Below are 54,493 nucleotides of genomic sequence, written 5' to 3' on the forward strand. Positions count from 1 at the left end.
CTGCTGCGCGACCCCGATGCCGGGTTCGAGCCGGCGCTCGAGGAGGCCAGACGCGTCGTGGCACTCGGCGGGCCGGGCCCCGAGGGACCATAGGACCGTGTTGATCGGTGAGGTGGCGCGACGGTCCGGGGTGAGTGCCCGCATGCTCAGGCACTACGAGTCGCTCGGCCTGGTGCGGCCGTCGGGCCGTACGGGCGCCGGTTACCGGGAGTACTCCCAGGAGGACATCCGGCGGATCTTCCACGTCGAGAGCCTGCGGTCGCTGGGGTTGTCGCTGCGGGAGATCGGCCGGGCGCTCGACGAGCCCGGTTTCGCGCCCGCGTCCCTCGTCGACGACCTCGTCCAGCGGACCCGTGAACGCATCGCGGCCGAGACGGAGTTGCTCACCCGGCTGCGCCGGATCGACGCGGCGGGACCGGCCGGCTGGGAGGACGTCCTCCAGGTCGTCGCGCTCCTGCAGGCACTCGGTTCGAAGAGCGCCGACACCCGTCAGCGCGCGGCCCTCTCGTCGGTCCACGAGGCCGCGGTGCCGGTGGAGGCCCTGGTCGAGGCCGCGTTGAACGAGACGGACCCCAACGTCGCCGGGGCCCTGCGCTGGGCGCTGGCGCGAGCGGGCGACGACGGCACGGCCCTGCTGGTCCGGGGCCTCGGTTCACCGGTGGCCGCGGTGCGGGAGCGTGCGGTCCAGGCCCTGGCGGAGCTTCCCGGCGAGGAGGCCGCGGCACAACTGCGGCTGGCGCTCGACGGTCCCGACCCCGTGGTCCGCGGGTACGCGGCGCTGGCGCTCGGGACCCGTGGGGTGGGCGACGCGATCCCGACGCTCGTCGACATGGTCGTGGCGGGCAGGAACGACACCGACGCCGCGGACGCGCTGAGCGTGCTGGCGGACGAGGCCGCGACGGCGGACCGGATCGCGAGGGGCCTCGTCGGCCGTCTCGACGACGCGAGCACGCGGCCGCCCGCCCGCGGCCGGCTGACCCAGGCGCTGGCGGGCATCCCGGGCCCGACGGCCACCGGCGCCCTGGTGCGGCTGGCCGCGGACGCGGACCGTGCCGTCGCGCTGACCGCGGCCTATCTTCTCGGGCTGCGCGGCGAAAGGTGACGACGCGCCGCCGGGAGACGCGGTGCGCCTTGGTGGAAAACGCTTCGACAGCGCCGTCGCCCGCCCGGCAGAATGCCGGTCCGTGACGAGCAGCGAGCTGTGGACCCGTGAGACCGCCGACCGCTACGACGCCGAGGAGGCCGAGCACTCCTCGCCCGCCGTCCTCGGCCCGGCTCTCGACTTCCTGACCGAACTCGCCGGAGACGGCCGGGCACTGGAGTTCGCCATCGGCACCGGGCGGGTGGGCGTCCCGCTGCGGGAACGCGGTGTGCCGGTCGTGGGCATCGAGCTGTCCGAGCACATGGCGGCGGTACTGCGCCGCAAGGTCGACGAGGCGACCCTGCCGGTGACCCTCGGGGACATGGCCACGACCGTCGTCCCCGGGGAGTTCGCCCTGGTCTACCTCGTCTACAACACCATCTCCAACCTGCTCACGCAGGACGAGCAGGTGGAGTGCTTCCGCAACGCGGCACGCCATCTGCGCCCCGGGGGCCGGTTCGTCATCGAACTGGGCGTGCCACCGCTGCGGTTCCTGCCGCCGGGCCAGGTCGCGGTGCCCTTCGACGTCTCGGAGCGCCATCTCGGCTTCGACACCTTCGACCTGGTGCAGCAGACCCTCGTCTCGCACCACTTCACCCGGGACGGCGCCGACGGCGCCTACCGCCGCGACGGCTCCCGGCACCGGTACGCCTGGCCGGCGGAGCTGGACCTGATGGCGCGGATCGCCGGTCTGGAGCTGGAGCGTCGCGTCGGGGACTGGGACGGATCCCCGTTCGTCCAGGACTCCGCGAAGCACGTCTCCGTGTGGCGCAAGCCCGTCTGAGAGAGGTGGGGACCCCGCCGTACGGTGGAGCCCCCCGGCCGGTCGGCGCAGCCGCCTCAGCGGTCGCCGGCGAACCAGTCCCGCGGCGGCGTGCTGGCCGCGAGCGTGCCGCAGTTGGAGCCGTAGTTCCAGGCCTGCAGGTTGTCGACGACGCCGCCCCACTCCACGCAGGCGCCGCGGGCGAACGCGTACACCGGCCCGGCGTACGAGCGGTACTCCCCCGCGTCGGCCTGGTCCTCGCTGCTGTCGACGTTGCGCACGTAGGCCACCATGTACGTCGGTGTGCCCGTCCTGTTGCGGATGGTCACGGTGCAGTTCTTGCCCGTGGCCGAGCTGTAGGTGAGGTACACCGTGCCGACCGTGCCGATCGGCATGGAGTTCACCACCTTGTAGCCGGAGCCGCAGACGCCGTTGTACGACGCGGCCGCGGCGGCGGTCGCCGCGCCGGCGGCGGGAGCCGTCACCAACAGCCCTGCCCCGATGGCCGCGACGGCGGTCACCGTCGCCCCCGCGGCTTGCATGGAACGCTTCATGGCACCTCGATCCGTGAATCGACTGGCCTCCCCCTGGTATTGCTGAAGCCACCTGTTGAGACCTTTGCACCCCTTCAGGGGTTGTACTCCGTTGCCGAACCTTTTACGGCTGTACGCGAAGAAGATCGCCATGGTCCACCGAAAGCCGCAGGACACACAGAGTGAGCTGGAAGCGACTTTCCGGTTCCGGGAGAGGTTGCCCCTGCCGGTCGCACTTCAGGTACCGGGTAGGTACCATGTCCGTATGCCATCACTCAACGTGACCTTCACCGAGGAAGAAATGGAAGGCGTGCGCGCTGCCGCGGCGGCGGAGGGCAAGAGCCTCAAGCAGTACATGCACGACCTCGGTGTCCGGGAGATGCAACGCAAGCGGTTCGTCGCTGGCGCCGCCTCGTGGGCGGACCGGCTGCGCGCCGAGTTCGACGAGGCGTTCCCGGACGAGATCCCCCCGTCGCAGCGCGGCGAGGGAGTCACCGCCGCCTGATGAGCGAGCCCCTGTACATCGATGTCCCCTGGCTCCTGGACGTCCAGGACGCCGCCCTGGACAACGAGGACGTGTCCGTCACGGACTACTCGGCCCTGGTCGCGGCGGTGGCACGCCACAAGACCCGCATGCCGACCCTGGCCGCCTCCAACCCCGACAGCGCCTGGCGTGCGGCGGCCCTCCTGCACACGGTGGTGCGCCTGGAACCCCTCCCCCACCGCAACAGCCTCTTCGCGGCCTTCGTGACCGGTCAGTACATGGACCAGTCCGGGGAGGGGATCGACCCGCCCTACGGCGCCCTGTCGGACCTGATCCGAAAGGTCCGCGAGACCGGGCTGAGCATCTACGACATCGCCGAAGCGCTCCGTTCCTGGCGTATCTGATCCTGGCGTATCTGACCCGGCGCGGCCGTCATTCCCGGCGACTCCACCACCGCAGCTTCTCCGGGTTGCGGACCACCCAGATGCGGGCGACGCGCCCCTCGGCCAGATCGAACGCGGCCACGGTCAGGACGACGCCGGCGCGCTGGGCCACCAGGCCCGGTGCGCCGTTGACCGACCGCTCCAGGAGTTCGAGACCCGGGGCCTTCTCGGCGATGCCGGCCATGTACCGGGCGATGCGCTCACCGCCCTCGACCGGGCGCAGGGCCGCACCGGCCCGGCCGCCGCCGTCGGCGGTCATCACGGCGGCCGGATCCAGGAGGTCGACCAGGGCCGCGATGTCCTTGGCCGCCCACGCCTCCTTGACCTGCCGCACCAGGTCGGCCTGTGCGGCCGGCGCCGGGGCGGGAGCCCGCGCGGCACGCACCCGGCGCCGGGCCGAGGCCGCGAGCTGCTTGCAGGCCGCGGGGGTGCGCCGGAGGATGCCGGCGATCTCGGCGAAGGGGTAGCGGAATACGTCGTGCAGGACGAAGGCCACCCGCTCGGCGGGCGTCATCGACTCCAGGACGACGAGGAAGGCCATGCCCACCGATTCGTCCAGGACCATCTGGTCGGCCGGGTCGGCGCCGGAGCCGTGGCCCCGCTCGGTGCGGTCGGGGAGCGGCTCGGGCAGCCATGCGCCGACGTAGCGTTCCCGCCGGGCGCGCGCCGAGCCGAGCACGTCCAGGCAGATGCGGCCGGTCACGGTCGTCAGCCAGGCCCCCGGGGACACGATCTCCTCCTGCCGGCCCGTGGGGAGCGCGTACCAGCGTGCGTAGGCCTCCTGCACGGCGTCCTCGGCCTCGGCCAGCGAACCCAGCAACCGGTAGGCGACGTTGATCAGTTGACGCCGCTCACCGACCGTCGCGTCGGTGCTCGTCCCAGCCGTGCCCATGCCCGAGCGCCCCCTCGCCTTACCTTTCCCCCGCCCGTGTCGTCGGGCTGGTGAGAGCTTATCGATCAACTGCCCCGCGGGGCGGAAAAGGGGACCGTCACATGGCCGTACAGGCGACGGCTCAGCGCCGCATCTCGTTCCTGCAGACCGCGATCGCCCTGCAGACACTGACCATCTTCCTCCAGGCGGTCTCCGCCGGACTGCTGCTGACCGCCTCCTACGGGGAGACCCTGCACAGCGTCGGGGCCCGGGTGATGTACGGGGCGTCGATGCTGTACGTGCTCGCGGCGGTACTGGCCTGGAAGCCGGGCGGCGGCCCGCTGCGTCCCGTCTGGCACGCCACCGGCTTCCTCGTCCTCGCCTCGGTCCAGGTCGTGCTCGGCATAGCGCACGTCCCGTCGGTCCACCTTCCGCTCGGCGTCCTGATGTTCGGGCTGAGCCTGCTGGCGCTGGCACGGCGCTGAGCGTACGGACGGCCCGGGATCACCCCCGCTGCCGGGCGTGACGGAGACAGGAGGCGGCCACCACGAAGGGCCACACCGACTGGAGCGAGGTCACGACGCGTTCCGCGACGCCGGCGTCACCGTGCCGTTGCATCTCGACGAGGAACCACACGCCGCCGGCGGCCATCAGGGCCGTCACGACGATCGAAGGTGTCAGTCGCAGCGCCCAGGGCGCGGCCGGCCCGCCGTTGACGGCCAGCACCGGCCACACCGCCAGGAGCGTGAACCCGACGACCACCACGGCTCCGTGGCGCAGCGAGCCTCCGCTGCTGGGCGCGGGAAGCATCACCAGGACCAGAGCGGCGAGCCCGCCGCCGCCGAGCGCGAAGCGTCCGGCGGTGGCGGCGGCCCGCAGTCCCCAGGCGGTCAGCAGGTGGCAGACGCCCAGCGCCAGGAACGCCGCCGTCATCACCCAGAATCCGGCGGCTCCGTAGGACCCCAGAACGCTGATCGTCTGTGTGACGGGGTCGTAGGACGCCCCCTCGAAACGGGCCGCGCCCGCCCAGCCCGCGATCAGCAGCACGGGTGCGCATCCCGAGGAGAGCAGGACCCATCTGGGGACATGTCGCATCGGCCCACCATAAAACGCCCGCCCCCTGTGCACGTGCCGCTCCAGGTCGCCGTCGCGCCGATCCCCGGCCGGTGTCAGCCCGGCGGCGGACGCTCGTTGCCGGGCGGACCGTGGCCCGCACTCGTGCCCGGGCGGCTCACGCGGGCGGGTGGAGCCTGCGGAAGTACGTCCAGCTCGTCTCGTTCGGCTCGCTCCACGTCTCCGGTGCCCGGGCGAACTCCGGGTGGTGGCCGGCGATGTACGCGCGGGTGCGCTCGGGGACCTCGGTGTACGCGCCGAGCTTGCGGCCCCGGCAGTGGTAGGTGAGCCCGCCCGGTCGTTGCCCGCGGGCCATCCACGGGACCCAGGGGGACATCCTGGTCCACGACATGGTGGCCGGGACGCCGGGCGCCGGGCCCGCCAGGTCCTCGCGGTGGGCGTAGAACTGGAAGAGTTCCAGGGCCCTGTACGTGTCGCCTGCCGAGTGGAGGGGGTACTGGGCCACCGGCAGGGGCGAGGGGTAGGAAAGGGGGATCTCCAGACTGAAGCAGACCTGGGCCCCGAGGTCGGTCGCCGGGACCGGGAAGGGGCGCCATTTCTGGTTCGCCGGATCGTTCCAGATGTGCACCACCGGCAGGTCCCGCCAGCTCTCCAGGATGTCGCCGGTGGCGGGGTCGAGATAGAAGGCGGCCTCGCGGCTGAGCAGCCGGTAGCTGTCCGGACCGTCCTCGGCGTCGTGGACCAGACGGGCCACGTTGACCCCCTCGAAGCCGAAGAGGCGTTCGTAGGGCTCGTCGGGCGCCCAGGAGTACACGCTCCCGGACCACCAGTACGTGACTTCCGCACCGTCGAGCGAGGCCCGGGTGCGGGCGAGGGAGCGGAGCGACTCCGCGGGTGTCGTCATGGGAGGTACTCTGCGCGACGGTCGCCCTCGCCGGGCGGCGATCCGCGCGCCCCGCCCCGGAAACGGCCGGAAGCATCCGTTCCGGGGCTCGGGCTGCCCCGGTCAGCCGGCGGCCGGTGCCGGCGCCGGGGTCCGGTGCGCGAGCGGGACTGTCGCCGGTCCCGCCTCCTGGCCGAGGAAGAAGCGGCGTACCACGCGCTCCGCGGCGTGGCCGTCGTCGTACGGGCAGAAGCGCTCGCGGAAGGCCGCACGCAGGGTGGCGGCCTCGGTACCGCACCAGCGGCCGCTGCGGAAGGTGTCGATGAGTTCGTCCTCGGTGGTGGCGACCGCGCCGGGGGTGTCGCCCGGGCGTCCGGAGAGGAGGTCGAAGGTCACGCCGCGGACCTGGGAGTAGATGTCCCAGTCGTCGGCGTAGATGACGATGGGCCGGTCGAGGTTGGCGTAGTCGAAGGCGAGGGACGAGTAGTCGGTGACGAGCGCGTCCGCTGCCAGGCACAGGTCCTCGACGCCGGGGTGGCGGGACACGTCGATGACGGCGCCCCGTTCGGCGAGGTCGTTCAGCTCCGGGCTCGGGCCGTAGGAGTGGTGGGTGCGGACCAGCAGGACGAAGTCGTCGCCCAGGGCCTCGGCCAGACGGGCCAGGTCGAAGGAGGGCGTCCAGCTCGTCCGGTAGTCGCGGTGGGTCGGCGCGTACAGCAGGGCGGTCCTGCCCGGGGCTATCCCGAGCCGGGCGCGGACGGCGGCGACGTCCTCGGTGCCGGCCTGGTAGTAGCGGTCGTTGCGCGGGTAGCCCGCGTCGAGGGACTCGTAGGAGCCGGGGTAGGCGCGTTCCCACTGCTTGGTGGAGTGCTGGTTGGAGGAGACGCTGAGGTCCCAGCGGTCCACGCGGTCGAGGAGGCGCTGGAAGTCCACGCCCCTGGCGGCCGCGGGATAGGCCTGCTGCTCCATGCCCATGCGCTTGAGCGGGGTTCCGTGATGGGTCTGGAGGTGCAGCTGTCCCGGACGCTTGACTATGTGGTCCGGGAAGTCGACGTTGTTCACGAAGTACCGCGCACGGGCCATCACCTCCCAGTAGCGGCGCGAGTCGCGCACCACGTAGTCGATGCCGTCGGGCACCCGGCCCGCCAGCTCCTTGCGCACCACCCAGACACCGTGCACCTCGGGGGCGAGCTCCTTGGCCTTGTCGTGGACGGCGAGGGGGTTGCAGGACGGCAGCCGGTCCTCGTACGAGGAGTAGACGGCCAGGCGGGGGTCCGGAGAGCGCCGGCGCCGCAGGGCGTACAGGCCCGCGTACGCGTGTTTGCCGGCTTTGGTCTTGGCCTTTGCCACCTTGTTCGGCCCGGCCGTCCTGACCCGGGCGGCGAGTTGAGCGGCCTGGTAGGCGGGGTAGAGCCGGCCGGCCACCGTCCGCATGTACACCCCGGTGGGCCCCCCGGGCACCGTGAATCCTGCCGGGACGTGTGCCGCGTAGAAGTCCGCGGTCCGGTCGAAGAACTCCTTGCGGTCGGCGACCCTCACCCGCTCGGGGCGCTTGAGCGTGAAGAGCATGTGGAACACGGCCCGCTCGAACAGCATGGGTGTGGCCCAGGCCAGCTCCGGGCGCGCGGCGAGGAACGCGAACAGTCCCTCGTACTGCTCGAAGATGTCGAAGTGCCTGCGTCCCGGCGTCTTCGTGATCGCGCCCTGGCGGCGCTGGTGGTACTCGACACCGACCCTGTTCAGGCAGCCGATGCGCTCGGCCGTGACCATCGCCATGTGGGTGACCGGTGCGTCCTCGTACAGGCCGGGGGCGTAGCGGAAACCGTGCTCGAGGAAGAACGCGCGGCGGAACGCCTTGTTCCACGCCACCAGGAACAGCTGGACGTACTCGGGCCGGTCCTGGAGGCGGAAGACGTCCGTACCGGCCCGTTCGATGAGGTCCGCGGCCTGGCTGCGGCCACCCCTGCCCCACCAGTAGGTACGCACGTGGTCGAAGACGAGGATGTCCAGCTCCCCGACGGCGTCGAGCCGCTTGGCCAGCGCCTCGAGCAGGCCGGGGGTGTAGGAGTCGTCGCTGTCGAGGAAGAGCACGTAGTCGCCCCGCGCGTGCTGGAGGCCGGTGTTGCGCGCCCGCCCCAGGCCGACGTTCTCCGGCAGGTGAACGGCCTTGAGCCGGTCGTCGCGGGCGGCGTACTCGTCGATGATCGCGCCGCAGGAGTCCGGAGAGTGGTCGTCCACGGCGATGACCTCGATGTCCCGGTACGACTGTCCCAGGACGGAGTCCAGGCAGTCGCGAAGGTACCCCTGCACCTTGAAGACGGGAATGACGATGCTGAACCGAGGCATGCGGGAAACTCCATGTGAAGCGCGGGTTGAGCGTGGCTGAACAGGAAGACTCACGACGCCGGTGAAACGTTGTAACGGTGCGGCGAGCGTTCTGGGCGGTCCGGTTGCGGCGGCCGTCCCGGGCGGGAGCGATGAATCGAGGCGGCGGATCGAGTCAACCCCGTATGACCCACATCATCGCGGACATCTCGATCTCCCTGGACGGCTACGTCACCGGACCCGACCCCGGCCCGGGCAACGGTCTGGGCACCGGCGGCGAGGCACTGCACACCTGGGCGTTCTCCGACGACCCCGAGGAGCGCCGGATGGTGCGCGAGACGACCGCCCGCACGGGTGCCGTCGTCCTCGGGCGCCGGCTCTTCGACCTGGTCGACGGTCCGGGCGGCTGGGACGACACCGTCGGATACGGCGCGGCGGAGGTCGGCAGGCCCCCGTTCGTCGTCGTGACGAGCGCGCCCCCGGAGTCGGTCCGTCTGACCGGCCTCGACTGGACGTTCGTCACGACCGGTCTGCCCGACGCGGTGGCCGTCGCGCGCGAGCGTGCCGCGACGGCCTCGGCGCACGCCGGCGCGGATCCCGACGTCGTCCTCATGGGCGGCGGCGCCCTGATCGGCTCGGCGCTCGACGCCGGGCTGGTCGACGTGCTGTCCCTGCACCTGGCTCCCGTGGTGCTGGGCTCCGGAACACCGCTGTTCACCGCCGGGGTGCCGCGCGCGCTCGTCCAGCGCGGCGCACACCCGACGCCGAACGCCACACACCTGCTGTACGAACTCCGCTGAGGCGCTCGGGCCCGACCGCCTTCCCGGGGCCGCCGACGGGGCAAGGCGGGCTCCCCGTACGGCCGTTGACGGGGCGGGGCGGCGCCTCCGTGGTGCAAGTGCGTGATCACGGTGCCGTGACCACTGAGACGCGGGGGCGGTCGCCCCCGCGTCTCAGTGAAAGCCGGTGCGCGGGGCCGTGACCTCCACGGTGTCCTTCACCAGGGCCAGCGCCGCGCCCACCGGACTCGACCGCCCGCCGCTCACGGTCACGTCGCCCGCGTCCGGGCAGCCGAAGACCACGGCCTTCTCGGGACCCTTCAGGGCGTGCAGCGGATCGCCCGGTTCCGTCTCCTCCAGCCGGACGTGCACGACGCGGGGTTCGGCCGCCGAGGCGACGGCGACCGCCCGCAGCCGCCGGGACCGGGACGCCGCGTCCAGGGCACGCCGTCCGGTGCTCTCGTCGACCGGCTGCGCTCGCACGCGTACCTCCGACGGGTCCCAGCCCCAGGCCAGCGCGGCCAGCAGCCGCACCTTCGTGGCGGCGTCCTCGCCCGACAGGTCCGCCGAGGGGTCCGCCTCCGCGATGCCCACGCGCCGCGCGGCACGGATCGCGTCGCTCAACGCGTCGCCTTCGGCGAGGCGGTCGAGGACGAAGGTGACGGTGCCGTTGGGGCAGGCCCGGATCGTCCGGCAGTCCATACCGCGCAGGGACGTGCGCGAGAGGTCGCCCGCCGGGAGCGCCGCCCCGGTGGCGCCCGAGATCCTGATCGTGCTGCCGCCGGCCCGGGCCGCCTCGTCCAGTTCCCGCCAGTGCGTGAGCAGGTGGCTCTTGGTCGCCGTCACCACGTGGATCCCCCGGCGCAGCGCGGTCACGGCCTCCGCCGCGGCGCGCTCCCGCAGTTCCGCCGAGGAGGGGACGGCCTGGACGAACACCCGCGCACCGGTGCGGTCGAGGGTCTCCTCCAGCGGTCTCGGGGGACCCCACTGCGAGCGGGGCGGCACCGACCCGTCGGCACCCGGCAGGCACTGGGCCGCGCTCGCGCGTACGGCGGCCACCCGCGGCCGTACGCCGTGGCGGCGGGCGAGGGTCGCACCGTCCCGGGCCAGCCGGTCGGCGAACGCCTGCCCGACCGGGCCGTACCCGGCGAGGACCACATCGGTCGAGGTCGCTTCCGTCGTTTCGCCCATGGACCCGGGATCCTCTCACACCGCCCGGAGGTGTCCGGCGGGGCGAGGGGCCGGCGATCAGATGCCCGGGTAGACGGCCAGCCGGCCGCACATGCCGAAACGTCCGTGTGCCGCCGGTCCGGTCGCGGTCACCCGGGCGGCGGTCAGGTGGGTGCCGTCCCCGCGGCCGAGTGCGTCGAGTTGGGCCCGGGTCGCCTCGGCTGCGGCGTGCGCCCCCTCGCGCCAGCGCCGCTCCCACGCCTCCAGCCGGGGCCGCACCAGTGCGGCGGCGGCCTGCCGGAACTCCTCCAGCGGCTCGGGGTCGCCGTGCTCCGCGGCCTCGCGGAGTTCGAGGAAGCGCCGGGTGGCCAGGTCACGGCGGGCGCGCGCGGCCCTCGCCTGCTCGGTCTCGGGCGCGTCGGCGGGGATGCGGATCGCGTCGGCGTACGCGACGGGGTCGGCGAGCAGGGGTCGGGGCAGGGTGAGGACGGCGTCACCCGCCTCGGGCAGGCCGCTGTTCTGCATCACCACGGTGATCTCCAGGCCGCCGTGGTTGACGAGGCGGTGGATCGTGCCGGGTGTGAACCAGGCGACCGTGCCCGGCTCCAGGGGCGTCTCCCGGAAGCCCGCGGCGGTGAGGGTCTGCACCGTGCCCCGGCCCGCCGTGACGACGTACCCCTCGCTGCACGTCAGGTGCAGGTGGGGTGTGCCGCCGCCGGGCAGCCCCTCGACGGTCGGCCAGTCGTACACGGTCAGCCGGGACAGGCCGACCGCCGCCGGGAAGCCGTCGTACGTCGCGCTCACCATCCGAGGGCCGCCAGGTGCGCGGCGACCCGCTCGCGGTCCCAGGCTCCGTCGGCGACCACCACCCGGTAGGTGCGGGCCAGGGTCTCGCCGGGCTCCAGGACCAGTTCCTCGTGGAAGGCCCAGGAGGGCGCGACCGCGGCGAAGGGGTCGCTGCGCACGAACCAGTGCGCCGGGTGGGTTCCCTTCTCGCCGGCGTGGTCGTTGGAGGGGGCGTGTTCGAAGACGAGCGTGGCGTGTCCGTCGCGTCCGTCGTGTTCGCCGACGTAGGCGAGCCAGGGGGCCTGGGAGCCCATGGGATTGTTCTCCGGCGACGCGGCGGACTCGCCGGGCCGGCCGGGCCCGGCCGGCGTCGCGGTGAAGACCCGGCCGCCGCGGAAGGCACGTGGGCCGCGCCAGAACAGGCCGGTGTATCCGGCGGCGGGGCGGCCGTGGGTGGTCGGACTGCCGAACCGCAGTGGTTCGGCACGCCGGTTGGTCACGGCCGACGTCCAGATGAGCGTCCAGCTGCCGGAGTCCGGGTCCACGTCCCGGGCCTCGACGCGGCGCTCCTCCTCCGCCCACAGTTCGCCGCCGTGCGGGTGCCAGGTCAGTCTCTCGGCGATGACGGCGCGGCCGGCGTCGGCGCCGGCCTCCTCGAAGGCGACGTGGGCCATCGAGCCGACCCGCTCCGGCAGCGCCAGGTAACCCTCGCCGTGCACATAGGTGTTGCCGCCCCACAGGTTCTGCCCGGAGAGGTGCGAGGCGGTCAGCTGGAGCCCCTTGTGCCAACGGTGGTCGTTGGGCCGGTAGTCGGTGACGACCGCGCCGGACAGGGTCCGGACCGGGTGGAGGTACGGCTTGGGCGCCTCCCACTCGGCCTCGGGGCGGTACACGTAGGAGAACAGCTCGGTTCCGGCCGCCCCGTGGGCCACGGTGATGCGGTCACCGTGGACATGGGTGAGCGAGAGCGTCATGCGTCGTCCTCTTCCTGTAGCAACCGCTTACTGTCCGGATGATCCACGTTGTAACCGGCACGCGCACGCACGGTCAACCCCCTCCCGCGCCCGGACCGGACCGCTGTGCGGCGACGGCGGACCGCACGGGCACCGGCCGGGGCAGAGACGAGTGCCCTCGCCGGGAACACTCCCGCTCGGCGAGACAGTGGGCCGCACATCAGGCCGCCCTAGGCTTTTCGACCATGGAAATCCCGAGACGCCTCATCGAGCTCAGGCGTGCCGTCGAGACCGCGGACGACCGCTACCGCAACAACAGGGGCGAGAACGCGACGGTCGCCCTGGCGGTGTGGTCCGACGCCACCGCCGCCCTCGCCCGCGGCATCGCCGCCTACGCCGACGAGACCGGCCTCCCGCACCGCGAGGTGGAGTCGGCCGTACTGCGCGCGGCACAGCGGCAGGCCCCTGCCGCTCGAGGGCCCCTGGGGGCCCGTTGACAGGTTTGGCTAACGACAGTAGCTTTTAGTTAATGGCGTTAGCCGAACAGGGGAGTGGGCATGACCGAGTATCTTGCCGTCGACGGTGGCACGATCGCGTACGAGGTGACGGGGTCGGGGCCTTTGATCGTCCTGGCGCACGGAATGGGGGACAGCCGCGCCGCGTACCGCGCCGTGGTCCCGCGGTTGGTCGCGGCGGGCCACCGGGTCGCCTCGGTGGACCTGCGCGGCTGCGGCGAGTCCGGCGTCGACTGGCCGGAGTGGAGCCGCACCGCCATCGCCGGTGACCTGCTCGCCCTGATCCGCCACCTGGGCGGCCCCGCCGTACTGATCGGCCACTCGGTCTCGGGCGGCGCCGCCACCGTCGCCGCGGCCCGGGAGCCCGCGCTGGTCACCGCGGTCGTCGAGCTGGCGCCGTTCACCCGGAAGCAGTCGATGCGCCCGGGCGACCTCCGGGTGCGGCGGTTCCGCCGGGGCATGACGCGACTGCTCGGCGCGGGCCTGTTCGGCAGCCTGCGGCTGTGGCGTTCGTACCTCGAGGTGGCTTACCCGGGCGTGAGGCCGGACGACTGGGCGGAGCGGACCGGTCTCATCGAGTCCCGGCTGCGCGAGCCGGGCCGGATGAAGGCCATGCAGGCCATGGGCCGCAGCGCGCCGGCCGACGCCGGTGCGCAACTCGGCAACGTGCGCTGCCCCGTGCTGGTCGTGATGGGGACGCTCGACCCGGACTGGGCGGACCCGCACGCGGAGGGTGCGGCAGTGGTCGACGCCCTGCCGTCCGGGCTCGGCCGCCTGGAGATGATCGAGGGCGCCGGCCACTACCCGCACGACCAGTTCCCCGACGAGGTGACCGCGCTCGTGCTCGCCTTCCTCCGCTCGGACGCCACCCGTGCCTAGGGCGGGCCTGGACCCGGCGGCCGTGGTCGCGGCCGGTGCGGCGCTGGCCGACGAAGTGGGCTTCGCGGGCCTGACGATGGGTCTGCTGGCCGAGCGGCTCGGCGTGCGCACCCCGTCCCTGTACAAACACGTCGGCGGCCAGGAGGACCTCAACCGGCGGATCGCGGCCCTCGCTCTCGGCCAGGCCGCCGACGCCGTCGGTGACGCGGTCCAGGGCCGTGCCGGCCGTGACGCCCTCGCGGCCGCGGCACGCGCCTTCCGCGGTTTCGTCCTGGACCACCCCGGCCGGTACGCCGCGACGATCGGCCAGGAGCCGTCGGGCCCGGACGACCCCCTGGCCGTCGCGGGGCAGCGGCTGCTCACAGCGTTCGACGCGGTCCTGCGCGGCTACGACATCGACGACCGCGACGTGAACCACGCCCTGCGCCTGCTCCGCAGCCTCTTCCACGGCTTCGCCACGTTGCAGGCGGCGGCCGGCTTCCAGTGGAGCACCGACGTCGACGAGAGCTTCGAGTGGCTGATCGCCTTCGCCGACCGCGGCCTGCGCACCTTGTGACGGCGGCCCGCCGTCACCCCGGTCGCACGTCGGCGAAGTCGCCGCGCACGGCGCCGTGCGCGGCGGGGGACGGCTCGTCCGGGGCGACGTCGCCCCACGGCGCCGACGCCCGGGCCGGGGCGCACCCACCGTCTGCGTGATCCGGTCGCCGACGCCCTTCGTCCGTCCGGGAGTTCATGACCCGGGGCCGATATTCACCGACGGGCCGAAGCCGCCAGCATCGGGAGCGAGACGATGTCGGCGAGGGCCTGCTGGCCCGCGATGTTCGCATGGACACCGTCGCCGGTGTCGTAGGGCGGGTTGATGCTGTTCGGCCGCACGGGGTCCTCGAGCACCTGGTCGAAGGGGAGGATCCCGTCGCAGGTGCCGCCGCAGCTGTTCCACTTCGAGACGAAGGTGCCGACGGCGTGCCGGTCGCGGTTGTGCTGGTCGGTGTAGCCCGGGCGGGGGGTGATGGGCGTGACGTACACCTTGATGCCCGCGGCCCTCAGGCGCTGGAAGACCTCACGGTAGCTCGCCTCGATCCGCGCGGCGTCGCAGCCGGCCGGGAGGTCGTTGGTCCCGTAGTAGTAGAGGACGCCCGTGACCCCGTGCAGGGAGAGGACGTCGCGCTCCAGCCGGGCGGCGGCGTCGAGGCCGCGGACGGACGCGCCGGTGTCCGGGCAGGTAGCGGCGCTGGTGGTGCCGCCGATGCCGGCGTTGGCGACGGCGAACTGCCGGGCGGGGGGCAGTTCCGAGGTGATCCGCCGGGCGAGGTCGTCGGTCCACCGCAGGTCGGCGCCCGGGCGGCTGCAGCCCGGCCCGCAGTCCGTCGACCCGGTTCCGTCGACGACCGAGCTGCCGTAGGCGACGAGGCTCCCCCGCAGGCCCGGGTTGCGCACGTCGACGGCGCTGACCAGGAGGGTGGAACCGGTCGTCTCGGTGAACGCGGTGCCGGTCCGGTCGGCGGTGTGGTCGCCCGAGCCGGGCGGGGTCAGGTAGTTGGTGCGGAAGGCGCTGTCGTGCCGCCCCGGAGCCACCGTGCCGGAGACGGAGAGCGACACCGCGATGTCGTCCTGGGCTCCGGTGCCGAGCGCGGTCGCATCGCTCCACACCTCGCTACCGGGAGGGACGACGACCCGGCGGCCGCCGTCGAACGTGACGGCACGCGGGCGGCCTTCCGTCGCGGCGTCCTCGCCGTCGCTGTGCGCCACGGTCGCCGCGTCCACGGTGAGCGGTGCCTCGCCGAAGGTGTTCTGAACGCGTATCCGGACCGCGTCACCTCCCTGGCTCAGGTGGGTGATCATGCGCACCGACTGGTCGCGCAGCGGGGTGGGGGCGAGGTTCTGCTGCGAGGCGGCCCAGGACGTGAACCAGGCGTTGCTCCCCGGCCGGCCGCCCGACTCGGCGCCCGCGGGGGCGGCGGCGGTGCTCGCGGAGGCGGCGAGGACGGAGGACGCCAGGGCGAGGGACAGGGCGGCCGCGGCACCTCCGGCCAGCGGGGCCCGGGCGGGGGCGAGTGCTCGGGCGAGGAGTCGGTGCATCGGTGCCTGCCTTTCCGACGGGGCTGGGACGGGCGCAGGAGTGGATCCTCCCCGTCGGTCCCCCGCGTCACGCCACTCGCGTCCCCGGCGCGCCCGCACCACACGCCCGACCCCGCTGCCTCCCGGACCCGTTGCACACCCCGCAACGCGCCGGTGCACTGGTCGTGGACGAGGCCCGGGACAGGCCGTGGACAGCGACCGACCTGCTGTGATGTGATCCCTGCGGCGGAACGACCCTGCCTGGCGCGGTCACCGGGCGAGTCCCGGGCGGCAAGTGAGGCGGGCCGCCCCCTGCGAGGCGGGGCCGCCCCCTCGGCCTGCCTCCGACGCCGGTACTGCCCGCCGGCCCGTCGCGCTGCGCCACGGCGAGCGGACGGGCCCGTCCCCCCAGGCACGAAAGTTCCGTACACATGCAGAAGACCAAGGCCGCACTCTGGGAATTCCTCCAGGGGCTCGGCAAGACGTTCATGCTCCCGGTGGCCCTGCTCGCGTTCTGCGGCATCATGCTGGGCATCGGCTCCTCCCTGTCCAGCGACGCGGTCACTGACAACGTTGCCTTCCTGAAGGGTGAGGGCTTCCACCTCGTCTTCACCTGGATGGCCAACACCGGCCTGGTGGCCTTCACCTTCCTGCCCGTCCTGTTCGCGATGGCCATCCCGCTCGGTCTCGCCCGGGAGGACAAGGGCGTGGCCGCGTTCTCGGGTTTCGTCGGCTTCGTGGCCATGAACCTCGCGGTGAACTTCTATCTCACCGCCAAGGGCGTCGACTTCGAGGACGAGAAGGCGATCGAGCACTACGGCATCGCCGACGTGCTGGGCGTGCAGTCCATCGACACGGGGCTGCTCGGCGCCGTGGCCGTCGGCATCGTCGTCAGCCTGCTGCACCGGCGCTTCCGCACCCAGCGGATGCCCGACGCGCTCGCCTTCTTCGGCGGACTGCGCTTCGTCCCGATCGTCTCGGCCCTGGTCCTGAGCGTGCTCGGTCTGCTCATCCCGCTTGTGTGGCCGACGTTCAACGGCTGGATCAACGCCGTGGGACGCGGCATCGGGCACACGGGCGTCTTCGGGCCGTTCTTCTTCGGCATGGGCGAAGTGCTGCTGCGCCCGATCGGCCTGCACCACATCCTCGTCGCCATGTTCCGCTTCACCGACGTCGGCGGTTCGGGAACCGTGTGCGGCGACCACGTCTCCGGCGCCCTGAACCTGTTCTACGCCCAGCTGGACTGCTCGGCCGCTCCCGGCAGCGCGGTCACCGACGCGACGCACTTCCTCTCCCAGGGCAAGATGGCGGCCTACCTCGGCGGCCTGCCGGGTGCCGCGCTCGCGATGTACCACTGCGCGAAGCGCCGTATGCGCCCGGAGATCAAGGCCCTGCTCGTGTCCGGGGTGGTGGCGTGTGTGGTCGGTGGCATCACCGAGCCGCTGGAGTTCCTCTTCCTCTTCGTCGCCCCCTGGCTGTACGTCGTCCACGCGGTCCTGGTGGGCCTGGGCTTCCTCACGGCGGCCGTGCTCGGCGTCTTCATCGGCAACACGGACGGCAACGTCATCGACTGGCTCGTCTTCGGCGTCCTCCAGGGCTCGACGACCAAGTGGTACCTGGTGCCGGTGATCGCGGCGGTGTGGTTCGCCGCGTACTACTTCCTGTTCCGCTGGGCCATCACCCGCTTCGACCTGAAGACACCCGGGCGGGAGGAACCGCCGACGGACGAGGAGGAGGCCGCCCGGGAGCACGGGGAGGCGGGGCGCGGGGACGGGGACCGCGCCGGCGAGGCCTCCGGCTCCGGCCCGCTGGCGCAGGCCCCGAGGGAGCTGGTCGCGGGGAAGTACGACGCGGTCGCCGTGCTGGAAGCGATCGGCGGCGCCGGCAACATACGGTCCCTGGACAACTGCATCACCCGCCTGCGCATGACCGTGGCCGACGCCGAACAGGTCGACGAGGCACGGCTGAAGAAGCTGGGAGCCGTCGGCGTCGTCAAGCTCGACGGGCACAACGTGCAGGTCGTCATCGGCCCCCAGGTCCAGTCCCTGAAGGACGCCCTCGCCACGATGATCCCGGTGGGCTGACCGTGGCGCCGCACTCCCCCCGGCCCAGGCCCGCGCCCCTGCCGCCGTCCCCTCCCCCGTCCCCGCTGTACGACTTCGACACGCCGGTGGACCGGCGCGGCACCTGGTGCACGCAGTGGGACTACGTCCAGGACCGGTTCGGCGTGCCGGATCTGCTGCCGTTCACGATCTCCGACATGGACTTCGAGACCGCCCCCGAGGTGCTGACGGCGCTGCGCGGCCGTCTGGACCACGGGGTGCTCGGCTACTCGCGCTGGCGCCAGGACGACTTCCTCTCCGCGATCGTGCACTGGTACGCCTCGCGGCACGGTACGGAGGTGGACCCCGGTTCGGTGGTCTACGCGCCCTCCGTCGTCTACCAGGTCTCCCGGTTGCTGCGCCTGTGGTCACGGCCGGGCGACGGGGTGGTCGCCCACACCCCGATGTACGACGCGTTCCCCAAGACCGTGTCGGCGAGCGGGCGGCGGCTGCTGGCGTGTCCCCTGGACGACTGGGCGGAGCTGGAGCGGCTGCTGGCGCTGCCCGACACGGCCGTGCTGCTGCTGTGTTCGCCGCACAATCCGACGGGGCGGGTGTGGCCGGCCGCTGACCTGGACCGGATGGCCCGGCTGTGCGCACGGCACGGCGTCGCGGTGATCAGCGACGAGATCCACTCCGACCTGGCGTACGCCCCGCATGTGCACCGTCCCTGGGTCCGGCACGCCGAGGACGGCCGCTGGGCCGTGGTGACGTCGGCGTCCAAGTCCTTCAACATCCCTGCGCTGACCGGCAGTTACGGCATCATCGGCGACCCTGTCTCGCGCGACGCCTATCTGCGGGAGCTCAAGGAGGCGGACGGGCTCTCCTCCCCCGCGGTGCTGTCGCTGGTCGGGCACATCGCGGCGTACCGCGAAGGCGCACCCTGGCTGGACGCGCTGCGGACGTATCTCGCGGGGAACCTGGCGATGGTCGCCGACCGTCTCCGCGAGGCTCTCCCGCGGCTCGGCTGGCAGCCACCGGACGCCGGCTACCTGGCGTGGATCGACGTGCGGCCCCTGGGCGTCGACGACGAGGAGCTGCAGCGCGAGCTGGTGGAGGTGGAGCGGGTGGCGGTCATGCCCGGCGCGGCCTACGGCTCCCCGGGACGGGTGCGGCTCAACGTCGGCTGCCCCCGCTCGAAGGCCGAGGCGGGCGTCGAGGCCCTGGTGCGGGCGCTGCGTCGGCTCACCCGTGCCGAGCGGCCGTGAGCAGCGCCGCTCGGAGCCGGACCGGGTGCCCGTAGTCACTCACCCCGTGCGGGGCCGCCCCGTTCGAGGGCGCCCCGTGCGGGGCCGCCCCGCGTGGCCGTGAACCTGGTGCCCGCGCGCCGTCGCGGGCCCCGCGGGTCGGGGCCGTGGCCTCTCGCGTTGCGGGGGCCCCGGCCGCGGCGGAGACTGACCGGGAGTGGCGGCGGCCGGAGAGGGCCTGGGCGATGGGTGACTACGCGGACCTTCGTGGGGTCAGCACCTGGTACGAGACCGAGGGCACCGGCGAACCGCTGGTCCTGCTGCACGGCGGCCTGTGCGCCAACGACACGTGGGGGGCGCAGCGTCCCGATCTCGCCGCCGCGTTCCGCGTCTTCCTCCCCGAACGGCGCGCGCACGGTCACACCCCGGACGTGCCGGGCCCGCTCACCTACCGGGACATGGCCGAGGACACCGTGGCCTTCCTGGAGACCGTGGTGGGCGGCCCGGCGCACCTGGTGGGCTGGAGCGACGGAGGCGTCGTCGCCCTCCTCGTCGCCCTCGCCCGGCCCGACCTGGTGCGCAGGCTCGTGGTGATCGGCGCCACCTTCCGGCCGGGGCCCGAATGCTTCGCCGAGCCCGGGATGCTCGACGCGATGACACCCGAGGGACCGGACCTGGCGTTCTTCCGCGAGATGTACGAGGCCGTCTCGCCGGACGGCCCGGACCACTGGCCGGTGGCGGCGGCGAAGGTGCTCGACATGTGGCGCACCCAGCCGACGCTCACCACGGACGAACTGGCCCGTATTCCGGCACCCGCCCTCGTCCTGGCCGGTGACGACGACCTGATGACACTGGAGCACACCTGCGCGCTCTACCGCGCCGTTCCCGGAGCCCAGCTCTGCGTCGTCCCCGGAGCCTCCCATCTGGTGCCGCTGGAGAAGGCGGCCTTGGTCAACGGCCTGATCAAGGACCATCTCACCCAGGGCGAGGTCGAGACGATGCTGCCGGTCAGGCGGGCACCCGCGCGCGGCGAGTGACGCGACGTCAGCGGCGCGGGGCCACCGGAGTCGCCGGGGTCACCGGGTCGAGGGCCAGTGCGGCGAACGTCGCCAGCCAGTGGTCGGTGGTGAAGTCGCCGCGCTCCACCGCCGGCAGGCCCGCCGCGAGGTGGGCGTCGGCCGCCGCGTCCAGGCGGGCGCGGACAGCTCCGTCGGGCAGGGCGTCGGCGAGGGAGCGCAGCGCGGCGGCCCTGCTGAGGGTCAGCCCGAGCAGATGGCCGATCTGCGGGTCGGCGTGGTCGGAGACCACCGGCACCTCCAGCAGGGCGCAGGGCGCACCCGCCCGGAGTCCGGGCAGGAAGCGGTCGAGCCACGCCGCGAGCCGCTCCGGCCCGAGGACCCTGCGCATCGCGTCGGCCTCGGTGAGCGCCGGGGACAGGAAGTCCTGCCCCGAGGGTTCCCAGTGCGCGGGGGCGTCGTGGTCGTCGGCGAACCAGCTCAGCAGGCGTTCCCGCACGGCCCGGCCGGTCCCGGCGGACAGCTCGCCCGAGTCGAGTGCGAGGCCCAGTGCGAAGGCGCTGTTGGGGTGGTTGCCGTGGCGTACGGGATAGGTGGCCTTGGGCAGCCAGTGGGCCAGCAGGTCGTCGACGGCGTCGACGGCCGGTTTCAGCGCTCCGGTCCAGCGGTCGCCCTCCGCTCCCCCGTGCGCCCGGCACTCGGCGGCGAGCGCGAGCAGCCATGCCCAGCCGTAGGGACGCTCGAAGGACGGGTGGTCGCACAGGTAGGCGGCCTCGGTGGCGAGGTGCTCCGGGGTGAGGTGCCGGTCGAGTGCGGCGACGGCCGCCGCCGTGTCCGGCAGCGCCGGGGTGCCTCCGTGCCGGCGGAGCAGGCGGACGAGCAGCCAGTGCATGTGCACCGAGGAGTGCCAGTCGTAGGCGCCGTAGAAGGCGGGGTGCAGCGAGCGGGGTTCGTGGTGCTCGTCGGCGGACGTGATCAGGTGGGCGGGGAAGTTGGGGTACGCGCGGGTGATGTTCGCCAGCGCGAGCTGGGCGAAGGGGGCCGCGTGGGCGCTGAGCGGCATCAGTGGGTGGCTCCTTCGGTGACCTTCAGGTCCTGTTCGGCGGGGATGCGTGCGGCGGTGGCCAGCAGGGCGCGCAGGCCGTGGGCGACGGTGGCGGGCGGCAGGACGGGCGCGGTGCCGTCGGGCACCTGCTCCGGCGCCCAGGGCACGTGCGCGAACCCGCCGCGCAGGTGGGGGAACTCGGTGGCGACGAGATGGCCGAGGCCGTACGCCACGTGGTTGCAGACGAAGGTGCCGGCCGTGTTGGAGACGGCGGCCGGGACCCCGGCCTCGCGCATCGCGGCGACGCACGCCTTGACGGGGAGGGTGGAGAAGTAGGCGGCGGGGCCGCCCGGGATCACCGGTTCGTCGATCGGCTGCCGGCCCGCGTTGTCGGGGATGCGGGCGTCGTCGACGTTGACGGCGACGCGTTCGACGGTGACGCCGGGGCGGCCGCCCGCCTGGCCCAGGCAGAGGACCAGGTCGGGGGCCTCGGCGCAGACGGCGTCACGCAGCACGGTGAGGGACTCGCCGAAGACGCAGGGCAGTTCGGCGGCGGTGACGGTGAGCCCGGCGGGCGGTTCGGCCGCCACCAGGGACGCCGCCTGCCAGGACGGGTTCACGCGCTCGCCGCCGAAAGGGGCGAAGCCGGTGACGAGGACACGGGTCATGAGCGGTTCCTTGCCTTGCAGGGCTGGTCGCACGGGCGCCGGTGCGGCGGGCGTACGGCCGCCGGGGCGGTCTGGCGTACAAGCGCCAGGACGGTCTGGCGCACAGGCGCCGGGGCGGGGCGTGGCCGGCGCCCGTAGGGCGGGGCGGGTCAGAAGGCGAAGAGCGCCATGATGACCGTGCAGCAGCCGAGCAGCGCGATGCCGGTCGGCAGCTGAGCCTTGATCGGCCCGTACTGGTCCTTCAGTTCGAGCAGCGTGGCCGGCACGATGTTGAAGTTGGCCGCCATCGGCGTGCACAGGGTGCCGGCGAAACCGGCCAGCATGCCGATCGCGAGGACGCCGGGCTCGTTGCCGTGCATCTGCTGGATGAGCACGGGCCAGCCGATCGCCGCCGTCATCACGGGGAAGGCGGCGAAGGCGTTGCCCATGATGACGGTGAACAGGAACATGCCCACGCAGTACGCGACGACGGCGAGGTACTTCGAGTCGTCGGGGAGGACCTTGTTCATGATGTCGCCGACCTGGTCGCCGACGCCGGCGGCGGCGAAGATCGAGCCGAGCACCGCCAGGAGCTGCGGCAGCAGCAGGGCGGAGCCCATCGCCTCCAGCATGGAGCGGCCGGAGTGGATCGGGACGGAGAGCTTCTTCTCGCCGGTGACGAGCATGCCGACGACGAGGGCGACGACGCAGCCGAGGCCGAGCCCGAGGAGGGTGGCTTTGCCCGACTCGAAGAGTCCGGACTCGTCGAGCACGGAGGCGCAGACGATGGCGACGAGCGGGATGGTCAGGGCGGGGATGAAGATCTTGTTGCCGAGCCGGGCGGCGGCGGCCTCGCGCTGCTCACCGGTGGTGGTGACCGGGACGCCCTTGCCGAGGAAGTTGAAGCCGGCGAGCACGATCAGGGCGAGGACGGCGACACCGAGGGGTTCGGCGGGCAGGGTCCAGTCACCGTTGCCGGCGGTGGCGTTGGCGACGCCGGTGCCGTAGGGGAAGGTGAGTCCGAGCAGGCCCCAGAACGCGGCGGACGTCCACCGCTTGGGGTTGCTGCGGTCGGTGGCCATCTGCACGGCCATGACGACGAAGACGAGGCCTATCAGCCAGTAGAGCCATTCGACCTTGATCACTTGTCGGCCCCCTCGGGAAGCGGCAGGTCGTGCTCGGCGGCGGCCTGGGCCATCTCGCGTTCGAGCTGCCTGTCCATGAGCAGCAGTCGGGCACCGTGGATGAGGAAGGCGCAGACGGCGAGCGGGATCGCCCACAGGGCGAGCTGGGTCGGCTCGATGTCCTGGTGGTACGTGGAGTTCACGAAGCCGGTGATCAGCAGGATGGAGCCGATGGCGATGAAGCAGTCCTCGCCGAAGAAGACGCCCACGGTGTCGGCCGACGCCGAGTAGGAGCGCACCTTCTCGCGCAGCCTGTCGGGGAGCCGCGCGCCGGTGGAGCGCTCGGCGGCCGCCTCGGCCATGGGCGCCACCAGGGGCCGCACGGTCTGCGCCGGACCGCCGATGCTGTTCAGGCCGAAGGCCGCGGTGATCTGCCGGACCAGCAGGTAGACGGTGAGGAACCGGCCGGCGCTGAGCTTGCCCAGGCGGCCGATCAGATTGCGGGCCTGCTCGCGCAGGCCGTAGCGCTCGAGCAGCCCGATCACCGGGAGCACGATGGCGTAGACGGTGACCGAGCGGCTGTCGGCGAAGGACCGGCCGAAGGCCGCGAGGACCTCCAGCGGGTCCATCTTGCCGAGCAGTCCGGTGACGATACCGGCGACGCCCACCACGAGGACGGGGTTGCGGCGCGTGACGAATCCGAGGATCACCACGACCACACCGAGGAGAACGATCATTCGGTGGCCTTCTTCAGGCATGAGGGGGCAGGGCACGGATCCGGAGCTTCGGAACGTGACTCATCGGTCCCGGGGACCATAGCTCCTGATACGTGGCAGATGCACGGACACTAGCGATCGTTCAACGATCTAACAAGAGGTGAATCCTCATCTTCTCCGGGAGCGGTAGAGCCGGTTTGCTCTTGTCGGATCGTTCAACGATCGTCTACGTTCGAGGTGTGATCGACCTCAACGCAGACCTCGGCGAGGGCTTCGGCCGCTGGACCCTCACCGACGACGACGCCCTGCTCTCCGTCGTCACCAGTGCCAACGTCGCCTGCGGGTTCCACGCGGGCGACCCCTCGGTGATGCGCCGCGTCTGCGACCTCGCCGCGGAGCGCGGGGTGCGGATCGGCGCCCAGGTGTCCTACCGCGACCTGGCGGGCTTCGGGCGGCGCACCATGGACGTCCCGCCCGACGAACTGGCGGCCGAGGTGGCGTACCAGATCGGCGCGCTCCGGGTCTTCGCCGAGGCGGCGGGCGCCACGGTGGCCTATGTGAAGCCGCACGGCGCGCTCTACAACCGCACCGTGCACGACGACGGGCAGGCCCGGGCCGTCGTGGCCGGTGTCCGGCTGGCGGGCGGCGCGCTGCCCGTGCTCGGCCTGCCGGGCTCCCGGCTCCTCGCGGCCGCCGCGGACGCGGGGCTCACCGGCGTCCCGGAGGCCTTCGCCGACCGCGCCTACACCGCGCAGGGCACCCTGGTCCCCCGCCGCGAGCCGGGCTCGGTGGTGACGGACGCGGACGCGGTGGTGCGCCGTGCGGTGTCGTTCGCCGTGCGGGGCCGTGTCGAGGGCGTGGACGGTACGACGGTGGCGGTCGCCGCCCGCTCCCTGTGCGTGCACGGCGACACCCCGGACGCCGCCCGGATCGCCGCCCTGGTGCGCGCGGCGCTGGAGGAGGCCGGGGTCGGGATCGGGGCGTTCGCATGACCGTCCCACGGCCCCTCACCGCGTATCCCGCCGGCCGCCACGCCCTGCTCGTCGAGCTGTCCGACGCCGAGCACACGGCGGCCTTCCACACCGAGGTGCTGCGCAGGCGCGCCGCCGGGTCCCTGCCGCCGGTCACGGAGGTGGTGCCGGGGGCGCGGACCGTCCTGCTGGACGGGGTGCCCGACCCGGAGGCGCTGGCCCGCCGGGTCGCCGAGTGGGAGGTGCCGCCGGTCGCGGACGACACGGGTGACGTGGTGGAGATCCCGGTGCGCTACGACGGGCCCGACCTGGCCGACGTGGCGGCCCTGTGGGGGGTCGGACCGGGCGAGGTCGGCGCCCGCCACGCCTCGTTCACCTACCGGGTCGCGTTCTGCGGTTTCGCGCCCGGGTTCGGTTACCTCACCGGGCTCCCCGCCCACCTGAACGTCCCGCGCCGTTCCACGCCCAGGACCCGCGTACCGGCCGGCGCGGTCGCCCTCGCAGGTCCCTACAGCGCGGTCTACCCCAGGGCCACGCCGGGTGGCTGGCAGCTGATCGGCACCATGCCCGACCCGCGGCCGCTGTGGGACCCGGAGCGGGAGCGGGCCGCCCTGCTCACGCCGGGGACACGGGTGCGGTTCGTCACGGCGGACGGCACGACGGACGGCACGGTGACGAAGGGCACGGCAGCGGACGGCGCCGGACCGGGTGGCACCGCGACCGACGGCAGCACCGCGGTCGGCGCGCCCCGGGAGGCCGGGGCATGACGGCCGGGCTCACGACCGTGCGCGCCGGGGCGCTCACGACGGTGCAGGACGCGGGCCGTCCCGGCCACGCCCACCTGGGCGTCCCCCGGTCCGGCGCGCTGGACGCGCCCGCGATGCGGCTGGCCAACCGTCTCCTCGGCAACGACCCGGACGCCGCCGTGCTGGAGACCACCCTGACCGGCTGCGCGCTGCGACCCGACCGGGACGTCACCGTCGTGGTCGGCGGGGCACCCTGCCCGGTGAAGGTCGACGGCAGGCCGGCGGCCTGGGGCGCCCCGGCGCGGGTCCCGGCGGGCGCGGTGCTCGATGTCGGTACGGCGTCCGCGGGCGTCCGCTCGTACGTGGCCGTCGCGGGCGGTGTCGCCGCCCGTCCGGTCCTGGGCAGCCGCTCGACGGACCTGCTGTCGGGGCTGGGCCCCGCCCCCCTGCGGGACGGAGAGGTCGTGGCGGTGGGAGTCCCCGCGCGGCCGGTGCCGCCGCAGGTGGCCGCCCCCTGGCCGGGACCGCCCGCCGAGCTGGTCCTGCCGGTCCGTCCGGGTCCACGCGCCGACTGGTTCTCGCCGGCCGCGCTGCGCACGCTCACCTCGGCCACCTACCGGGTCTCCCCGCACAGCAACCGCATCGGCCTGCGCACCGAGGGCCCGGCGCTGGAACGCACGTCGACGGGTGAACTGCCCAGCGAGGGCATGGTCCTGGGTGCCGTGCAGGTGCCGCCGGACGGACACCCGGTGATCTTCCTGCACGATCATCCGACCACAGGGGGCTACCCGGTCGTCGCGGTCGTACCGGAGCCGGCTCTCGCGGCGGCGGCCCAGGCCGTCGCCGGAACACCGGTGCGCTTCACGCTCGCCTGACGATCCACCAGCCGGCGACCGCGCCGACCGCGTACCAGAACAGATCCGGTGCGTTGAAGGTGGAACCGAGGACCAGCCGGGCCACCGTGCTCTGCCGGGCGAGGTGGGCCGGCAGATCGGTGAGCTGGAGGAACTCCACGGCCCAGCTCAGGGCCAGGGCCACCGCCGCGGCCTTGGCCGGGGCGGTCCGCGGCGCCGCGACGCGGACCAGGGCGAACAGCAGCAGGGTGTACAGCGCGTCTCCGCCGTACTTGGCCGGCTCCCCCGCCGTCACGGCCCTGAGCACCAGCCCGACACCGGTGATCACCACGGCGGCCCCCGCGGCGGCGAGGCGCGTCCGCGTCGGACCGGTCCGCACGGCGAGCGGCGTGGAGGAGGACGTCATGCCTCCATTGTGCGGTCGGTCCGAGCGCCGGTGTGCCGCGGCGGGGTCGGACGCGCGCCTGGCGGGATTCGTGCGCCAAGCCGTGTCCGCCCGGGGAGCGTTGACGAGCCGGTGCGCCGCCGTGGTGCGCGAGGCGGGGCGGTGGGCACCCGGAGGAAAGGGGATCGGGTGCCCGCCCCCGCACGGTGTCGGGTGCCGCGGCGCCGGGGGCTCAGCAGGTGGGCACGTCGGGGAGCCAGGCGTCGGCCACGTCGATGAAGATGTTGGACACGTAGCCGCCGTAGTCGGGCAGGTAGGACCAGGCGTCGTTGCTGTAGCCGTCGTACGTCACGGGCTCGCCGTGGACCTGGCACCGCACGCGGACGGTCGTGGGGCCGGGCAGGGTCGCCACGCCGGTGGAGGTGGTCGTCGCCTGCTGCCGGACGCTGACGTCGGAGCCCCAGGTCGGGAACGCCCTGGTGTCGCCGCCGCCCTCGGTCCACAGGTAGGTGACGGTCACGTAGCCGTTGTCGTTCAGGCCGACGTTGTAGAAGGTGCCGTCGGCGAGGTCGATGCCGGCCGGGTTGGCGACCTGCCGGCCGAACTCGTCGCGCCCGCCGTTGTACCCGTCCTCGTGGGCGGCCTGCGCCTCGGGGAGCCCCTGCGGCAGGTCCTTCCACTGCTCGCGCTGCGCCGAGGGGTTCCAGTGGTCGTCGTGCGTGTTCCAGGGGCCGACGTCCCACACCGGCGCCGTCTCGCACCGGGCCGGCCCGCACACCTGCACCGAGTACTGGCCGCTGCCGGCCGGTGACAGCGCCCGGCGGGAGGGGAGGGCCACGAAGTGGTCGTTCGCCTGGATGACGTGGCCGTTGGCGGTCGTGTGCCCGACGAGGCCCTCGCGGGTGGCGTAGACGCGGGCGGAGAAGGCGGCGGCCCTGGTCGCCGGTGCGGAGGCTTCGGGGGCGCTGCCCGTGTCGTCGGCCGTCAGGGTCAGGCCCCGTACGGCCGCGGTGGGCTCGCCCTCCGCGTTCCACAGGGTGAGCCGGGCCTGCACCTCGACGACGTCCCGGGGCAGTTCGGCCGGGGCTCCGGCGGCGGCCCGCCGCCACTCGGTCCAGGTGCCGTCGGCCGCGCGTCCGCGCACGTCGACCTCGACTCCGGCCGCGTCGGGCACCGTGGCGTCGAGGTCCACGGCGACCCGGTTCACGGGACGGTCCACGTGGTGCGTCTCCAGCACGGCGGAGGCGTAGCCGCGGTCCCGGCCGAGGGAGGCGGGGCTGACCGAGCCGTCCCGCACGCGCAGGGCGCCCGACGCGTAGCGGACGTTGACGTCGTCGGCGCCGGTCCCGGACAGGTCCACGCGCCAGGACACCGGAACGGGCGGGCCGGAGGCGTCGGCGGCGGGGGCGGGCGTGGCGGCCAGGGCCGTGGAGGCGAGGGCGAGCAGGCCCACCGTGACGCTCAGGGCGCGTGCGGCGCGGGGTCTGCGGCGCGGGGCGGGGCCGCGGTGCCGGAGGGAGGGGATCAGCATCTGGGCACTCCTGGGAGGCTGGCGTCGACGTCGACGTCGATGAAGAGGGTGGAGAGTGACCGCCTCGGCCGGACAGGTGCGACCAGGCGTCGTTGCTGTAGCCGTCGTACTCGACGAGGCCCCCGTGGACCCGGCATGCCACGCGGACGGTCGCCGGTCCGGGCGGGCTCGCCACCCGTGCGGAGTCGGCCGACGGCTGCTGACGGGCCCTCATGTCCGTACCCGTCGGTGAGGCAGCGGAGCAGCGCCGCCGAGGGGCGGTGCACGGCCTCGTGGAACGGGCGAGGCCGTCGACGCAGGTGCACCGCCACCATTTGTACAGGTGAAGCTGTACAGCTCGACCTGTGCACATTAGCCTGGGGGCATGAGCGAGAACGAGAGTCCGTCGCCGTCGGCCGTCCAGGCCTCGCGCGAGGTCCGCGCGGTCATCAGCCGGCTGCGCCGACGCATCCTCAAGGCGTCCGAGGTCGAGGACCTCACGCTGAGCCAGTCCTCGGTCCTGGCCCGGCTGTCCGACCAGGGAGGCGTGACGGCCAGCGAGCTGGCCGCCACCGAAGGCGTCCGGCACCAGTCGATGACGGCGACCGTCACCGCCCTCGCCTCCATGGGACTCGTGGCACGGCACCCCGACCCGGACGACGGGCGGCGCCTGCTGATCACCCTCACCGCGGAGGGCGTGCGCCGCGTGGAGGAGGGTCGCCAGGTCCGGACGGAATGGCTCGCCGACCGGTTGCAGGCCAGGTGCACGGAGGAGGAGCGCCGTGCCGTCATCGCGAGCATGGCCGTGCTGCAGCGACTGACCCGTGACTGAGGCGAAGGCGGGCCCTGCGGCCGGTGCGCGAAGGCCCGGCTTCGACCGCAGGCTGCTGCCGCCGATGCTGCTCGGTTCGGTACTGAACCCGATCAACTCGACGATCGTCGCGGTCGCCCTCGTCCCGATCGGCAGGGCGCTCGGCGCACCGGCCTCGCAGACGGCCTGGCTCGTCTCCACCCTCTATCTGGCCACGGCACTCGGCCAGCCGGTCGTCGGCCGGCTCATCGACATCTTCGGACCGCGCCGGCTCTTCCTCGTCAGCACCGGCCTCGTCGGCGTCGCCGGTGTCGTGGGCGCCCTCGCACCCGGGCTCGGGGTCCTGATCGGCGCGCGGGTCCTGCTCGGGTTCGGCACCTGCGCCGGCTATCCGGCGGCGATGGCCCTGGTGCGCGGCGAGGCCGAGCGCACGGGGCGGGACAGTCCCGGCGGGGTGCTCACCGCCCTGGCGGTCGCCAACCAGACGATCGCCGTGGTCGGCCCGCTGCTGGGCGGTCTGCTGATCGCCGTGGGCGGCTGGCGCGCCACCTTCGCCCTGAACGTGCCCCTGTCCGTCGCGGCCGTACTCCTCGGGCTGCTGCGGCTGCCCAAGGCCGGGCCGGCGGCCGGATCCCCGCAGCACGGGAGCGCGGCCGCGCGGCTCGACCTGCCCGGCATGGCGCTGTTCGCCGCGATGCTCGTCTCGCTGCTGCTCTTCCTGATGAACCTGCACCTGCGCGACTGGTATCTGCTCGCGCTGTCCGCCGTCGCGGGAACCGCGTTCGCCCTACGGGAACTGCGGGCCGCCACCCCGTTCATCGACCTGCGGGTGCTCGGCGGCAACACCCCGCTGCTGGCCACCTACGGTCGGGCGCTCGTCGCCTACGTCGTCGCGTACTCCTTCCTCTACGGCTTCACCCAGTGGACCGAGGAGGGCTTCGGACTGACCCCCTTCCACGCCGGTCTGGCGCAGATGCCCATGTTCCTGCTGGCGATCGGAGTCTCGATCGTGTCGGGCCGCGGTACGGGCGGGCGGGGGAAGCTGCTGCTCGGCGCGGCCGGACAGATCGCCGCGTGCCTGGTGATCCTCACCCTGACCGGGGACAGCCCGCTGTGGACGCTGCTCCTGGTCGCGCTGGTCTTCGGCATACCGCAGGGGCTGAACAACCTGGCCCTGCAGAACTCCGTCTACTTCCAGGCCGACCCGGAGCGCACCGCCTCCTCGGCCGGGTTGCTGCGCACCTTCTCCTACATCGGCTCGATGGTCGCCACCTCCGCGACCGCCGCCGCCTTCGGGCAGCGTGCCGACACCGGCGGCCTGCACCGGCTGGCGTGGGTCATGCTCGGCGCCGGTGTGCTCTACCTGCTGCTGACCCTCTTCGACCGCACCCTCGGCCGCACGACGAGGGCGGGCACGGGTGAACGGGCCGCAGCGTAGAGCCGGCCGGGCGAGCGCCACCGGGCGCTCACCGTGCCCCTCCCCCGGGCGGATCCGGGGCGCCTGCGCCGCCGGCGTTCAGGTGCTGCAGCGCCTCGACCAGCTCGTGGCAGGCCCGCTCGACCGACCGCCGGGTGTGGAGCTGTTCGCTGATCACCGCGGAGAGCAGCAGGGCGGTCAGCCCCAGGGTTCCGTTGAAGGCCTGGAGTCTCATCATCGTCTCGATGTCGGTCAGCCGTCCGAAGGAGCCGGCCTCCTGACGGGCCACGACGGTGGCCGTCACCGAGACGAACAGGGCGCACGGGATGCCGCCCGCCAGCTGGAAGCGCAGCGCCGCCCAGATCAGGAGCGGATACGCCAGGAACAGCAGACTGACCGAGCTGTACATGATCAGCGGCACCACGACGCACACCACGACGCTGAGCCCGACGGCTTCGGTCCAGCGCGCGGACAGCGGCGGCAGGCGAGCGCGGTACAGCAGGAGCAGCAGCGGGGTGACGAGGACGACCCCCGTGGCGTCACCGACCCACCAGGCGAGCCAGACGATCCCGAGATGCTCGGCGGGGAGTTTGTCCGACAGCAGGAGCATGCCGACGCCCGTCCCCGAACTGATCAGCATCGCGGTCAGCGCCCCCAGGAAGACCAGCGCCAGACCGTCCCGCAGACGGCTCAGGTTCACCCGGAACCCGACCGCGCGCAGCATCAGCCAGGCGCAGACGGGGGCGACGGTGTTGCCGGCCACGATCCCCACGGCCTCGGGCCCCGGGGCGCCCAGGGAGACGACGACCAGCAGCGCACCAAGGGCGATGCCCGGCACGCACCACGGACCGAACAGGAGCAGACAGGCCACGGCGAGACCGGTGGACGGCCAAATGGGCGTCACGACCGACCCGTCGGCGGCCAGCTGCTGGGACAGCCCCAACCACCCCGCCGCGTAGTAGCAGCCGGCGACCAGCAGCGTCGCGCAGGCGAGGACGACCGGTCGCGGCCATGCACGGATACCCAGCACAGCAGCCATCAGACACCGCCGCCGCCGGGACAGCCAGGTGAGGCCGTCCCCGTCCCGCCCTACGGCGTAACGGCCCGCCGGTCATGGCCGACGACGAGCACGGCGGCGTCGTCCTCGTGTCCGATCAGCGCGGCGTTCTTGAGCACGGCGGCCGCCAGCACGTGCGCCTCCATACCGACCCCGGCGGCGAGGCTCGCCAGCCGCACCACCCGCTCGAGTCCCGCGTCGACGCTCAGCGACGGGCCCTCCACGACCCCGTCCGTGACGAGGACGAACACTCCGCCCGTGCCCAGCCGGTACCGGGTCACCGGATAGTCGGAGCCCTCCAGCACGCCCAGCGGGGGGCCGCCCTCGTCCCGGCACACCTCCGCCCGGCCGTCCGCGGTGGCCCGGACACACGGCACGTGACCGGCCCGGGCGCTCTCCAGCACGCCGGTCGCCGGGTCGTAGCGCATGAAGGTGCAGGTGGCGAACAGATCCTTGTTGAGGGAGAGGACCAGTTCGTTGGTGCAGGCGAGGAGGTCGCCGGGCTCGCTGGTCACGGAGGCGAGCGCCCTCAGGGCGACGCGGACCTGCCCCATGAAGGCGGCGGCGTCGATGGCGTGGCCCTGGACGTCGCCGACGGAGAGGCCGATCCGGCCGTCGGGGAGGGTGAAGGCGTCGTACCAGTCTCCGCCCACGTTGAGCCCGGCGTACGCGGGCGAGTAGCAGGCGGCCAGGTGGATGCCGGGCACGGCGGGCAGGTCCGCGGGGAGCATGTCGCGCTGCAGCGCGATCGCCAGCTCCACCTGGGACCGCCGCAACTCGGCCAGCTCCCTGGCCTGCGTGGTCAGCGAGGCCAGCCGGTCGAGCAGTTCCTCACCGTCGGGTGCGGGACGCTTGTTGAACATCGGCCACTCCCTGCCAGGCCGCCTCTCCCGGCAGGGCCTCTCGGCCCCCTGGACAGTGCAAGTCTGTCACCCGGGGTGGAAAAGGTCATGCGGGAGCCGCACCGTGACGGCCGGCAGGGGCGGCGCCGTCCCCGTCGGCGGACACCGTGCCGACCGGACGCCGTGCCCGCCGGCGGACACCCTGCCGACCGGGTCCATACCCGACCGCGGACACCCTGCCGACCGGGTCCATACCCGACCGCGGACACCCTGCCGACCGACGCCGTCCCCGCCCCGCCCCGCCGGGAAGCGCGGCGCGTTCCGTACCCTTGCCGCATGCGCATGCGTCCCACTCTGAGCTGGACCCCGGGAGCGGACCTGCCGCCGGGCACCACGGACCTGGAGCCGGTCGCCGACGCGCTGCGCGCCCGCGGTGTGCTGGTGCTCAGCGGGGCGGGCATCTCCACGGAGTCGGGCATCCCGGACTACCGGGGCGAGGGCGGCAGCCTGAGCCGGCACACGCCGATGACCTACCAGGACTTCACCGGCTCTCCGGAGGCCCGCCGCAGGTACTGGGCGCGCAGCCACCTCGGCTGGCGCACCTTCGGCCGCGCCCGGCCCAACGCGGGGCACCGGTCGGTGGCGGCGTTCGGGCGCAGCGGTCTGCTGACCGGCGTGATCACCCAGAACGTCGACGGTCTGCACCAGGTGGCGGGCAGCGAGGGCGTCGTGGAGCTGCACGGCAGCCTGGACCGGGTCGTCTGCCTGTCCTGCGGCACCTTCAGCCCGCGCCGCGAGCTCGCCCGGCGCCTGGAGGAGGCCAACGCGGGCTTCGCACCGGTGGCCGCCGGCATCAACCCGGACGGCGACGCCGACCTCACCGACGAGCAGGTCGGGGACTTCCGCGTGCTGCCCTGCACGAACTGCGGCGGCATCCTCAAACCGGACGTGGTGTTCTTCGGCGAGAACGTGCCGCCGTCTCGCGTCGAGCACTGCCGCGAGCTGGTGCGGACGGCGTCCTCGCTGCTGGTCCTCGGCTCCTCGCTGACGGTGATGTCGGGGCTCCGCTTCGTCCGGCAGGCGGCCGAGGCCGGCAAGCCTGTCGTGATCGTCAACCGCGACGCCACCCGCGGTGACCGGCTGGCCGTGACCCGGATCGCGCTCCCGCTGGGGCCGGCCCTGACGACGGTGGCCGAACGCCTCGGCGTCCCGGTCGAGGGCGTGGCGACGGCCTGAACAGGCAGCCCGCGTCCGGCCCGTGGTCCGCAGTCTTCCCCCGCCACCCCCTTGACCGTGGCCCCTCCACTCCATAGGGTCCTCGCACCTCACGAGGTACATCGATTAACCAATCGTTAACCGCTTGGTTGGAGACCACCCCTGTGCGCTCATCGCTGACGCGGCGCGAACTGCTCGCCGCCGGTTCCGGTCTGGCCGCGGCCGCTGCCCTGCCCGCTCTGTCCGGCTGCTCGTCGTTGGCGTCGGCGGACTCGGACCCGGACACCCTCGTCGTCCACACCCAGCTGGGCACCACGGCGCCGGGCTCGCCCACGTATCTCGCGGCCGTGGACCGCTTCCGCGCGGAGAACCCGGGGGTGAAGGTCAAGAACCTCGTCAACGGCGACGACCTCGCGCAGGTCTACGAGACCTCACGGCTGGCCCGCAAGGAGGCCGACGTCGTGATGGTCAACCTCTACGACAAGACGCTGGCCTGGACGGACGTGGGCGCCACCGTCGACGTCGGGCCCTACCTCGACCAGTGGGGGCTGCGCGAGCGCGTCCTTCCCACCGCCCTCGCCGACTGGACCGACGACGAGGGCAGGGTGCGGGCCTTCCCCTACTTCGCCACCAACTGGCCCGTCGCCTACAACCGCGCCCTGCTCGACCGGGCCGGCGTGGACGCGATACCCACCACCGGGGACCAGCTGATCGCCGCCGCCCGCAGGCTGCGCGCCAAGGGGATCGCCCCGGTGACCGTGGGCGGCAACGACTGGACCGGCCAGAAGTTGCTGGCGCAGATCATCCAGACGTTCCTGTCCCAGGAGGAGGCCCGGCACGTCTACTCCACCGGCGACTTCTCCGGGCGCGGGGCGCGCCGGGGCATCGAGTACTTCACGCACCTGCGGGACGCGGGGGTGTTCGCGGACAAGGCCCAGGGCCTTACCTCCGACTCGATGACCACGCAGTTCAACACCGAGGAGGCGGCCGTCCAGTCGGCGATGTCCTCCGCCCTTGCCAAGGTGCCCGCGAAGGTGGCCCGGCGCACGGAGGTGGGCGGCTGGCCCTCGGCCGACGGGGCCGCGCACGACGCTCCCACCGTCATCCGCGCGTACACCCTCATCGGCTTCTGGATCAGCCCCAACGGCGTCCGCAAGATCGAGCACGTCGAGAAGTTCCTGCGGTTCATGTACCGCGACGAGACCGTCGCGCGGTTCGTGACGGAGAGCGGCCGGGACATGGCCCTGCGCACGGACGCCGTCTCCACCGGTTTCCCGCTGGTGGGGGCGGCCCAGCGGCTCGGCTCCGAGGTGAGCCAGGTGCTGCTGCCCGACGTGTACGTGCCGCCCGCCGCCGCGCAGCCGCTGATCACCGCGACCAGCACCTCGTTCACCCGGGGCACCAGCCCGGCCCGTGTGCGCGCCGCGCTCGAGTCCGCGTACCGGTCCGCATGAGCCGCCCGGTCGTCCTCGGCCCCGCCGCCCGGTTCCCCCTCGCCCCCCTCCCCCGCTCCACCCGTTCCCCGGGAGTCACCGCATGACGACGCTCACCACGACGCCGGACGGGAGCGCGGCCCGCCCGTCCGCCCCGCCCGCCTCCCCCGCTCCGGCCGGGCGCCGGCCCCGGCAGGGCGGCACCGTCCTCGCGGTGCCCGCTCTGGTGTGGTACCTCGTCTTCATGGTCGGGCCGCTGCTCGCCATCTTCGTGATCGCGGCCCTGCACTGGCCGGGCATGCTCCAGCCGGTGTCCTTCGCCGGGCTCGACAACGCCCGGACGGTGCTGGACGACCCGGTGTTCTGGGACGCGGTCCGCAACACCGCCGTGCAACTGGCCGTCGCCCTCCCGGTGATGATCGTCTGCGCGTACATGCTGGGGTACTACGTGGCCCAGCGGCCGCCGGGTCACCGGGTGATCCGCTACCTGCTCTTCATCCCGGGGCTGATCTCGACGCCCGCGAAGGCGATGGTGTTCTACGCGGCCCTCTCCCCGGACGGTCTGCTCAACGGTGGGCTGGAGGGCGTCGGCCTCGGCTCCCTCACCGACGCCTGGCTGGCGTCGCCTTCGACGGCCCTGGCCTGCCTCATCGCCCTGGACGTCTGGGCCGGCATCGGCTTCACCGCCGTCCTGTTCGCCGCCCGGCTGGGCAGCGTGCCGGACGAGCTCGGGGAGGCCGCGCAGCTGGACGGGGCCGGGCACTGGCGGACGATGTGGTCGGTGCACTTCCCCGTCATCCGCGACTACGTCGGCGTGGTGACGATGCTCCAGTTCCTGTGGACGCTGTTCGGCTCCGCGCAGCACGTACTGCTGCTCACGCAGGGCGGTCCGGGCACGTCGTCCACCACTCTGTCGTTCCTCGTCTACCAGAAGGCGTTCATCGCCGCCGACCTCGGCTACAGCCAGACCGTCGGCGTCCTCCTCTTCCTCGTCGGACTCGCCGGGCTGCTGACGATCCGCCGCGTCTTCCGCCAGACCCACTGATCGGAGCAGCACTCATGAAGCTCGGCAAGCGCTGGCTCCCGGCCCACATCCTGGTGTGGACGTACGCGGTGCTGCTCGTCGTCCCGCTGTACTACTTCCTCGCCTCGGCCTTCAAGTCGAACGACGAGATCTTCGCGCACCCCTTCGCCCCGCCGTCCTCGCTGGGGTTCGGCAACTTCCGCACGGCTTTCGAGAGCGCCGACCTCGGGCTCGCGGTCGTCAACTCGGCGCTGGTGACGGTGTTCTCGCTGGCGCTCACGCTGCTGCTGGCGATCCCGGCCGCGTTCGCGCTGGCCCGGTCGACGGGGCGGCTGGCGGGCGTGGTCGAGAAGGTCTTCTCGCTGGGCTTCCTGATCCCGACGTTCGCGGCGCTCTTCCCCACCTTCCTGCTCGCGGCGGCCACCGGGCTGTTCCACACCCGGATCTTCATGGTGCTGTTCCTGCCGGCGACGGCCCTTCCGCTGTCGGTGGTGATCCTGGTGCAGTTCATGCGCACCATCCCGCCGGAGATGGAGGAGGCGGCGCGGCTGGACGGGGCGTCCACGTTCGCGGTGCTGCGGCACGTCTACACGCCGATGTGCCTGCCGGGCATCGCCACGGTGCTGCTGCTGAACTTCCTGACGTTCTGGAACGAGTACCTGTACTCGCTGGTCATCATCGGCCCGGACCCGGCGCAGCGCACGGTCCAGGTGGCGCTGCCCACGCTGAAGTCGATCACCGGCACGGACTACGGCGTGCTGACGGCGGGCACGGTGCTGACCCTGGTGCCGGTGTGGCTCGTCTACACCCTGCTGCAGAAGCGCATGCAGCAGGCCCTGGTCAGCGGGGCGGTGAAGATGTGAGCGTCTCCACCGAGCGGGCCGGACGCCGGCCCACCATCAAGGCGGTCGCGGCGGCGGCCGGGGTGTCGACGGCCGCCGTGTCCCAGGCCTTCAACAACAAGGGCCGGCTCTCCGAGGCGACGCGCCGCCGGATCCTCGACGCCGCGCTGGAGCTGGGCTGGTCGCCCAGCGCCTCCGCCGCGGCGCTGCGCAACGCGCGTACCCGCAGTCTGGCCCTGGTGGTGCGGCGGCCCACGGACGTGCTGGGGTCCGACCCCCACTTCAGCGAGCTGATCACCGGCATAGAGGGTGAGTTGGCGCCGCGCGGCTACGGCCTGCTGCTGCACCTGGTCAGCGGTCACCGTGAGGAGAACGCGCTGTACGAGCGGCTCGCCGCCGAGGGCCGGGTGGACGGCGCCGTGCTCACCGACGCCCGTGACGACGACGCCCGGCCCGCGCTGCTCGCCCGGCTGGGGCTGCCCGCCGTGCTGCTCGGTGCGCCCGACGGCACGGCCGTCGTCCCGCGGGTCGGCCTGCGCGACCAGGGGGCGGGCATCGCCGAGGCCGTCGCGCATCTGCTGGGCCTCGGTCACCGGCGCGTGGCCTACGTCAGCGGGCCGCCCGAGCTCCAGCACACCCGCGTGCGGCGGGCGGCCTTCGAGGGCGCGCTGCGCGAGGCGGGTCTGCGCCCGTTCGCCGTTCTGCCCACCGACTTCAGCGAGCGGCGGGCCGTCGGTGCCACCGAGGCGCTCCTCGATGCCGCCGGCCGGCCCACGGCGATCGTGTACGCCAACGACTCGATGGCGGTGTGCGGCATCGGCACCGCGCAGCGCGCCGGGCTGGCCGTGCCCAGGGACCTGTCCGTCGTGGGCTACGACAACCTGCCGCTCGGCAGTTGGCTGCACCCCCGGCTGACCACGGTCGACCAGCAGGTGCAGCGGGTGGGCGCGGCGGCCGCGCGCATGCTGCTCGCCCTGTGCGGCGAGGAGGTCGAGGACGCCGCCCTCGCCGAGCGTCCCCGCCTGGTCGTACGCGAGTCCACGGGGCCCGCCCCCGCCTGACCACCTCCCGGCCGCGGCAGGCCGCGGTCACCCACGCACCGTTCAGCACCCCCACCACTTGAGAAGGACCATGCGACGCCACAGCGCCCAGCTCACCCACCAGCCCGACGTCCTGCCCTGGCTCGGCGCCAACTTCTGGTCCCGCACCGGCGGACCGCTGATGTGGCGGAACTACGACCCGCGGATCGTCCGCGAGGAACTGCGGGTCCTCGCCGACCACGGCCTGAACACGACCCGGTCCTTCTTCTACTGGCCGGACTTCCATCCGGAGCCCGACCGGATCGACGACGAACTGTGCGCGCGCTTCGAGGACTTCCTCGACGCCCACACGGAGGCCGGCATGGGGACGATACCGACCTTCATCGTCGGCCACATGTCCGGCGAGAACTGGGACCCCGTCTGGCGCGGCAACCGCGACCTGTACGAGGACGTGTGGATGGTGGGCCGCCAGGCGTGGTTCGTCTCCCGGATGGCACGCCGCTTCAAGGACCACCCGGCGGTCACGGGCTGGCTGATCACCAACGAGATGCCCGGGTACGGGCGGATCTACCAGGTCGACCCGCCGTCCTCGGACGTGGTGACGGCGTGGGCCCAGGCCATGTGCAACGCGGTGCGGGCGACGGGCGCGACGCAGCCGGTGTCCCTGGGCGACGGGGCGTGGGGCATCGAGGTCACCGGCCGCGACAACGGCTTCTCGCTGCGGGAGACGGCCGAGTACGTCGACTTCGTCGGCCCGCACGTGTACCGCTCGGACACCGACCGGCCGCGCCAGCACTACCGCGCCGCCTTCGAGTGCGAGCTGGCCTCGGTGACCGGACAGCCCGTGGTGCTGGAGGAGTTCGGCCTGTCCACCGACACCGTCTCGGCCGCCAACGCGGGCGTCCACTACCGGCAGACGCTGCACAACTCGCTGCTGGGCGGCGCCACCGGCTGGCTCGCCTGGAACAACACCGACTACGACGGCCTGTGGGATCAGCCCCCCTACGACCACCACCCCTTCGAGATGCACTTCGGCATCACCGACGCGACCGGGGCGCCCAAGGAGCCGCTGCGGGAACTGGCCGCGTTCGCGAAGGTGCTGAAGGCGGTGGACTTCCCGCGCTGCTCGCGCGCGGACGCCGACGCCGCCCTGGTCGTCCCCGCCTTCCTGGAGCGGGGCTACCCCTACAGCCGCCCGGCCGACCGGCCGCTCATCTTCACCTCCCTGCACCAGGGTTACGTCACCGCGCGCTCCGCCGACCTGCCGGTGGCCCTCACCCGCGAGGCCGACGGGCTGCCGGGCGAGGCGTCGCTCTACCTGCTTCCCGCCACCCGGCAGCTCACCACCCGCACCCGCAGGGAGCTGGCCCGCCGGGCCGCCGGGGGCGCCACCGTGTACCTGTCGTTCTGTTCCGGCGAGCATCCGGCCACCCGGGGGCCCTGGTTCGACGATCTCGACGGGCTCTTCGGCGTGGAACTGCAGTTGTCCTACGGTGTCGCCGAGCCGATCGGGGACGACGTGCTGGAGATGACGTTCACCGAGGACTTCGGCGACCTGCGCGCCGGTGAGGTGCTGCGCTTCCCGGTCGCGGGGAACGAGGACAGCCGCGCCTACCTGCCGGTCGTACCGCGTGCGGGCCGGGTCGTCGCCGTGGACGCCCACGGCCGGCCGGCCCTGGTAGTCCACGAGACCGGAAGGGGCCGCACGGTGCTGGCCACGTACCCGCTGGAGCACATGGCGGCCCGCACCGCCCGCGTCAACCCGGATGTCACCCAGCGTCTCTACGCCGCGCTCGCGCAGGTCGCGGGCGTGCGGCGGCCCGTCACGGTCGCCGATCCGCACGTCTCGGCGGACGTCCTCGTCCACGCCGACGGCCGCCGTTTCGTGTGGCTGGTCAGCCAGAGCTGCGAGCCGCTCGTGGTCCGTCCGGCCGCCGACGGGAAGCTGTACGGCCTGGAGGACGGCGCACCGGTCGAGGACGTGGCGCTCGACGCGTACGGCGTCGTGGTGCTGGAGCTGCGGTGACCGCCCCGCGTTACCGCGATCCGGCCGCGCCGGTGCCCGAACGCGTCCATGACCTGCTCGGCCGCATGACCCTCGCGGAGAAGGTCGGTCAGCTCAACCAGCGCATGTACGGCTGGGATGCCTACGAGAGGGCCGGGGACGGTCACCGCCTCACGGACTCCTTCCGCGCGGAGGTCGCCGCCTTCGGCGGCATGGGTGCGCTGTACGGGCTGCAGCGGGCCGACGCGTGGTCCGGCGTCGGTTTCGCGGACGGCCTCGACGCGCGCGACGGGGCGCGGACGGCGGCGACCGTGCAGCGGTACGTCACGGAGAACACGCGGCTCGGCATACCCGTGCTGCTGGTCGAGGAGATGCCGCACGGCCACCAGGCGCTGGACGGCACGGTGCTCCCGGTGAACCTGGCGGCCGGAGCCACCTGGGATCCGGGGCTGTACGCCGACGCGGTGGCCGGGGCAGCCGCCGAACTGCGGGCGCGCGGTGCGCACGTCGCGCTGGTCTCGGCCCTCGACCTGGTGCGTGATCCGCGCTGGGGGCGCAGCGAGGAGTGCTTCGCCGAGGACCCCTACCTGGCCGCGCGGATGACCGAGGCACTGGTCGAGGGCGCGGGCCGGGCGGGTGTGGCCGTGGTCCTCAAGCACTTCGCCGGACAGGGAGCCACGACCGGCGGCCGCAACAGCGCGGCGACGGAGCTGGGCGTGCGCGAACTGCACGAGGTGCATCTGGCCGCGGCCCGGGCCGGGGTGGCGGCGGGCGCGGCCGGGTTGATGGCCGCCTACAACGAGTTCGACGGCCTGCCCTGCGTCGCGAGCCGGTACCTGCTGACCGAACTGCTCCGTGAGGAGTGGGGCTTCGAGGGTGTCGTCATGGCGGACGGCACGGCGGTGGACCGGCTGGTGCGGCTGACCGGCGATCCGGTCGCGGCCGGGGCGCTGGCCCTGGACGCGGGCTGCGACCTGAGCCTGTGGGACGACTGCTTCCCGCGGCTGGGCGAGGCGGTGGAACGCGCCCTGGTGTCCGAGGCGGCCGTGGACACCGCGGTGGCGCGGGTCCTCGCGCTGAAGTTCCGCCTCGGCCTGTTCGAGCAGCCCCTGCCCGACGACCGGTCCGCGACCGGGGCCCTGCCGGACCCCGCCGAGCTGGGCGAGCGCGTCGCCCGCGCGTCGGTGACGCTGCTCGCGCACGAGGGCGGTGTCCTGCCCCTGTCCCGTTCGGTGCGGCGGATCGCGGTGCTCGGTCCGAACGCGGACTCCGTGGCGCGGCAGACGGGCGACTACACGGCGCCGCAGCGCCCCGGCGCCGGCGTCACCGTCCTGGACGGCATCCGCGCGGCGGCCGCACCCGGCACCGAGGTGCTGCACGGGCGGGGGTGCGCCCTGGTGGGTGAGGACGTGACGGACGTCGCGGCCGCCGTCGCGCTTGCGGCGGGCTCCGACGTGGCCGTGCTGGTGCTGGGCGGCTCCAGCGCCCGCTCCGCGGACACGGCCTTCGACGTGAACGGAGCGGCCGTCACCGGAGCCGGAACGCCGTCCGACATGACCTGCGGAGAGGGTGTGGACCTGGCGGACCTGGCGCTGCCGCCCGCGCAACGGGCCCTGTGGTCCGCGGTGTCGGCGACCGGGACACCGGTCGTGGTGGTGCTGGTCCAGGGCCGGCCGCACGCCCTGCCCGGGGTGGAGGCGCCCGCGGCCGCGGTGCTGAGCGCCTGGTACCCGGGGCCGGCGGGCGGGCGTGCCGTGGCCGAGGTGCTGTTCGGCGACGTCGAACCGCGCGGCCGGCTGCCGGTCTCCGTGCCCCGCTCGGCCGCCCAGCTGCCCGTGTACTACAACGGCAAGGACCACCGCTATCGCGGGTACGTCGACCAGAGCGCCGGCCCGCTGCACGCCTTCGGGCACGGCCTGTCGTACACGAGCGTCGCGTACGGCGCGCCGCGGCTGTCGCGCACCCGGGTCGGTGCGGACGCGCCGCATCTGACCTGCCGGGTGACGGTCCGCAACACGGGGTCCCGGCCGGCCGAGGAGACGGTCCAGCTGTACGTGCGCAGGCTGTCCGGGGGCACCTCCTGGCCGCGCGTGCGCGAGTTGCGCGGCTTCGTGCGCCTGAGTATCGCGCCGGGCGACGCGGCGGACGCGGTCTTCGAGGTGGGCCCGGAGACGCTCGCGTCGGTGGGACGCGACCTGCGCCTCGTGGTGGAGCCGGGGACGGTGGAGGTGGAGACGGGTCCGGCGTCCGACCGGACCCGGGGTGCCCGCCTGGAGATCACGGACTCGGAATCCGCCACTACTTAGGCTAGCCTTACCTTCATGGCGAAGGTAAGGCGGCTCACGCCCCGGCACCCCGAGATGTTCCGCGCCCGCGTCGTGCGGACCGAGCGGGTCTCCCCGTCGATGCGGCGCGTCACGGTCACCGGGCCGCGGCTCGGCGGCTTTCCGTGGCTCGGGTACGACCACTGGTTCCGCCTGTTCTTCCCCCTCGCCCACCAACGCGCCCTGCGCCTGCCGGAGTTCACCGGCTCCCAGTGGTGGCAGCCGTACCTGGCGATCCCCGAGGAGGAACGGCCGCACTGCGCCAACTACTCCGTGGCCGACTACCGCAGGCGGACGGCCGAGCTGGACATCGACTTCGTCGTCCACCGCGGCCCCACCGGCGAGATCGAGGGCCGGGCCGCGATCTGGGCCTGCGGCGCACGGCCCGGCGACGCGCTCGCCCTGCTCGACCAGGGCGTCCTCTTCGACTGCCCGCGGGACGCCTCCGAGGTCACCGTGGTGGCCGACGAGACCGGCCTGCCCGCCACGGCGAGCATCATGCGCTCGCTGCCCGAGGGCACCAGGGGACGGCTCATCCAGGAGATCCCCACCGACGGCGACCGGCGCGCGCTGCGGGCCCCGGACGGAGTGAGCGTCACCTGGGTCGTGCGGCAGGACGGCTCCTCGGTACCCGGCGCCGCCGCGCTCCGTGAACTGCACCGGCTGACTCGCGCCGACGCGACCGGTTACGCCTTCGTCGTCGGCGAGTCCACCCTGGCCACCGAGGGACGCAGGCACCTGCACCGGCTGGGCCTGCCGAAGGAGCGCATCACCTTCTCGGGCTTCTGGAAGCACGAGGCTCTCGCGGCGGCCTGAGGCGGCCGGTCTCCCCCGCGCCGGTGCCCGTCATCGGCCGAGGCCGGCCGCGGCGAGGGCCAGGGCGGTGCGCAGGGCGGCGGCGAGATCGACCCGGGTGGCCGCGGAGCCGGCGTCCGGATCGGCCGTCCGGTCGGCGTGGTGCTCGACGGCCGCGCGCAGGGCGGTGTTGAGCATGACGGCCCGGACGGTCCGACCCCGCCCAGGCCGCCGACGGCGGACCCGGCTCGGGCCTACGCCCGCCCGGGGGTCCTGGGCCTCAGGACCTCGTTCACGGACTCCTCGCGACACTTCCGGAGCAGGTCGTCGAAGGCGCGCTCGACGCGCTCGGGACAGGGCGTGCCGGTCGGGGAAGTGCCGGTACAGCACGCCCTGACCGACCCCGGCGCGACGGACGATCGCGGACAGCGGGGCGGCCAGACCGCACTCCGAGTAGATCTCCCGCGCGGCGGCGACCAACGCGGCCCGGTTGCGGGCGGCGGCCTCGCGCCCCTCGCCGCGGGTCGATCCGGAGGTCGCCCACACCTGGCGTACGACGCTCGAGAGCCGCGGGCGGGTGCGGATCGACGGTCTCGCCGACGAGGTCGGCCGGAGCCGCAAGCGGCTGTCGGCCGCTTCCACGCGCAGCTCGGCATCACGCCCAAGCGGGGCGCCAGGCTGGTGCGCTTCGACCACGCCGCCCACCTGCTCGCGGCGGACCTCGCGCCTGCCGCCGTCGCCTTCGACAGCGGTTACGTCGACCAGTCCCACCTCCACCGGGATGGTCAAGGCCTTCACCGGGCTCACTCCCACGGCCGTGGCCGGCGCGCCGTGGCTCGCGATCGACGACGTGGCGTGGCCGGGCCCGTCGCCCGCCTCTCCCACGGGACCCGTGCTCCCGCCGCGGGTCACGGACGTTGCCGGACGTGCGGGCGCTTGATAGGCAGGTGCTGACCCGCGGGCCCCGGCCCGCCCGAGCGTGTCGTCACCCGACGGTCCGGCACCGACGCACCGGAGCAGACTCCATGAAGATCCACCTCACCAGCGTCTTCGTCGACGACCAGACGCACGCCCTGCGCTTCTACACGGAGGCGCTCGGCTTCCTGAAAAAGCACGACGTGCCGGTGGGGGCGGGCGGGGACCGGTGGCTGACCGTCGTCTCGCCGGAGGCTCCCGACGGGACCGAGCTGCTGCTGGAGCCCTCCGGTCACCCCGCGGTGCGGCCCTACCGTACGGCTCTGGCCGAGGACGGCATCCCGGCGGCCTCCTTCGCCGTGGACGACGTACGGGCGGAGTTCGACCGGCTCCGCGCACTCGGGGTGCGCTTCACCCAGGAGCCGGTGGAGACGGGTCCGGTCACCACGGCGGTCCTGGACGACACCTGCGGCAACCTGATCCAGATCATGCAGGCCCCGTGACCTGGAGGGCCCCCGCCGGGGGAGGGTGCCGCCTACGGGACCGTCGCGCTCCCGAGGCGGTCGGCGAGGGCCGCGGCGAACTCCTCCGCCCGCGCCAGCTGGGTCCGCAGGTCCGCGACCCGCTGCCGGGCGGCCCGTTCGTAGGTGCGGACGCGTTCGAGGAGCCGCTCGCGCTCGTCCGCCGGCAGCTGTCCGCCGGCGCGGTCCAGGCGGTCGGTGGCCTCCAGGAGGTCGCGCATCTCGTCGAGGGTGAAGCCGAGCGGCTTCATCCGGCGGACGACCATGAGGCGGGCCACGTCAGCCTCCGTGTACAGCCGGAAGCCGCCCTGCGAGCGGGCGGACGGGACGACCAGGCCGGTCTCCTCGTAGTGCCGGATCGTGCGCAGCGACAAAACGGTCCTGGCCGCCACCTCTCCGATCTGCATGTGCCCGCCGCCCACGCGTGCGCCTTCCTCGTCGCCCGTCCCGCCGCCATCGCCACGGCTTCGATCTCTACCGTAACGTCAGGGTAGAGTTGCCCGGGTGCCGGGCCGCTGTGCCGCCCGGCGCGTCCATGGCCCGGGGAGACCCGACACGGTGCGGGAGAGCCGGTCCGCCTTGTCGTGCCGGGGTCGAGGAAGCCCCCGGCGAACACCTGTGCCAGCAGGAGAGAGCGAGCGCATGTCCCCGACACCCCGCGCCGCCGTCTGCCCGCCGTGACGCTTAGGCGCTGAGCGGCTGCCGCCGCGTCGGCACGCGCTTTCCCCATCCTCCCCGGTCCGCCGCCGCGCGGCCCTCGCGCGGGACCGGCCCGGCTCCGCACGCCCCCGCACGCCCTCGCTGCCGGGCGTGCCCGACCACGACAGGTGCCTTCCTCTTGTCTGCTCCGGTGCTCTCCCCCGCCGCGCGCCTGCGCGGCCTCAAGCCCGACTGGCTCTCCGACCCGAAGGTGTGGCGCACCGAAGTCCTCGCCGGACTCGTCGTCGCCCTGGCGCTGGTCCCGGAGGCGATCTCGTTCTCGATCATCGCCGGGGTCGCCCCGGAGACCGGTCTGTTCGCGGCGTTCACCATGGCCGTCACCATCTCGGTCGTCGGCGGCCGCCGCGCGATGATCTCCGCCGCGACCGGCGCCGTCGCCCTGGTGATCGCCCCGCTGAACCGGGAGCACGGCCTCGGGTACCTGGTCGCGGCGGTCATCCTCGCCGGTGTCTTCCAGGTGGTCCTCGGGGCGCTCGGGGTGGCCAGGCTGATGCGGTTCGTGCCGCGCTCGGTGATGGTCGGCTTCGTCAACGCGCTGGCCGTCCTCATCTTCATGGCGCAGGTGCCCGAGCTGACCGACGTGCCCTGGCCCGTCTACCCGCTCGCTGCGGCCGGGCTCGTGCTGATGGTGCTGTTCCCGAGGGTCACGAGGGTGGTCCCGGCGCCGCTGGTCTCCATCGTCGTGCTCACGGTCGTCACCGTGGCGGCGGGCATCGCCGTACCGACCGTGGGCGACAAGGGGGAGCTGCCGCACGCCCTGCCCGTGCCCGGGCTGCCCGACGTGCCGTTCACCCTCGACACGCTGACGACCGTCGCCCCGTACGCGTTCGCCATGGCCCTGGTCGGGCTCATGGAGTCACTGATGACGGCGAAGCTGGTGGACGACATCACCGACACCCACTCCGACAAGACCCGTGAGTCGATCGGTCAGGGCATCGCCAACATCGTCACCGGCTTCTTCGGCGGCATGGGCGGTTGCGCCATGATCGGCCAGACGATGATCAACGTGAAGGTGTCCGGCGCGCGCACCCGTCTGTCCACGTTCCTCGCGGGTTCGTTCCTTATGGTGCTGTGCATCGTGTTCGGCCCGGTCGTGTCCGACATCCCGATGGCCGCCCTGGTCGCGGTGATGGTGATGGTGTCGTTCACGACGTTCGACTGGCACTCCGTCGCTCCGCGGACGCTCAGGCGGATGCCCGCAGGCGAGATCCTCGTCATGGTGGTCACCGTCGCCGTCGTGGTCGCCACCGGCAATCTCGCCGTCGGCGTCGTGGTCGGCTCCGTCACCGCGATGGTGATCTTCGCCCGGCGGGTCGCCCGTCTGGCCGACGTCACCTCGGTCACCGATCCCGACGGCGGCCAGGTCGTCTACTCCGTCACCGGCGAGCTGTTCTTCGCCTCCAGCAACGACCTGGTCACCCGGTTCGACTACGCCGGTGACCCGGACCGGGTCGTCATCGACCTGTCCGCGACCCGCGTCTGGGACGCCTCGTCGGTGGCCGCCCTGGACGCGATCGAGACCAAGTACGCGCAGCGCGGCAAGCAGGTCGAGATCGCCGGTCTCGACGAGCACAGTTCAGACCTGCGCGAACGGCTCGGCGGCACCCTCACCGGGCACCACTGACCCTCAGGGACGGCGTCAGGCGTGGGACGGCACCGGCGTCACGCGCCCGGCGGGCGGAACTGGGGGCCGTAGGTGCCGGAGCCGCCCGGGAGGTCGGTCTCCATCAGCTCCAGCGCGGGTGCTTCCAGCGCGCGCATCGTCCGGACGGCCGAGCGCAGGGTGCGTGCGTCGCCGTCGGTCCAGGCCGCCTCCAGGGTGCCGAGCACCTTGGCGTAGGCGGTGTCGAAGCGGTCGAGGAGGTTCTGGACGCGCTGCGGCGGGTCGGGCCAGCCGCCGGCCGGGACCTTGGCCATGGGGCGTGCGTCGGGGAAGGGCACGGGGGCACCGGTGAAGCTCCAGCCGTCGTCCCCCCGGCGCAGCTGCCTGCCGTGGTAGATCTCGCCGAAGGCGTAGTAGTGGGCCGGGTGGTCGTCGCCGAAGGAGTCCTCGGGGGAACTGGCGGTGCCCTCGCCCTGTTCCTTGATGATCGCGATGGCCCGCTCGACGCCGTCGAGGTCGGTCACGGGTTCCAGGACGTCGGAGCCGATGCGCTCGGACAGCTGCCCGTGGGCCGACAGTCCGGGCGCGGTGGAGCGGAAGGCGCTCAGCAGGTCGCTGTAGAAGTGGCCGACGCTGGGTGAGTCCTTCATGCCGCGGGCGAGGGGAGCCTCGGGGGCCTCGATCGCCATCATCACGTCGTGCACGAAGGGCCGGTTGAGCCCCGAGAGGTAGACCGTCACCCCCTCACGCACACCGCCGGGCAGGGGGCCGGGATAGGCGGGCGCCGAGTCGGTGATCCGTGGCCGGCCACCCACCGCCACCAGCAGGTTGCACACGACGCCCAGGTGGTACATCTCGTCGCCGACGATGCGCCGGATCAGCCGCGCGACATGGCTGGAGCGGTCGCCCACCGACCACCATCCGCACAGGTAGGGCGGGATCGTGGCGAGTTCGAGCGCCACGGCGACCTGCAGGGCCTCCCGCAGCCAGTCGACGCCGCGGCCGCTCTTGGGGACGGCGAGCAGCTGGGCCACGGACCGGCAGCCGGACACGGCGCCCCCCGGCCGCCCGGCCGCGTGCGCGGAGGCGGCGGCCGGGAGGGGAGCGGCGGCCGTCAGAACGGCCGACGCCATGAAGGTCCTTCGCCCGAACGGGGCGCCCGTCCCCGACGATTCCTCGCGCACTCCAGTCACCCTTACTCCCTCTGCAAGCGGCGCCCGTCTCCGACCGAGACGTCCGCATTCCTCCGACGGCTGGCGAAACTAGCAGCGAAGAGGCCGTTTGCCAGGCGGGCGGCACGGCGCGGGGCATCCTCTACCCGGTCGGCCCTACCGGTGACGGTCCGCACCGGTGCCGAGCGGCTCGCGTATCAAGGTCAGCAGCAGCGCATGGGTCTCGGCGTCGGCCGCGGCCACCAGTCCCCGGCCCGCGGGACCGGCCGGGGCGCCGTCGACTCCGGTGACGACGCAGCCGGCCGCCCGGCACAACGCGATCCCGGCGGCGAAGTGCACGCTCTCGGCGAGGCCCGTGCCGTCGGTGACGTAGGCGGCGCGTTTCCCGGCCGCGACCCAGGCCAGTGCGAGCGTGGTGGACACGACCCGCGGCCGCAGGCTGCGCCCGAACCCGGGGTGGGCGAGCAGGTCCACCGCGCGGAAGGCGGGCGCGCCGGGGAAGGGCGGGTCCAGGTTCACGTCGACCAGACGGGTGGCCGCGGTGGGCACCAGGGGCGTGTCCCGTCCGTCGCGGCGCACCCGGGCCGTCTCGCCGTCGGTGAAGAAGACCTCGCCGCCGAACGGGTCGGCCACGGCCGCGGGGCCGTCGCGCAGCGCCACGTTGACGGCCACCAGCGGGGTGCCGACGGCGTAGTTGAGCGTGCCGCACAGGGGGTCCACGAACCACTGGCGTGCCGCCCCGGCCGCTCCCTGCTGTCCGCCCTCCTCTCCGCGTATCGCGTCGCCGGGCCGGGCGGCGCGGACGACGTCGAGGATCGCCGCCTCGGCCGCCACGTCGGCGTCGGTGGCGAAGTCCCCGCCGCCCTTGTCGATGTGCGTCAGCCGCTGCCCGTACCGGGTCCGCACGATCTCCGCACCGGCCCGGGCGGCGGCGATCGCCACTTCCGTGTCGTCTCGGCTCGCAGGTGAATTCGTCACGACTGTGCAGGGTAGACGGCGGGCCCGACCGGCGACCCCACGACGGGTGCCGGTTCACGGCAACCCCACTCTTGACACGGTCACGTCGAGCGCTTGTATGGTCTAGTCCAACAGAACTCACCACTCCGTTTACGGAGTTGAGCCTTGCCCGGGTCCCACTCCCCCGCGAGGACGGTGAGTGCGCGTCACCTTCGCGCCTCCTGGCCCCACCCACGAGAGGCCGTACCCCGGCGTGCGCGGTCACCCCCACACAGGACCGTGTGCACCGGACGGCCGGATGTGAAGGAGTTCCCCATGCACGCACGTCGGAAGACCGCTGCCCTGATCGGCGCGGTCCTCGCCCCGGTCGTCGCCGTGAGCCTGCCCGCCTCCTCGGCGAGCGCACACGGTTACATCTCCGACCCGCCCAGCCGCCAGGCCCAGTGCGCCGCGGGCACGGTGTCCTGCGGTGACATCACCTACGAGCCGCAGAGCGTCGAGGGCCCCAAGGGCCTGACCAGTTGCAGCGGCGGCAACAGCCGCTTCGCCGAGCTGGACGACGACAGCAAGGGCTGGCAGGTCACCCCGGTGCCGAAGAACACGACGTTCTCGTGGCGGCTCACCGCCCAGCACGCCACCAGCACCTGGGAGTACTACGTCGGCGGTCAGCGGATCGCCCTGTTCGACGACGGCGGCGCGAAGCCGGGCGCGGTCGTGAACCACCAGGTCGACTTCGGTGGGCTCACCGGCCCGCAGAAGGTCCTCGCCGTGTGGAACGTCGCCGACACGGACAACGCGTTCTACGCGTGCATCGACGTCAACGTCGGCGGCTGACGGGCCGGTCGGAGCGGGCCGGAGCGACCGCACGCCTCCGGGACGGCGGTCGCTCCCCCCTCCACCGTTCCCACCGCGTCCCCCCACGAGCAGGAGTCGATACCGTGCAGCACCGCAAACTCGCACTGCTGGCCGCCACCGGCGCCGCGGCCGTCCTGTGCAGCCTGACCACGGCGCCGTCGGCGCTCGCCCAGAAGTCCGACGGCCGTACCGCCGCCGCGGAATTCGTGGTCAGCGAGAGCCAGTTCGACCAGATGTTCCCGAACCGGAACTCCTTCTACACCTACAGCGGTCTCACCGCCGCGCTCAGCGCCTACCCGGGGTTCTCGAACACCGGCAGCGACACGGTGAAGAAGCAGGAGGCCGCCGCCTTCCTGGCCAACGTCGGCCACGAGACGGGCGGACTGGTGTACGTCGTCGAGCAGAACACCGCCAACTACCCGCACTACTGCGACACCTCGCAGCCGTACGGCTGCCCGGCCGGCAACGACAAGTACTACGGGCGCGGGCCCGTCCAGCTGAGCTGGAACTTCAACTACAAGGCCGCCGGGGACGCCCTCGGCATCGACCTGCTCGGCAACCCCGACCTGGTCCAGAACGACTCGGCCGTGGCCTGGAAGACCGGCCTGTGGTACTGGAACACCCAGTCCGGGCCCGGCAGCATGACCCCGCACGACGCGATGGTCGACGGCGCCGGGTTCGGGGAGACCATCCGCGCCATCAACGGCAGCCTGGAGTGCGACGGGGGCAACCCGGGGCAGGTCCAGAGCCGCATCGACAACTACGAGCGCTTCACCCAGGTCCTCGGCGTCGAACCCGGGGGCAATCTCAGCTGCTAGTGACCGGCGCCCGGCCGTCCGCCCCCTCGTCGCCACCCGAACGCCCGGCCGCGAGGGGGCCGTCGGCCGGTCCGGAGCCCGGTTCGCCGAACCGGGCGAGTTCGTCGGCGTCCGGCTCCTCCAGGAGGAACCCGGCGCCGCCCTCCAGCATCCGCGCGACCTCCGCCGAGCGCGGGAGCATGGTCTTCTCGTAGGTGCGCACGGCGTCGTCGACGGTGGCCGAGCCGGCCAGAGCGAGCGCGAGTTCCGCGGCGTCCAGCATGGCGAGGTTGACGCCGACCCCGAGCGGGGGCATCAGGTGCGCGGCGTCCCCGAGGAGAGTCACCCCGGGCGTGTGCTCCCAGGTGTGCGGGACCGGCAGGGCGAAGAGCGGACGGTCGACATAGGCGCCGTCGTTCTCGGTGATCATCCGCAGGAGCCGCGGCGACCAGCCCGCGTACTCGGCGAGGAGCCGTGCGCGGATGCCGTCGGTGTCCTGCGGACGCAGCCCGCTCGCCGCCATCCAGTCGAGCGGCACCCGCCGCATGAGGTAGACGCGCATGTGACCGCCGCTGTTGCGCTGCGCGAACAGGCCGCGCTCCCCGTCGGCCACGTGGGCGCTGCCGCGCCCGACCAGCGCGGAAAGCTCCGGGTGCGCGGTCTCCACGGCGTCGAACCGGGCCTCGAGGAAGCCGACCCCCGTGTAGCGCGGCTCGGCGTCGGACACCGCCGGGCGGACGCGGGAGAAGGCGCCGTCCGCCCCGACCACGAGGTCCGTCTCCACGGTGCTCCCGTCGGTGAACGTCAGGGTCCGTGGCCCGTCGGCGGTCCCTCCCACCGACTCAAGCGCGCGCCCCCATCGCACCGTCCCGGGATCGAGCGAGCGCAGCAGGAGGTCCCGCAGCTGGCCGCGGTCGATCTCCGGGCGGGCCGTGTCGCCCTCGGCCGGAAGACGGTGTCCGCGGAGCCGCCCCGCGGTGTCGATGCGGCGCTCCTCCTGGCTCTCGAACCTGGCGAGCGTGAAGAACTCCTCCAGCAGGCCCGCTTCCCGGAGGGCACGCTGACCGTCCTCCTCGTGCAGGTCGAGCGAGCCCCCCTGGTTGCGGGAGTCGGCGTCCGGGTCGCGGTCGTACACCGTCACCGCGATGCCGTGCTGCCGCAGGACACGTGCGCAGGTGAGGCCTCCCGGGCCCGCCCCGATGATGCTGATCCGCGCCTTCGCGGGGGTCGGAGAGTGCATGGCGTCTTCCTTCCGTCGGCGGTTCTTCCGCCACCACCAAAGCAGAAGTGAGTGAGAAACTGCAACTGTTCCAGTTTCTTACTCATGCCATTTCACTACTCGCATCGATTCCTGTGTGACTCCAGGCATGCGGTAGAGTGGCGCCATGTCCGACTCACCGACCCCGGGCCGCCGCGAGCGCAAGAAGGCCGCGACCCGGCAGGCCATCGCCGACGCGGCTCTGGAGCTCTTCCTGGAGCACGGCTTCGACCGGGTGAGCGTCCGCGACGTCGCCGAGAGGGCCGACGTGTCGACGACGACCCTCTTCGCGCACTTCCCGAGCAAGGAGTCCCTGGTCTTCGACCGTGAAGCGGACATCGACGCCGCGCTGGCCGCCGCCGTCCGCGAGCGGCCCGGCGGTCAGGGGGTGGTCGAGGCGCTCCGGACCCACGCCCTGGAAGCCTGGCTGCCGATCATGACCGATCCGCGGCGGGAGCGGTTCACGGCGCTGGTCGACGGCACGCCGGCACTCCGCGAGTACGGGGAGCGCATGTGGATGCGGCACGCCGGCACGCTGGGTGCCGTGATCGCGGAGGAACTCGGGCGAGAGCCGGACGACCTGGCGTGCGCGGCACTGGCCCGCTTCGTCCTGGAGGTGCCGGCCCTCACCGCGGGACGGCGCGACCCGCGGGCGACCGTGGAGACGGTCTTCGATCTGCTGCTGAACGGCTGGCGGTCACAGACCGGCCCGGCGGCCGACGCGGGCGGCGACGACCACGCCCGCTCCGCCGGGCGCTGACCCCTCGCTCAACCCCGCGAGCGCGTCCGCCACAGATCCCGGAGCAGCGCGATCTCGGCCATGTGGTGGATGAATTCGAGGTTGCCTCCCGCCACGACGACGATGTAGGGGTCGTCGGGATCCGAACCGTACGGGTACTGGGAGAAGCCGACGGTGTCCAGTTGCTCGTCGGTGACGGACGCGACGTCCTCGCGCCAGCGGTCGATCAGCGTCCAGAACCGTTCGAGCGCCAGGTCGGCGGAGGGGGTGAAGTCGACGAGCAGATGCGGGTCCTGCCGCCGTGCACCGAAGGTCCACTCCCAATGCCCCGCGAAACAGGAGTGCAGGTGCGCCAGCCGCCAGGCGATGGTGGTGATCGGCGCCTCGTCGGGCTCGGGCGTGCCCGTGTGGGCGAGGACCTCCTCGACCCGCGCGACGGTCACACTCCAGTCGTCGGCGATCTTCGCGACCGGCATGCCGCCGGCGGCCTGCCGGGCCACCTCGGCGTACTCGCTCGCGGGTATGTCTGGAGCCCCCTTGTCGAGCACCCACTCGCCGGGTCCGTACGCCCTGGGCGTCACCGCCTCACCCCGGCGCCGGATCGACCAGCACCCGGCCGCCGGCTCCCACAGGTACTCCTCGTCCCCGAGTCCCGCCAGCCGCACCTGGGCCATCTCCCTGGCCTGGTCGAACTGGTCGAGCAGCAAGCCGAGTCGGTCCGTCCGCGAACCCTCGGTCTCCATGCCCGGCTCCCTCCACGGTGCGCTTCGCGCCGCCCACCCGGGCGCCGCGGCGGAGCATAGCGACACGCGTCCCGCACACGCGACCGATTTCCCACCGCGGCCGGTGCTCAGGAGTCGACGGACTCCGCCAGCGAACGGGGGCGCAGGTCCGTCCAGTTGGCCTCCACGTACGCCAGACAGGCGTCCCGGGTGTTCTCCTCGAAGGCCACGGTCCATCCGCCGGGCACCTGCGCGAAGGACGGCCACAGCGAGTGCTGCCCCTCGTGGTTCACGAGGACGAGGAAACGGCCGTCGGCGTCGTCGAACGGGTTGGTGCTCATGCCCGATGCCTCCCGGAGGATTAGGTTAGGCTCGCCTAATTACTGGCGAGCCTAACCTTCTGCTGTTCCGCTCCACAAGGAGACGCGCATGGAGTTGACAGGCCACGAGCCCTTCGCCGCGTTCGGGCTGTCCGGCGCTCCCGGCACGGAAGCCTTCTGGGCCGAGGCGCGCTCGCCCTTGTCGGTGCCGGACGGCGACGGCTGGAGGACCCTGTTCCTGCGTCGCGGCGGCGACGCTGCGGCCATCGGCTTCGAAAGCTGGTCGGACCCGGTGCCGCTGCGCCGGTGGGGCGCCACCGACTGCTGGTACGCGACGGTGCGCATGCCCGCGCGCCTGCGTGTGACGTACCAGTTCCTGGTGGGCGACGCGGCGTACGCGGACCCGTGCAACCCGGACGGCGCGGGCGGCGACAGGTCCGTCGCGTCGACCCCCGACGCACCGCCCCAGCCGCACTGGCCCCCGGTCGGCGCGGACGACGTCCTGCCCCTGCCCCGGACCCGGCTGCGCTGGACGAGCGAACGGCTCGGGGGCCGGCGCACCGTCCGGGTCCACGCGGCCGGCGGGGGCGGACCCGTGGTGCTGCTGCTGGACGGGGACGACTGGCTGTATCTGCATCCGGCCACCGTCGCGTTCGACTCGGCCGTCGCGAGCGGTGACATGCCCCCGGTCACCCTGGTGTTCCTGCCCGCCAAGGACCGCGCGGCCGAGTTCGGCTGCCGGCCCGCCCTGTGGGAGGCGGTGCGGGACGAGCTGCTGCCCCTCGTGGCGGGGAGCGGTGTGCCTGCCGACCCGGCCGGGCTCGTGGTGGCGGGACAGAGCCTGGGCGGGCTGAGCGCGCTGTACGCCGCCGTGGAGTTCCCCGGCCTGGTGACGCGGGTGGCCTGCCAGTCGCCGTCGTTGTGGTGGACACCGGGGGCCGCGGATCCGGCGGACCCGCTGGGCGGTCCGGCCGGCGGCGCCCTCGCGGACCGCCTGCGCGGGCGTCCCGACCTGTCCGGGCTGCGGGTCGCCTTCGACGTGGGCGAGCACGAGACGCGGATGCTGCCGCACTGCGCCCTTGTGGAGGAACTCACCGAGCGGGCCGGGGCGACCGTGCGGGTCTCCCGGTCGGCGTCGGGCCACGACCG

56 protein-coding genes and 2 pseudogenes (2 of these 58 running past the window's edge) are annotated in these 54,493 nt (G+C 73.3%); 33 read left to right on the forward strand and 25 right to left on the reverse strand.

The genetic code is table 11. The features are described 5' to 3' along the window. From EV562_RS00825 to EV562_RS00835, 3 genes are all read left to right on the forward strand, one after another. Nucleotides 1-93, forward strand: the end of a protein-coding gene (locus EV562_RS00825) for a HEAT repeat domain-containing protein (protein ID WP_166661559.1). Its footprint begins 579 nt before the window's first position; only the last 93 of its 672 coding nucleotides appear in the window; its start codon lies beyond the left edge, outside the window; it ends in the stop codon at nt 91-93. A gap of 4 nt (nt 94-97) precedes the next feature. Next, the gene (locus EV562_RS00830) at nt 98-1,102 is read left to right on the forward strand and encodes a HEAT repeat domain-containing protein (protein WP_133884667.1); all 1,005 of its coding nucleotides are present in this window, start codon (nt 98-100) and stop codon (nt 1,100-1,102) included. Between the two features lie 82 nt (nt 1,103-1,184). After that, nucleotides 1,185-1,925, forward strand: a complete 741-nt coding sequence (locus EV562_RS00835) for a class I SAM-dependent methyltransferase (protein WP_133884668.1) — start codon at nt 1,185-1,187, stop codon at nt 1,923-1,925. A 56-nt stretch (nt 1,926-1,981) separates the two neighbouring features. Here EV562_RS00835 and EV562_RS00840 read toward each other — a convergent pair whose 3' ends face one another. Continuing rightward, a complete protein-coding gene (locus tag EV562_RS00840) occupies nt 1,982-2,446 on the reverse strand; it encodes a spore-associated protein A (RefSeq protein ID WP_133885336.1) in 465 nt (154 codons plus the stop codon). Nucleotides 2,447-2,702: 256 nt separating this feature from the next. On the opposite strand from EV562_RS00840, the gene EV562_RS00845 reads away from it, so the two are divergent. Further along, the gene (locus tag EV562_RS00845; protein ID WP_164457822.1) at nt 2,703-2,942 is read left to right on the forward strand and encodes a hypothetical protein; all 240 of its coding nucleotides are present in this window, start codon (nt 2,703-2,705) and stop codon (nt 2,940-2,942) included. After that, on the forward strand, nt 2,942-3,325 hold the full coding sequence (locus EV562_RS00850) for a toxin Doc (RefSeq protein WP_133884669.1): 384 nt from the start codon (nt 2,942-2,944) through the stop codon (nt 3,323-3,325). The genes EV562_RS00845 and EV562_RS00850 overlap by 1 nt, the downstream gene beginning before the upstream one ends. Before the next feature lie 28 nt (nt 3,326-3,353). Here the strand turns inward: EV562_RS00850 and sigJ are convergent, their stop codons facing one another. Continuing rightward, nucleotides 3,354-4,256 (reverse strand): RNA polymerase sigma factor SigJ, encoded by a 903-nt coding sequence (sigJ, locus tag EV562_RS00855; RefSeq protein ID WP_133884670.1) that lies wholly within the window; start codon nt 4,254-4,256, stop codon nt 3,354-3,356. A 101-nt stretch (nt 4,257-4,357) separates the two neighbouring features. Between sigJ and EV562_RS00860 the strand changes: the two genes are divergently transcribed. After that, a complete protein-coding gene (locus EV562_RS00860) occupies nt 4,358-4,720 on the forward strand; it encodes a hypothetical protein (protein WP_133884671.1) in 363 nt (120 codons plus the stop codon). A gap of 19 nt (nt 4,721-4,739) precedes the next feature. On the opposite strand, the gene EV562_RS00865 is transcribed toward EV562_RS00860, so the two are convergent. The 3 genes from EV562_RS00865 to EV562_RS00875 all read right to left on the reverse strand — a co-directional run bounded on the left by EV562_RS00865 (nt 4,740) and on the right by EV562_RS00875 (nt 8,538). After that, nucleotides 4,740-5,330, reverse strand: a complete 591-nt coding sequence (locus EV562_RS00865; protein WP_133884672.1) for a DUF998 domain-containing protein — start codon at nt 5,328-5,330, stop codon at nt 4,740-4,742. A 136-nt stretch (nt 5,331-5,466) separates the two neighbouring features. Next, complete coding sequence (locus tag EV562_RS00870; protein WP_133884673.1) at nt 5,467-6,213, reverse strand: DUF1838 family protein; 747 nt, start codon at nt 6,211-6,213, stop codon at nt 5,467-5,469. Between the two features lie 102 nt (nt 6,214-6,315). After that, complete coding sequence (locus tag EV562_RS00875; protein ID WP_133884674.1) at nt 6,316-8,538, reverse strand: bifunctional glycosyltransferase family 2 protein/CDP-glycerol:glycerophosphate glycerophosphotransferase; 2,223 nt, start codon at nt 8,536-8,538, stop codon at nt 6,316-6,318. 164 nt (nt 8,539-8,702) lie between these two features. Between EV562_RS00875 and EV562_RS00880 the strand changes: the two genes are divergently transcribed. Beyond that, nucleotides 8,703-9,317 carry a dihydrofolate reductase family protein gene (locus EV562_RS00880; protein ID WP_166661512.1) on the forward strand — a complete coding sequence of 205 codons (615 nt, stop codon included), beginning with the start codon at nt 8,703-8,705 and terminating at the stop codon, nt 9,315-9,317. 153 nt (nt 9,318-9,470) lie between these two features. On the opposite strand, the gene EV562_RS00885 is transcribed toward EV562_RS00880, so the two are convergent. From EV562_RS00885 to EV562_RS00895, 3 genes are read right to left on the reverse strand one after another with little or no spacing between them, the layout of a single operon-like run. Further along, entirely contained in the window at nt 9,471-10,487 is a 1,017-nt protein-coding gene (locus tag EV562_RS00885; RefSeq protein ID WP_133884676.1) for a homoserine dehydrogenase, read from the reverse strand. Nucleotides 10,488-10,544: 57 nt separating this feature from the next. Next, nucleotides 10,545-11,273, reverse strand: coding sequence for a cupin domain-containing protein (locus tag EV562_RS00890; RefSeq protein ID WP_133884677.1), 729 nt, complete (start codon nt 11,271-11,273; stop codon nt 10,545-10,547). Then, a complete protein-coding gene (locus EV562_RS00895; RefSeq protein ID WP_133884678.1) occupies nt 11,267-12,226 on the reverse strand; it encodes a PmoA family protein in 960 nt (319 codons plus the stop codon). Before EV562_RS00895 ends, EV562_RS00890 begins: the two co-directional genes overlap by 7 nt. A gap of 224 nt (nt 12,227-12,450) precedes the next feature. Between EV562_RS00895 and EV562_RS00900 the strand changes: the two genes are divergently transcribed. Genes EV562_RS00900 through EV562_RS00910 form a run of 3 tightly spaced genes read left to right on the forward strand, consistent with a single transcriptional unit; the run spans nt 12,451 to nt 14,155 of the window. Continuing rightward, on the forward strand, nt 12,451-12,702 hold the full coding sequence (locus tag EV562_RS00900) for a hypothetical protein (RefSeq protein ID WP_133884679.1): 252 nt from the start codon (nt 12,451-12,453) through the stop codon (nt 12,700-12,702). Between the two features lie 60 nt (nt 12,703-12,762). Further along, a complete protein-coding gene (locus tag EV562_RS00905) occupies nt 12,763-13,599 on the forward strand; it encodes an alpha/beta hydrolase (RefSeq protein WP_133884680.1) in 837 nt (278 codons plus the stop codon). A gap of 22 nt (nt 13,600-13,621) precedes the next feature. Beyond that, complete coding sequence (locus tag EV562_RS00910; RefSeq protein WP_133885337.1) at nt 13,622-14,155, forward strand: TetR/AcrR family transcriptional regulator; 534 nt, start codon at nt 13,622-13,624, stop codon at nt 14,153-14,155. A 194-nt stretch (nt 14,156-14,349) separates the two neighbouring features. Here EV562_RS00910 and EV562_RS00915 read toward each other — a convergent pair whose 3' ends face one another. Beyond that, entirely contained in the window at nt 14,350-15,678 is a 1,329-nt protein-coding gene (locus tag EV562_RS00915) for a GDSL-type esterase/lipase family protein (RefSeq protein WP_133884681.1), read from the reverse strand. A gap of 410 nt (nt 15,679-16,088) precedes the next feature. On the opposite strand from EV562_RS00915, the gene malX reads away from it, so the two are divergent. The 3 genes from malX (at nt 16,089) to EV562_RS00930 (ending at nt 19,983) form a co-directional block, all read left to right on the forward strand. Beyond that, on the forward strand, nt 16,089-17,741 hold the full coding sequence (gene malX, locus EV562_RS00920) for a maltose/glucose-specific PTS transporter subunit IIBC (RefSeq protein WP_133884682.1): 1,653 nt from the start codon (nt 16,089-16,091) through the stop codon (nt 17,739-17,741). Between the two features lie 38 nt (nt 17,742-17,779). Then, the gene (locus EV562_RS00925; protein ID WP_133885338.1) at nt 17,780-18,967 is read left to right on the forward strand and encodes a MalY/PatB family protein; all 1,188 of its coding nucleotides are present in this window, start codon (nt 17,780-17,782) and stop codon (nt 18,965-18,967) included. A gap of 224 nt (nt 18,968-19,191) precedes the next feature. Further along, nucleotides 19,192-19,983, forward strand: a complete 792-nt coding sequence (locus EV562_RS00930) for an alpha/beta hydrolase (RefSeq protein ID WP_133884683.1) — start codon at nt 19,192-19,194, stop codon at nt 19,981-19,983. A 7-nt stretch (nt 19,984-19,990) separates the two neighbouring features. Here the strand turns inward: EV562_RS00930 and EV562_RS00935 are convergent, their stop codons facing one another. The 4 genes from EV562_RS00935 to EV562_RS00950 all read right to left on the reverse strand — a co-directional run bounded on the left by EV562_RS00935 (nt 19,991) and on the right by EV562_RS00950 (nt 23,515). Further along, nucleotides 19,991-21,025, reverse strand: a complete 1,035-nt coding sequence (locus tag EV562_RS00935) for a DUF2891 domain-containing protein (RefSeq protein ID WP_133884684.1) — start codon at nt 21,023-21,025, stop codon at nt 19,991-19,993. Continuing rightward, complete coding sequence (gene pcp, locus EV562_RS00940; protein WP_133884685.1) at nt 21,025-21,675, reverse strand: pyroglutamyl-peptidase I; 651 nt, start codon at nt 21,673-21,675, stop codon at nt 21,025-21,027. Before pcp ends, EV562_RS00935 begins: the two co-directional genes overlap by 1 nt. Before the next feature lie 149 nt (nt 21,676-21,824). Further along, complete coding sequence (locus EV562_RS00945) at nt 21,825-22,799, reverse strand: DUF979 domain-containing protein (RefSeq protein ID WP_133884686.1); 975 nt, start codon at nt 22,797-22,799, stop codon at nt 21,825-21,827. Further along, nucleotides 22,796-23,515, reverse strand: coding sequence for a DUF969 domain-containing protein (locus EV562_RS00950; protein WP_133884687.1), 720 nt, complete (start codon nt 23,513-23,515; stop codon nt 22,796-22,798). The genes EV562_RS00945 and EV562_RS00950 overlap by 4 nt, the downstream gene beginning before the upstream one ends. Nucleotides 23,516-23,733: 218 nt before the next feature. On the opposite strand from EV562_RS00950, the gene EV562_RS00955 reads away from it, so the two are divergent. Genes EV562_RS00955 through EV562_RS00965 form a run of 3 tightly spaced genes read left to right on the forward strand, consistent with a single transcriptional unit; the run spans nt 23,734 to nt 26,086 of the window. Then, nucleotides 23,734-24,486 (forward strand): 5-oxoprolinase subunit PxpA, encoded by a 753-nt coding sequence (locus EV562_RS00955; RefSeq protein ID WP_133884688.1) that lies wholly within the window; start codon nt 23,734-23,736, stop codon nt 24,484-24,486. Beyond that, nucleotides 24,483-25,232, forward strand: a complete 750-nt coding sequence (locus tag EV562_RS00960; protein WP_243859940.1) for an allophanate hydrolase subunit 1 — start codon at nt 24,483-24,485, stop codon at nt 25,230-25,232. The genes EV562_RS00955 and EV562_RS00960 overlap by 4 nt, the downstream gene beginning before the upstream one ends. After that, nucleotides 25,229-26,086, forward strand: coding sequence for a biotin-dependent carboxyltransferase family protein (locus EV562_RS00965; RefSeq protein WP_133884689.1), 858 nt, complete (start codon nt 25,229-25,231; stop codon nt 26,084-26,086). Before EV562_RS00960 ends, EV562_RS00965 begins: the two co-directional genes overlap by 4 nt. Here the strand turns inward: EV562_RS00965 and EV562_RS00970 are convergent. Then, entirely contained in the window at nt 26,073-26,471 is a 399-nt protein-coding gene (locus tag EV562_RS00970; RefSeq protein WP_133884690.1) for a DUF2809 domain-containing protein, read from the reverse strand. The two genes, EV562_RS00965 and EV562_RS00970, sit on opposite strands and share 14 nt — an antisense overlap. Before the next feature lie 211 nt (nt 26,472-26,682). Beyond that, nucleotides 26,683-27,981 (reverse strand): hypothetical protein, encoded by a 1,299-nt coding sequence (locus EV562_RS00975; protein WP_133884691.1) that lies wholly within the window; start codon nt 27,979-27,981, stop codon nt 26,683-26,685. A 364-nt stretch (nt 27,982-28,345) separates the two neighbouring features. Here EV562_RS00975 and EV562_RS00985 point away from each other — a divergent pair, with 364 nt between their 5' ends. After that, the gene (locus EV562_RS00985; protein ID WP_133884692.1) at nt 28,346-28,792 is read left to right on the forward strand and encodes a MarR family transcriptional regulator; all 447 of its coding nucleotides are present in this window, start codon (nt 28,346-28,348) and stop codon (nt 28,790-28,792) included. Nucleotides 28,793-28,856: 64 nt separating this feature from the next. After that, complete coding sequence (locus EV562_RS00990; RefSeq protein WP_208298285.1) at nt 28,857-30,209, forward strand: MFS transporter; 1,353 nt, start codon at nt 28,857-28,859, stop codon at nt 30,207-30,209. Between the two features lie 28 nt (nt 30,210-30,237). Here the strand turns inward: EV562_RS00990 and EV562_RS00995 are convergent, their stop codons facing one another. Next, nucleotides 30,238-31,227 (reverse strand): MASE1 domain-containing protein, encoded by a 990-nt coding sequence (locus EV562_RS00995; RefSeq protein WP_133884694.1) that lies wholly within the window; start codon nt 31,225-31,227, stop codon nt 30,238-30,240. Between the two features lie 50 nt (nt 31,228-31,277). Next, nucleotides 31,278-32,108 carry a PP2C family protein-serine/threonine phosphatase gene (locus EV562_RS01000; protein ID WP_133884695.1) on the reverse strand — a complete coding sequence of 277 codons (831 nt, stop codon included), beginning with the start codon at nt 32,106-32,108 and terminating at the stop codon, nt 31,278-31,280. 315 nt (nt 32,109-32,423) lie between these two features. On the opposite strand from EV562_RS01000, the gene EV562_RS01005 reads away from it, so the two are divergent. The 8 genes from EV562_RS01005 to EV562_RS01040 all read left to right on the forward strand — a co-directional run bounded on the left by EV562_RS01005 (nt 32,424) and on the right by EV562_RS01040 (nt 42,786). Then, complete coding sequence (locus tag EV562_RS01005; protein WP_133884696.1) at nt 32,424-33,323, forward strand: NAD-dependent protein deacetylase; 900 nt, start codon at nt 32,424-32,426, stop codon at nt 33,321-33,323. 143 nt (nt 33,324-33,466) lie between these two features. Then, nucleotides 33,467-34,756 carry an ABC transporter substrate-binding protein gene (locus EV562_RS01010; protein ID WP_133884697.1) on the forward strand — a complete coding sequence of 430 codons (1,290 nt, stop codon included), beginning with the start codon at nt 33,467-33,469 and terminating at the stop codon, nt 34,754-34,756. A gap of 82 nt (nt 34,757-34,838) precedes the next feature. Beyond that, complete coding sequence (locus EV562_RS01015) at nt 34,839-35,780, forward strand: sugar ABC transporter permease (RefSeq protein ID WP_133884698.1); 942 nt, start codon at nt 34,839-34,841, stop codon at nt 35,778-35,780. A gap of 14 nt (nt 35,781-35,794) precedes the next feature. Further along, the gene (locus EV562_RS01020; protein ID WP_133884699.1) at nt 35,795-36,622 is read left to right on the forward strand and encodes a carbohydrate ABC transporter permease; all 828 of its coding nucleotides are present in this window, start codon (nt 35,795-35,797) and stop codon (nt 36,620-36,622) included. After that, complete coding sequence (locus EV562_RS01025; protein WP_133884700.1) at nt 36,619-37,662, forward strand: LacI family DNA-binding transcriptional regulator; 1,044 nt, start codon at nt 36,619-36,621, stop codon at nt 37,660-37,662. Before EV562_RS01020 ends, EV562_RS01025 begins: the two co-directional genes overlap by 4 nt. A 70-nt stretch (nt 37,663-37,732) precedes the next feature. Continuing rightward, on the forward strand, nt 37,733-39,667 hold the full coding sequence (locus EV562_RS01030; RefSeq protein WP_133884701.1) for a cellulase family glycosylhydrolase: 1,935 nt from the start codon (nt 37,733-37,735) through the stop codon (nt 39,665-39,667). Then, nucleotides 39,664-41,952, forward strand: a complete 2,289-nt coding sequence (locus EV562_RS01035; RefSeq protein WP_133884702.1) for a glycoside hydrolase family 3 N-terminal domain-containing protein — start codon at nt 39,664-39,666, stop codon at nt 41,950-41,952. The genes EV562_RS01030 and EV562_RS01035 overlap by 4 nt, the downstream gene beginning before the upstream one ends. Nucleotides 41,953-41,967: 15 nt before the next feature. Then, entirely contained in the window at nt 41,968-42,786 is an 819-nt protein-coding gene (locus EV562_RS01040; RefSeq protein ID WP_166661513.1) for a siderophore-interacting protein, read from the forward strand. 30 nt (nt 42,787-42,816) lie between these two features. Here the strand turns inward: EV562_RS01040 and EV562_RS01045 are convergent, their stop codons facing one another. Next, nucleotides 42,817-42,963: a hypothetical protein gene (locus tag EV562_RS01045; RefSeq protein ID WP_208298289.1), complete on the reverse strand. Its 147-nt coding sequence runs from the start codon at nt 42,961-42,963 to the stop codon at nt 42,817-42,819. Between the two features lie 153 nt (nt 42,964-43,116). Then, nucleotides 43,117-43,311: pseudogene (locus EV562_RS01050) on the reverse strand (TetR family transcriptional regulator); the annotation flags it as partial. Between EV562_RS01050 and EV562_RS01055 the strand changes: the two are divergent. Then, a pseudogene (locus EV562_RS01055) lies at nt 43,286-43,705 on the forward strand (helix-turn-helix domain-containing protein); the annotation flags it as partial. The pseudogenes EV562_RS01050 and EV562_RS01055 sit on opposite strands and share 26 nt — an antisense overlap. A gap of 85 nt (nt 43,706-43,790) precedes the next feature. Beyond that, entirely contained in the window at nt 43,791-44,183 is a 393-nt protein-coding gene (locus tag EV562_RS01060; protein WP_133884703.1) for a VOC family protein, read from the forward strand. A 32-nt stretch (nt 44,184-44,215) separates the two neighbouring features. On the opposite strand, the gene EV562_RS01065 is transcribed toward EV562_RS01060, so the two are convergent. Further along, nucleotides 44,216-44,623, reverse strand: a complete 408-nt coding sequence (locus EV562_RS01065; protein ID WP_133884704.1) for a MerR family transcriptional regulator — start codon at nt 44,621-44,623, stop codon at nt 44,216-44,218. Nucleotides 44,624-45,039: 416 nt separating this feature from the next. Between EV562_RS01065 and EV562_RS01075 the strand changes: the two genes are divergently transcribed. Next, nucleotides 45,040-46,545, forward strand: a complete 1,506-nt coding sequence (locus tag EV562_RS01075; protein ID WP_133884706.1) for a SulP family inorganic anion transporter — start codon at nt 45,040-45,042, stop codon at nt 46,543-46,545. Between the two features lie 38 nt (nt 46,546-46,583). Here EV562_RS01075 and EV562_RS01080 read toward each other — a convergent pair whose 3' ends face one another. Further along, the gene (locus EV562_RS01080) at nt 46,584-47,657 is read right to left on the reverse strand and encodes a ferritin-like protein (RefSeq protein ID WP_166661514.1); all 1,074 of its coding nucleotides are present in this window, start codon (nt 47,655-47,657) and stop codon (nt 46,584-46,586) included. Nucleotides 47,658-47,852: 195 nt separating this feature from the next. Further along, nucleotides 47,853-48,674: an inositol monophosphatase family protein gene (locus EV562_RS01085; protein ID WP_133884707.1), complete on the reverse strand. Its 822-nt coding sequence runs from the start codon at nt 48,672-48,674 to the stop codon at nt 47,853-47,855. A gap of 294 nt (nt 48,675-48,968) precedes the next feature. Here EV562_RS01085 and EV562_RS01090 point away from each other — a divergent pair, with 294 nt between their 5' ends. Together EV562_RS01090 and EV562_RS01095 are read left to right on the forward strand one after the other, a co-directional pair. Next, a complete protein-coding gene (locus EV562_RS01090) occupies nt 48,969-49,487 on the forward strand; it encodes a lytic polysaccharide monooxygenase auxiliary activity family 9 protein (protein ID WP_133884708.1) in 519 nt (172 codons plus the stop codon). Between the two features lie 104 nt (nt 49,488-49,591). Beyond that, entirely contained in the window at nt 49,592-50,326 is a 735-nt protein-coding gene (locus EV562_RS01095) for a chitinase (protein ID WP_133884709.1), read from the forward strand. Here EV562_RS01095 and EV562_RS01100 read toward each other — a convergent pair. Continuing rightward, entirely contained in the window at nt 50,316-51,545 is a 1,230-nt protein-coding gene (locus EV562_RS01100; RefSeq protein WP_133884710.1) for an NAD(P)/FAD-dependent oxidoreductase, read from the reverse strand. The two genes, EV562_RS01095 and EV562_RS01100, sit on opposite strands and share 11 nt — an antisense overlap. Before the next feature lie 145 nt (nt 51,546-51,690). Here EV562_RS01100 and EV562_RS01105 point away from each other — a divergent pair, with 145 nt between their 5' ends. After that, nucleotides 51,691-52,323 carry a TetR/AcrR family transcriptional regulator gene (locus tag EV562_RS01105; RefSeq protein WP_133884711.1) on the forward strand — a complete coding sequence of 211 codons (633 nt, stop codon included), beginning with the start codon at nt 51,691-51,693 and terminating at the stop codon, nt 52,321-52,323. Between the two features lie 8 nt (nt 52,324-52,331). Here EV562_RS01105 and EV562_RS01110 read toward each other — a convergent pair whose 3' ends face one another. Beyond that, nucleotides 52,332-53,045 carry a DinB family protein gene (locus tag EV562_RS01110; RefSeq protein WP_133884712.1) on the reverse strand — a complete coding sequence of 238 codons (714 nt, stop codon included), beginning with the start codon at nt 53,043-53,045 and terminating at the stop codon, nt 52,332-52,334. 107 nt (nt 53,046-53,152) lie between these two features. After that, nucleotides 53,153-53,365 (reverse strand): MbtH family protein, encoded by a 213-nt coding sequence (locus EV562_RS01115; RefSeq protein ID WP_133884713.1) that lies wholly within the window; start codon nt 53,363-53,365, stop codon nt 53,153-53,155. An 88-nt stretch (nt 53,366-53,453) separates the two neighbouring features. Between EV562_RS01115 and EV562_RS01120 the strand changes: the two genes are divergently transcribed. After that, nucleotides 53,454-54,493, forward strand: partial view of an alpha/beta hydrolase-fold protein gene (locus EV562_RS01120; protein ID WP_133884714.1) — the 5' portion only. 73 nt of this gene lie beyond the right edge of the window; 1,040 of the gene's 1,113 nt are visible here — the first part of the coding sequence; it begins with the start codon at nt 53,454-53,456; the stop codon falls past the right edge of the window.

It is taken from the genome of Streptomyces sp. BK208, assembly GCF_004364245.1.
In the GTDB taxonomy this organism is placed as follows: Bacteria; Actinomycetota; Actinomycetes; order Streptomycetales; family Streptomycetaceae; genus Streptomyces.

Bases quoted from the DNA above. Each gene is read 5' to 3' on its own strand.
- EV562_RS01115 (WP_133884713.1), bottom strand. From the start codon at position 53,365: ATGAGCACCAACCCGTTCGACGACGCCGACGGCCGTTTCCTCGTCCTC.
- EV562_RS00870 (WP_133884673.1), bottom strand. From the start codon at position 6,213: ATGACGACACCCGCGGAGTCGCTCCGCTCCCTCGCCCGCACCCGGGCC.
- EV562_RS00985 (WP_133884692.1), top strand. From the start codon at position 28,346: ATGAGCGAGAACGAGAGTCCGTCGCCGTCGGCCGTCCAGGCCTCGCGC.
- EV562_RS00885 (WP_133884676.1), bottom strand. From the start codon at position 10,487: ATGGGCGAAACGACGGAAGCGACCTCGACCGATGTGGTCCTCGCCGGG.
- EV562_RS01005 (WP_133884696.1), top strand. From the start codon at position 32,424: ATGCGCATGCGTCCCACTCTGAGCTGGACCCCGGGAGCGGACCTGCCG.
- EV562_RS00905 (WP_133884680.1), top strand. From the start codon at position 12,763: ATGACCGAGTATCTTGCCGTCGACGGTGGCACGATCGCGTACGAGGTG.
- EV562_RS01030 (WP_133884701.1), top strand. From the start codon at position 37,733: ATGCGACGCCACAGCGCCCAGCTCACCCACCAGCCCGACGTCCTGCCC.
- EV562_RS01020 (WP_133884699.1), top strand. From the start codon at position 35,795: ATGAAGCTCGGCAAGCGCTGGCTCCCGGCCCACATCCTGGTGTGGACG.
- EV562_RS01105 (WP_133884711.1), top strand. From the start codon at position 51,691: ATGTCCGACTCACCGACCCCGGGCCGCCGCGAGCGCAAGAAGGCCGCG.
- sigJ (WP_133884670.1), bottom strand. From the start codon at position 4,256: ATGGGCACGGCTGGGACGAGCACCGACGCGACGGTCGGTGAGCGGCGT.
- EV562_RS00950 (WP_133884687.1), bottom strand. From the start codon at position 23,515: ATGATCGTTCTCCTCGGTGTGGTCGTGGTGATCCTCGGATTCGTCACG.
- EV562_RS00865 (WP_133884672.1), bottom strand. From the start codon at position 5,330: ATGCGACATGTCCCCAGATGGGTCCTGCTCTCCTCGGGATGCGCACCC.
- EV562_RS00875 (WP_133884674.1), bottom strand. From the start codon at position 8,538: ATGCCTCGGTTCAGCATCGTCATTCCCGTCTTCAAGGTGCAGGGGTAC.
- EV562_RS01040 (WP_166661513.1), top strand. From the start codon at position 41,968: ATGGCGAAGGTAAGGCGGCTCACGCCCCGGCACCCCGAGATGTTCCGC.
- EV562_RS00860 (WP_133884671.1), top strand. From the start codon at position 4,358: ATGGCCGTACAGGCGACGGCTCAGCGCCGCATCTCGTTCCTGCAGACC.
- EV562_RS00990 (WP_208298285.1), top strand. From the start codon at position 28,857: ATGCTGCTCGGTTCGGTACTGAACCCGATCAACTCGACGATCGTCGCG.
- EV562_RS01080 (WP_166661514.1), bottom strand. From the start codon at position 47,657: ATGGCGTCGGCCGTTCTGACGGCCGCCGCTCCCCTCCCGGCCGCCGCC.
- EV562_RS00975 (WP_133884691.1), bottom strand. From the start codon at position 27,981: ATGCTGATCCCCTCCCTCCGGCACCGCGGCCCCGCCCCGCGCCGCAGA.
- EV562_RS00915 (WP_133884681.1), bottom strand. From the start codon at position 15,678: ATGCACCGACTCCTCGCCCGAGCACTCGCCCCCGCCCGGGCCCCGCTG.
- EV562_RS00965 (WP_133884689.1), top strand. From the start codon at position 25,229: ATGACGGCCGGGCTCACGACCGTGCGCGCCGGGGCGCTCACGACGGTG.
- pcp (WP_133884685.1), bottom strand. From the start codon at position 21,675: ATGACCCGTGTCCTCGTCACCGGCTTCGCCCCTTTCGGCGGCGAGCGC.
- EV562_RS01100 (WP_133884710.1), bottom strand. From the start codon at position 51,545: ATGCACTCTCCGACCCCCGCGAAGGCGCGGATCAGCATCATCGGGGCG.
- EV562_RS00845 (WP_164457822.1), top strand. From the start codon at position 2,703: ATGCCATCACTCAACGTGACCTTCACCGAGGAAGAAATGGAAGGCGTG.
- EV562_RS01015 (WP_133884698.1), top strand. From the start codon at position 34,839: ATGACGACGCTCACCACGACGCCGGACGGGAGCGCGGCCCGCCCGTCC.
- EV562_RS00935 (WP_133884684.1), bottom strand. From the start codon at position 21,025: ATGCCGCTCAGCGCCCACGCGGCCCCCTTCGCCCAGCTCGCGCTGGCG.
- EV562_RS01000 (WP_133884695.1), bottom strand. From the start codon at position 32,108: ATGTTCAACAAGCGTCCCGCACCCGACGGTGAGGAACTGCTCGACCGG.
- EV562_RS00850 (WP_133884669.1), top strand. From the start codon at position 2,942: ATGAGCGAGCCCCTGTACATCGATGTCCCCTGGCTCCTGGACGTCCAG.
- EV562_RS00960 (WP_243859940.1), top strand. From the start codon at position 24,483: ATGACCGTCCCACGGCCCCTCACCGCGTATCCCGCCGGCCGCCACGCC.
- EV562_RS00995 (WP_133884694.1), bottom strand. From the start codon at position 31,227: ATGGCTGCTGTGCTGGGTATCCGTGCATGGCCGCGACCGGTCGTCCTC.
- EV562_RS00900 (WP_133884679.1), top strand. From the start codon at position 12,451: ATGGAAATCCCGAGACGCCTCATCGAGCTCAGGCGTGCCGTCGAGACC.
- malX (WP_133884682.1), top strand. From the start codon at position 16,089: ATGCAGAAGACCAAGGCCGCACTCTGGGAATTCCTCCAGGGGCTCGGC.
- EV562_RS01045 (WP_208298289.1), bottom strand. From the start codon at position 42,963: ATGCTCAACACCGCCCTGCGCGCGGCCGTCGAGCACCACGCCGACCGG.
- EV562_RS00895 (WP_133884678.1), bottom strand. From the start codon at position 12,226: ATGACGCTCTCGCTCACCCATGTCCACGGTGACCGCATCACCGTGGCC.
- EV562_RS00840 (WP_133885336.1), bottom strand. From the start codon at position 2,446: ATGCAAGCCGCGGGGGCGACGGTGACCGCCGTCGCGGCCATCGGGGCA.
- EV562_RS01110 (WP_133884712.1), bottom strand. From the start codon at position 53,045: ATGGAGACCGAGGGTTCGCGGACGGACCGACTCGGCTTGCTGCTCGAC.
- EV562_RS00890 (WP_133884677.1), bottom strand. From the start codon at position 11,273: ATGGTGAGCGCGACGTACGACGGCTTCCCGGCGGCGGTCGGCCTGTCC.
- EV562_RS00880 (WP_166661512.1), top strand. From the start codon at position 8,703: ATGACCCACATCATCGCGGACATCTCGATCTCCCTGGACGGCTACGTC.
- EV562_RS01090 (WP_133884708.1), top strand. From the start codon at position 48,969: ATGCACGCACGTCGGAAGACCGCTGCCCTGATCGGCGCGGTCCTCGCC.
- EV562_RS00930 (WP_133884683.1), top strand. From the start codon at position 19,192: ATGGGTGACTACGCGGACCTTCGTGGGGTCAGCACCTGGTACGAGACC.
- EV562_RS01060 (WP_133884703.1), top strand. From the start codon at position 43,791: ATGAAGATCCACCTCACCAGCGTCTTCGTCGACGACCAGACGCACGCC.
- EV562_RS00970 (WP_133884690.1), bottom strand. From the start codon at position 26,471: ATGACGTCCTCCTCCACGCCGCTCGCCGTGCGGACCGGTCCGACGCGG.